We start from the raw sequence: 53,813 nt of genomic DNA on the forward strand, positions 1-53,813 counted from the left end.
GTGGTCCACCGCATCGGCCAGGGCGGTGAGGGGCGGGCCCACTTGCGCCAGCAGGCGCTGCCCGCCCTCGGTGAGCGTGAGGCTGCGCGTGCTGCGCTGGAACAGCCGCACGCCCAGGCTGGCCTCCAGCCGCGCCACGTTTTTGCTCACGGCGGCCGGCGTCAGGCCCATGAGCCGCGCGGCGGCCGAAAAGCTGCCCGACTGGGCGGACTGCACAAACGATTCGAGGTGGCTAAGGGGCTGCATGGGCGGTATTTTCAACCAAGGGTTGAAAGATATACAGCCCATTCATGGCTACCGGAGCATGAGTGTTTTTCTGACACTGCAGGTCTTCGCGGTTCGCTGGCGAACCATTTTTTGCATGCACCTCGTTGGAGAAACAACACCATGTCTTCTGTGTCTGAAACATCCCCGGTCTCTGCTCCTACATCCTCGGGTCGCCCACTGGCGGGCAAGGTCGCGTTCGTCACCGGCGGCGCGCGCGGCATTGGCGCGGCCATCGTACGGCGCCTGGCGCGCGACGGCGCGGCCGTGGCCTTCACCTACAGCAGCTCCGCAGCACCTGCCGAGACGCTGGTGGCGGACATTGCGGCGAGCGGCGGCAAGGCCCTGGCCCTGCAGGCCGACAGCGCCGATGCCGTCGCCCTCACCCAGGCGGTGGACCGCGCCGCGCGCGAGCTGGGCCGCCTGGACATCCTCGTCAACAACGCGGGCGTCGCCATCGCGGGTGAGCTCAGCAGCTTTGCGCTGGCCGACTTTGACCACACGCTCAACGTCAACGTGCGCGCCGTGTTCGTGGCCACCCAGGCCGCCGTGCGCCACATGGGCCAGGGCGGCGCCTATGGCCGGGTCATCACCATTGGCAGCACCAACTCCGACCGCGTGCCATGGGCCGGATTCAGCGTGTACGGCATGAGCAAGGCCGCCATCGTGGGCCTGACCAAGGGCCTGGCCCGCGACCTGGGCCCGCGTGGCATCACGGTGAACAACGTGCAGCCCGGCCCGGTCAACACCGACATGAACCCGGCCGACGGCCCCATGGCGGGCGACATGCACGGCCTGATGGCCCTGAACCGCCACGCCCACCCCGACGAGATCGCGGGCATGGTGGCTTATCTGGCGGGGCCGGAGTCGGGCATGGTGACGGGGGCGAGCTTGCTGATCGACGGCGGGTTTGCGGCCTGAACGGTCAACACGGCACTCACTGCGTGGACTTTCGCGCGCGGGGCTTTTTCTGTACTGCAGGGCCGTGGGTCGCCAGCTCTTTGGGCGTGAGCAGGTAGGCGGGGTTGTTGGCCACCATCTCCACCGCCAGGTCGATGAAGGCCCGCACGCGCGCAGGCAGCGCCGTGCGGCTGCCGTAGTACACGTAGAGCGCCAGGTGCTGCGCCACATGCTGGGGCAGCAGCGGCACCAGCTGGCCGCTGCGCACCAGCGGCGCGGCCGTGGGGCCCACCAGCTGGCCCACCGCGTGGCCGCCCAGCACCGCACGGGCCTCCACCTCGATGTCGTTGGTGCAGAACGTGGGGTGGATGGTGCGCGCCACGATGTCGTCGCCCACCTGGAATTCCCAGGGCATGGGTTTGCCGGTGGATGCGTGGCGAAATCCGCTGCAGCGGTGCTGCGCCAGGTCGTCGATGCTGGCCGGCGCCCCGTGGCGCGCGATGTACGAAGGCGCTGCGCACACGATGAGCTGCAGCGTGAGCAGCCGCCGCGCCACCACGCCGCCCTCGGGTGGGTAGCCCGAGCGGAAGCCCACATCCACGCGGTCTTCCACCCAGTTGCCGATGCGGTCGTCCAGCTGCACATCGGGCTCCACCAGCGGGTGGCGGCGGCAGAACTCGTCGAGCACCGGCCAGATCACCTCCAGCAGGATGGAGCGCGGCGCCACGATGCGCAGCGGCCCTGCCATTGCCTCACGCCCGCGCCGCGCGCCCTGCACCGCGTGCTGCAGCGTGGCCAGGCCCGGCTGTGCCGAGGCCAGGAACTGGCGCCCTTCTTCGGTCAGGCTCAGGCTGCGCGTGGTGCGGTGGAACAGCCGCACGCCCAGGTGCGATTCGAGCTGCACCAGCAGCTGGCTGGACGCCTGTGGCGTTATGCCCTGCGCGGCCGCCGCCTGGCGCAGGCTGCCCAGCTCGGCGGCCTTGACGAAGTTGGCGATGGCGCGCAGTTCATTGATGGCCATGGTGGGCAGGCATTGTGCGGGGCGACTGCGTGGTGGATTAGCAAGCCCTGCTTGCGAATGAATCCAGAGATTATGGGCTAGTCGCATGGCAATGGCTTGCCTACAGTCCACCGCCATGGGCACTGCCCATTGCTCAATACCACCTCAAGGACCTGTCATGAATCCCACCACAGCCACCACCACCCGTTCTTCGTACCCCCGCGTCTGGATGATCACCGGCGCCTCGCGTGGCATCGGCGCGCGCATTGCCGAGGCCGCGCTGGCCCAGGGCGATGCCGTGGTCGCCACGTCGCGCGATGCCGCCTCGGTCGAAAAGCGCTTGGGCGCACACGATGCCCTGCTGCCCCTGGCGCTGGACGTGACCGACGAGGCGCAGGCCCGCCATGCCGTGGGCGCGGCGCTTGACCGCTTCGGCTGCATCGACGTGCTGTTCAACAACGCGGGCTATGGCCTGCTGGGCGCGGTCGAAGAAGCTACCGCCGACGAGGTGCTGCGCCTGTACGACACCAACGTGTTCGGCCTGCTGCATGTGACCCGCGCCGTGCTGCCTGCCATGCGCGCGCGCCGCGCAGGGCATGTGATCAACATCTCGTCGCTGGGCGGCGTGCAGTCGGCTGCCGGTTTTGGCCTGTACTGCTCCACCAAGTTCGCGGTCGAGGGCATCACCGAGGCGCTGCATGCCGAGCTGGCGCCGCTGGGCATCCACGCCACGGTGGTGGAGCCCGGGTACTTCCGCACCGAGTTTCTGGACAGCGCCTCGCTGGCCGTATCACCGCGGGTGCTGGAGGACTACGCCGAGAGCGCTGGTGCCGTGCGCGAAGCAGCGCGCCGCATCAACCTGAACCAGCCCGGCGACCCGGTGCGCCTGGCCCAGGCCGTGATGCAGCTGGTAGCCAGCCCCACGCCCCCACTTCGCCTGCCGCTGGGAACCGACACGCTGCAGACCATTGCGGACAAACATGCCTTTGTGGCGAAAGAGACGGCGCAGTGGCGTGCGGTGGCGGCGTCCACGGACTTCCCGGTGCAGGAGGCAGCACTCCAGATGGCGTGAGTTAGCGCTCCTGCTTTGGTAGCTGATAGCGCATAACCATCAGGCGCCAGGGGCTGTTTTGGCTTCAATTTTTAGCCTGGGTGTTGGGTGGCTGCCTATGCTCACACCGGCCGCGCAAACTCCATCACCCAGTTCACCTCCCAGGTCGCGCCGCCGTCGTCCGAAAACGCCTGCTGCCAGCGCGGCGCGCCCGTGTGCATCTGCGACCACTCGAAGCGCACGCGCACCGGGCGGCCTTCGAACAGCTCCTCGCCTTCAAACAGGCCCACGCCACCCTGAAAGCCACCCACCACGGGCGGCAGCAGCAGGCCTGTGGCCGGGTCCAGGCCGCCCGTGAGGTTGTCCAGCCAGTAGATGCTCCAGCGCTGCGTGACGGGGTTGAACACCCGCAGTGCCATGCCCACGTAGCCGGGCTTCCAGGCAAGCGGCGTGAAATTGTCGAAGTTGCCGATGCCACCGGGCAATGGGTGGGCGGTGCCCGTGGCGTCAAACACCTCCCAGTCGTGGCAGCCCGCGAGCCTGCGCACCAGGCGCGTGTTGCGAATGCGCCAGGGGCCCATGAGGAAGTCGAAGTCGCGCGCGGCGCTGGGCGCCACGGTGGGCGACGGGATGGGAATGAGGCGGGCTGGGGTGGACATGGTGGGGCTCCGGGGTGGTTGGTGCGTCAGGGGAGAGGTGTGCGGGTGCGTCACGCATGCAGCGCCGAGCGCGCGGTCGGCTGCAGGCGCAGCACCTCGGGCGCTGCCGCCAGCCAGGGGGCGAGACCGGGCCCCACGTCGCGCGCCCAAGCGCCGCTGTCGGCAAACGACTGCAACGCAGCCTCGTCGCCAAACAGGGCCAGGCCCACCAGCACGGGTTCGCCTTCGCGCACCGGCAGGCGGGCAAAGGTATTGGGGCTGTGCTCGGTGCAGAGCCAGGCGATCTCGCGCGCGCCGCCGCGCTGCAGGGTGGGCGTCATGCGGTGGCGGCAGAAGTCCAGCAATGGTGGTGTGGCGGGTTCCCGCAACGGCAACACGGTGACCTGCAGGACGCCAGCGGTGGCACCCTGCGCGCCGGGCTGCGGCCTTGCATGGTGTGGCAGGGCCGCCGTGGCGCCGGGCCAGGCGGGGCAGAGTAGGTGCACGTTGTCCGAATCGATCATGGTCGCATTGGCGGCGTCGCAGTGTGCCGCCCACACGGGGCCGCCATAGAAGCCCTCCAGCGCGCGGTGGCGCGCCTGCATGTCGGCAAAGCTGCGCAGCCAGACGAACTGGTCGGGCCGGTCCAGGTCGCGGAACTGGCCCAGCACGCGCATGCCGAGCGCCTCCTGGGTTTCCACAAACTCCCGGTCGAACAGGTCGATGAGCACCTCGCGCTGCTGGGGGTGCAAGGTGTACTGGCGCAGTTCAACGATGGCGTTGGGATCGGTGGTGGGCATGGGGGCTCCTGAAATGGTAGGGGGGGCAACAAGGCCAAGACAGGCCTGCAGTGTGCGCACCGATACCTGCCAACCAATGGCAGGTATTTGCGCTATCTTTTGGTGTTCTGTCTTTTTGCACCACCCCTGCCAAAACCCATGCGCGCCAGCCGCTTGTTGTCCCTCCAGATGCTGCTGGAAACGCGCGGCCGCATGAGCGCGCAGGCGCTGGCCGAGGCGCTGGAGGTGTCGGTGCGCACGCTGTACCGCGATGTGGACCAGCTCAGCGCTGCGGGCGTGCCCATCTATGCCGAGCGGGGGCGCCATGGTGGCTTTGCGCTGCTGCCGGGTTGGAAGACCACGCTCACAGGCCTCACGCCGTCGGAGGCGCAGGCCGTGTTCTTGAGTGGCCTGCCCGGCCCTGCGCAGGACCTGGGTCTGGGCGGCGATGTGGCGGGGGCGCGCCTGAAGCTGCTGGCCGCGCTGCCCGCCGCCTGGCGCGACGACGCGCAGCGCGTGAGCGCTCGCCTGCATCTGGACCCGGTGGACTGGTACCGCGAGAGCGACCCCACGCCGCACCTGCCCACCGTGGCGGCCGCCGTGTGGAGCGGCCACCAGATCACCCTGCGCTACGAGGGCTGGGCGCGCACGGCAGAGCGCACCGTGAGCCCGCTGGGCCTGGTGTTGAAAGCGGGAGTGTGGTACCTGGTGGCCTTGCCTATGGGTGCCGATGCGCGCGGGCCGCGCACCTACCGGGTTTCGAACATCCTCGCGGCCACGGCGCTCGACCAACCGGCCAAGCGCCCCGCACGCTTTGACCTGCCCGGCTACTGGGCTGCGTCGATCCGGCGTTTTGAGTCGGGCCTGTACACGGGCGAGGCCACACTGCTGGCCACACCCGAAGGGCTGCGGGGCCTGCGCGCGCTCAGCAGCGCGGTGGCGCGTGCGGTGGCTGCCGCTCCACCGTCGCGCCGCAAGGATGGCCGCACGTCCGTGAAGATCCCCATCGAGTCGGTGGAGCATGCCTGCGGGCAGCTGATGCGACTGTCGCCGCGGGTGGAAGTGTTGCGGCCCCTGGCGTTGCGCCGCGCGCTGGTGGCGCGGGTGCAGGCCACGGCGCGGCTGTATGGGCTGGCGGTCGGATGAGGCACGGGCAATATCTGCTACAAATTAAATAACAGCAAGGGCATTGTTTGTGGGCGCTACCGGCCCATAGGATCATCGAAGCCTGTTCCAAGGCAGTTCTTGAGTGGACCCGGCGTGCGCGGTGCGCTCAAAGCCCCCGTTCCACCATGTCCAGCAACCGCTGGCCCAGCAGGTCCAGCATCTGTTGGGGCGTGCCGCGCAGCGGCCCGTCGATGGCCAGCAGCGCCATGCCATGCACGGTGGACCAGGCCAGGTATTCGGCGCCGGGGCGGCGCCCGGGTGGCAGGGCGCCCGCGGCCACCAGGTCGTCTAGTGCGGCGCTCAGGTGCTGGAAGGGGTTGAGCCCCGTGGCACCGCCCATGGCGGGGTCGGGGGTTTGTTGCACCGTGAAGCGGCCACCGAAGGCGGTGCGAAAGAGCCCCGTCTCGGTGTGCGCAAACCGCAGGTAGCCGGCGCCCACGGCGCGCACCTTGGCGTGGGCCTGCTCGGTGGGCGTGCCGGTGGTGGGCACAAGGGCCAGCTCGGCCTCCATGGACCGCGCGGCGGCGGCCACGGCAGCGGCGCGCACGGCGCCCAGCAGGTCGTCGCGGTTGGCGAAATGGCGGTAGGCCGCATTGGGCGCCACACCCGCGCGGCGTGTGGCCTCGCGCAGCACCACCGCATCCGGCCCGCCCTGGCGCGCCAGTTCGATGCCCGCGTCCAGCAGCGCACGGTGCAGATCCCCGTGGCGGTAGGTGGCGCGTGCGGCGGGTGCGCTGGAGGGCGCAGCTTTGTTGCGGGTGCTTACGGTCATGGATCATTGGGATGTGGACACTGTCCATTATCTTTGTTATTGTTTGTGGACGGTGTTCACAATTGCGCGCCGAAACCCTTCCTGCCCCGTCCATGTTCCCCAGGAGACCCCCATGAAAGTCGAGCCCTACCTGATGTTCGAAGGCCGCTGCGATGAAGCGCTGGAGTTTTACCGCCGCGCCCTGGGCGCCCAAGTCACCATGCTCATGCGCTACAAGGACAACCCCGAGCCCGCCGCTGGCGAGGGCTGCGCCGATGGCAGCGGACCGGGCCCCAAGCCCGAGATGGTCATGCACGCCTCGTTCACCGTGGGCGACACGCAGATCATGGCGTCGGACGGCATGGGCTCGGGCCATGCCAGCTTCCAGGGCATCTCGCTGGCGCTGAGCCCCGCCAATACAGCCGATGCCAAACGCTATTTCGACGCGCTGGCAGATGGTGGCAAGGTGCAGATGCCGCTCACCAAGACCTTTTTCTCGCAGGCGTTTGGCATGGTGGCCGACCGCTTTGGCGTGCCCTGGATGGTGGTGGCCCCTGAATGAGTGCAACCGCCATCACCACCGCCGACTCCCCCACAGGAACCCGCATGCTCGCTCTCTATGGCCACCCTTTTTCGTCCTACACCCAGAAGGTGCTGATCGCACTGTACGAGAACGGGACACCGTTCGAACGGCTCAATCTTGACCCCGCAGAGCCCGTCAGCCATTCGGCCGACTGGTTGCGCCACTGGCCGCTGGCGAAGTTTCCGGTGCTGGTGGACGGTGACCACACGGTGGTGGAAAGCAGCATCGTGATCGAGCACCTGCAGCTGGCGCACCCGGGGCCTGTGCCGCTGATTCCCGCCGACTCCCGGGCGGCACTGGACGTGCGCTTCATGGACCGCTTCTTTGACCTGCACGTGATGGCCCCGGTGCAGCACGCGGTGAATGCCGCGCTGACCGGCAACGCCGAGCGCAAGGCAGAAGGCGTGGCCTGGGCCACCGAGAAGTTGGAGAAAGCCTACGCCTGGCTGGAGGGCATGTGGGCAGGGCGCACCTGGGCGGCGGGCGAGTCGTTCTCGCTGGCCGACTGCGCTGCGGCGCCCTCGCTGTTCTATGCCGACTGGACGCACCCCATCGCAGCCACCTACCCGCAGCTGCGCGCCTACCGCGCCCGGTTGCTCGCACGCCCCTCGTTTGCACGCGCGGTGGAAGGTGGTCGCCCCTACCGCCACTACTTTCCGCTCGGAGCACCCGACCGCGACTGAGCGCGCGCCCACCACATCACCAGGAGACCCCCATGATGAACCCCGAACCCCACGCCATGCACCGCTGGCTGCAGCAGCTGCTGGGCGACTGGACCTGCGAGTCGCTGGCCGACATGGGCCCGGGCGAACCCCCCGCGCACAGCCGGGGCACCGAGCACGTGCGCGCACTGGGCGGCCTGTGGGTGCTGTGCGAAGGGGCGGGCTCCATGCCCGGCGGGGGTGGCGAGGCCCGCATGCTGATGACGCTGGGCTACGACCCGGACCAGCAGGCGTTTGTCGGCACCTGGGTGGGCTCGATGATGACGCATATGTGGGTGTACCGTGGCACGCTGGATGCCGACCAGAAGGTGCTGACGCTGGAGACCGAAGGCCCCAGCTTCAAGGCCGACGGCGCCACCATGCGCTACCGGGACGTGATCACCGTCGTCAGCGCCAATGAGCGCACGCTCACCTCGTTCGGCCAGCAGCCGGACGGCAGCTGGAAGCAGTTCATGCAAGCCAAGTACACGAGAACCTCCTGAACCACTGCGCGGCTTCCCCCTGAAGGGCGACGCAACCGGAGGGTCAGCCAAGCCAGATCCACAGCCGCACTGGTATTGCACCCCGCTAGTCCTCAGTCGCCAGCGCAACGCGCATGACACACTGCGCTGCCAATCTCTCTTGATTTCCACCGTCCCATGACCCTCCGCATCGAAGGCCGCGCACGCTGGCCCGCACTCATCCTGCTGTGCCTGGGCGAGCTGATGATCGTGCTCGACACCACCATCGTGAACGTTGCGCTACCCAGCATCAAGGCCGACCTGGGCTTCACCGAAACCTCGCTGGTATGGGTGATCAACGCCTACATGCTCACCTTTGGCGGCTGCCTGCTGCTGGGCGGACGTCTGGGCGACCTGTATGGGCACCGGCGGCTGTTTCTGGCGGGCATCACGCTGTTCACCATCGCATCGCTGGCCTGCGGGCTGGCGAATACGCAGGGGCTGCTGGTGGCGGCACGTGCGGTGCAGGGCGTGGGCGGCGCCGTGGTGTCGGCTGTGGCACTGTCGCTCATCATGAATCTGTTCACCGAGCCGGGCGAGCGTGCGCGGGCCATGGGCGTCTACGGTTTTGTGTGCGCCGGTGGCGGCAGCGTTGGCGTGCTGCTGGGCGGGGTGCTCACCAGCGCGTTGAGCTGGCACTGGATCTTTCTGGTCAACATCCCCGTGGGTGTGGCCATCTACCTGGCCTGCCTGGCGCTGCTGCCGGGCGGCAAGGGGCAGGCCCACGGGCAGCGGTTGGACGTGGCGGGCGCCGTCACCATCACCGCGTCGCTGATGCTGGCGGTGTACGCCATCGTCAACGGCAACGCGGCGGGCTGGACCTCGTTGCAGTCGCTGGGGCTGCTGGGGGCTGCGGCGGCGCTGCTGGCAGCCTTTTTGTTCATCGAGTCGCATGTGGCCGCGCCGCTGGTGCCCCTGCCGCTGCTGCGGTTGCGCAACCTGGCCATCTCCAACGTGGTGGGCGTGCTGTGGGCGGCGTCGATGTTTGCGTGGTTCTTCCTGTCGGCGCTGTACATGCAGCTGGTGCTGGGCTATGACGCGATGCAGGTGGGTCTGGCGTTTTTGCCGTCCAACCTCATCATGGCGGGCTGCTCGCTGGGGCTGTCGGCCTGGGTGGTGATGCGTTTTGGCATTTGCCGCACGCTGGGCTGGGGGCTGCTGCTGGCGGCGGTGGGCCTGGCCCTGTTTGCACTGGCACCCACCGAGGGGCGGTTTGTCATCCACGTGCTGCCCGGCATGCTGCTGCTGGGCGTGGGCGCTGGCATTGCGCTCAACCCGCTGCTGCTGGCCGCCATGGGCGATGTGAAGCCCGAAGACTCGGGGTTGGCCTCGGGGGTGGTGAACACCGCGTTCATGATGGGCGGTGCGTTGGGGCTCGCCATCCTGGCCAGCCTCGCCGATGCCCGCACCGACCAACTGCGCCAGGCCGGGGCCAGTGTGCAGCAGGCGCTCAATGCGGGCTACCAACTGGCGTTCTGGGTGTCGGCGCTGTGTGCGCTGGTGGCGGCTGGGCTGGGCGGCTTCGTGTTGCGTCCGGCATCGCCGCCCTCAGCCGCTGCGCCTTCCCATCCGGGTGCCGTGTGAGGAGGTAGTTTGCTATCTAGTTGATAGCTGCTCAGGCAGGTTGCGCTGGCGCATGCGGCTGATTTGACTTGAAATGGTGGCGCAAGCTGTGTGCGCACACTGTGCGGCACTGTCCTGTATGCCGCACCGCACTGTTCCACCCAGCGCACTTCTGAAAGCGGCCGCTGGCCTTATCTTTGGCAGGCGTGCTGCCCGATAGCCGGTGGCGCAAACCCAAGGAGTCCTTGATGTCGTCCTCCCCCACCGTGTCTTCGTCTGCCGCCAGCCTGCCCGTCGTGCAGGCCCAGGCGCTGGGTCCGCTGTGGCCCACGATGGACCCGTTCTTGTTCTGCGCCCACCATGACGACGCCTACCCCGCAGGCAATGGCGCGTTTGCGCCCGCCGTGTCGCTGGAGGGCCGCCAGATCGGCAGCGACTTCAGCCGCAAGGACGGTTGGAGCATGTACCACGGCGACACGGTGCCTGGCTTTCCGGGCCATCCGCACCGGGGCTTTGAAACCGTGACCCTGGTGCGCAAGGGCCTCATCGACCATTCCGACTCACTGGGCGCCGCCGCGCGTTTTGGCGGGGGCGATGTGCAGTGGGTCACGGCGGGCAAGGGCATCGTGCATTCGGAGATGTTCCCGCTGCTCAACGCCACCGAGCCCAACCCGCTGGAGCTGTTCCAGATCTGGCTGAACCTGCCCGCGAAGAACAAGATGGTGGAGCCGCACTTCACCATGCTGTGGAACGAGCGCATTCCGCGCCTGGTCCACCACGACGACGCAGGTCGCGCCACCACGGTGACGGTGGTGGCGGGCGCTCTGCCCGGCGCGCCCGCGCCGCTGGCGCCGCCACCCGAGTCCTGGGCTTCGCAGCCCGAGGGCGATGTGGCCATCTGGACGCTGCGCATGGAGCCCGGTGCGCAGTGGACGCTGCCCGCTGCGCGCGGCCAGGGCACGCGCCGCATGCTGTACTTCTTTGTGGGCGACAGCCTGCGCGTGGGACCGCAGGACGTGGGCCAGCACGCTGCGCTGGAGCTGGTGGCCGGCCAGGACTGGCTGCTGACCAACACCGGCGCCACGCCGCTGGAATGCCTGCTGCTGCAAGGCCAGCCCATCGCCGAGCCCGTGGCGCAGTACGGCCCGTTTGTGATGAACACACAGGCCGAGATCATGCAGGCCATGAACGACTACCGCCGTACCCAGTTCGGCGGCTGGCCCTGGCCCGACCAGGACCCGGTGCACGGCAACGAAGCGCGGCGTTTTGCGCGCTATCCGGGCCAGACGGAGGAAGAGCGCCCGGCCGAGGCCCTGCCGGGCGCATAGGGTTGTTCACCAGGCCCTGCCAAGCTTCCACGAGGCCCTGCGGCAGCCGTCCGGCGCCTCGTGGACAATCCGGGGTTTCGTTCTGACCCGCGCGGCGGCTGGTGGCATACCCCTGCCAGCCCCGCGCCGATTCTTCACCGCCTGAAAGCGCAAGCACCACCATGGCCACCACCATCACCAAAGACTCCGCCGTCACCATCACCTACAAGGTCACCACCCCCCAGGGCAAGCCGCTGGATGCGGGGCACCTGTCGTACCTGCACGGTGGCTACGAAAACATCTTCCCCAAGGTCGAGGCCGCACTCGATGGCCAGGCCGTAGGCTTCAGCACCACGCTGCAGCTGGCGGTGGAAGACGCCTTTGGCGCGCGCGATGAAAGCCTGGTGCGCACCATCCCCAAAAGCGAGTTCCCGCCCGGCGTGAAGGTCGGCGGCCAGCTGCAAGGCGTGGGCAACGACGGCCAGCCCGCCGTGTTCAACGTGGTCAAGATCAAGGGCCCCGAAGTGCACCTGGACGGCAACCACCCGCTGGCAGGCCAGGCGTTGACCTTCAGCTGCAAGGTCACTGAAGTGCGCGCCGCCAGCCCTGAAGAAATTGCGCACCGCCATGTGCACGGTGCGCATGGCCATCACCATTGATGGTTGCTCGCCAGCGTGGGGCTGGTGACACCCTCAGACCTTGGCGAACCAGCCATCTGCGCCGGCGTCCGGTAGCGGATACCCAGGCACAAAAAAGCCCGCATTGCGGGCTTTTTTTTGTTCGGTGAAGCGTCGTGAATTACTTGGCCGCTTCAGGCTTGGCAGCGTCGGCTTTTTTCTCTGCCGTTGCCTTGGTCCTCTTGGCCTTCGCCTTCTTCTCTGCCTTCTTTTCTGCAGGGGCAGATGCGGTGGCGGTCGGCGTTACTGCGGGCTTGGCTTCGGCTTTGGTCGCTGGTGTGGCGGGCGTGGCCGGAGTCGCTGGGGTGGCAGGCATGGCCGATGTGGCAGGGGTCGCAGGCGCCGCGGCCTTCGCGGGGGTTGCTGGCGTTGCGGGGGCCGCAGCGGCTTGGGCAAACGATGCGGTCACAAAGAAACCGGCGAGCAGGGCAGCGAGGAGCTTGTTCATGAGAAATCCTTTCAGATCGGATGACCGCCCGACACAGCGTCGGACTTAGCTATGCAACGGCGCTCGGAGGCGTTGCGATGACAGGTTACGAAGTCATTGGCAACAAGGCGTTACCGCGCCCCAGACCGCGCCCGTTCAGCACTTGCTCCTTGGTCAAGCGCTCGCGTGCCCATTCCACAAAGGCGCGCACTTTCGCCGGGGCCCGCCGGCCTGCGGGGTACACGATGTGCACGGGCACGGGGGGCAGTTCGTGGTCGGCCAGCACGATGCGCAAGCGCCCTGCGCGCAGGCCGGCTGCGGCCTGGTAGGCAAGGCAGCGGGTCAGGCCGATGCCTGCCTCTGCGGCGGCAATGTCCACCTCGTTGCTGTTGCTGATCCAGGTGAACTGCGGCTGGCCGGTGGCGCCATCGCGAAACTTCCAGGGCGCTGGCGTGCGTGCGTCAAACGCGAAGCCGATGGCCCGGTGGTTGATCAGGTCGGCCGGGTGGCGCGGCCTGCCATGTTGCGCCAGATAGGCGGGAGACGCCACCACCAGGCGGCGCAGCGCGCCCACCTGCACTGCAGTGAGGCCCGAGTCGGGCAGGGGCGCGATGCGGATGGCCACGTCCATGCCTTCATCGAGCAAATGCACCAGCCGGTTGACGAACAGCGTGCGCACCTGCACGCGCGGCTGGACCTGCAAAAAGCCCTGCACGATGGGCGCCACATGCTGGATGCCGAACATTTGCGGGGCGGTGACGGACAGCAGGCCCTGGGCCTCGGCCTGTGCACCGCTGGCGGCCTGCTCGGCCTCGTGCAGGTCGTTCAGGAGGGGGCGGCAGTCTTGCAAGAAGCGCTCGCCCGCCTCGGTCAGCCGCACCATGCGCGTGCTGCGCTGGAACAGCAGCACACCCAGCCGCGCCTCCAGCGCCGCGATGGCGCGCGTGACAGCCGTGGCGGAGCAGCCCAGCCGCCGGCCCGCCACGGCAAAGCCGCCAGCGTCCGCCACAGCCACAAAACAGCGCAGGGTATCGAGATAGTCCATGCAACCAATTATTGCGGATGCCGCAATTATGAAAAGCAGTGATTGGTTATTCACATCGTAGCTTGCAATAGATATCGTCGAGCCATCTTTTCACTCACCCACCGACGAGGCTTCACCATGTTCCCTACCACCCCGCTCCAGCTGTACCGCATGCCCATCTCGGGCCATTGCCATCGCGTGGAGCTGATGCTGTCCCTGCTCGACTTGCCCTATGAACTGATTGACGTGAATCTGCTGCGCGGCGAACACCAGCGCGCGGAGTTTCTGGCACTCAACCCGCTGGGCCAGGTGCCCGTGCTGGTGGACGCGGGCCAAGTGCTGAGCGACAGCAATGGCATCCTGGTGTATCTGGTGCAGCGCTACGCCCCCGGCAGTGCCTGGCTGCCACAAGACGCCGTGGGGCAGGCGCAGCTGCAGCGCTGGTTCAGCCTGGCGGCGGGCTTTCTGGCGCCGGGCATTGGGGGGCCGCGCTTTGCGACGTTGACGGGCCGTGCCGTGAACGAGGTGGCGCAGGCCACCGGCAAGCGCCTGCTCGCCTTCATGGAGGACGAACTGCAGGGGCGGGCCTGGTTGCTCGGGGGCTCAGCGCCCAGCCTGGCCGATGTGGCCATGGTCAGCTACACCTCGCAGGCGCACTTGGCGGGGTTGCCGCTGGATACCTACCCGCGCATTGCGGCCTGGGTGGCGCGCATGCAGGCGTTGCCGGGCTACCCGGTGCTGGCCGACCAGCTGCCCGCGGCCGAGCAGGTGGCGGCATGACAACCGCCGAGATCGCTGCATCGGTTGCGGTGCCGGCGCCGCCCGAGGCATTCCACCCTGGCGAGCAGGCCCTGCAGGCGCGCGTGGGTGTGCGTGAGCGCATGGCGGCCGTGGGTGCCATGGTGCTGCGCGACCACATGCCCGACCAGCACCGCGAGCTGTTTGAAAAGCTGCCCACCTTGCTCCTGGGGGCGCTGGATGACCAAGGCCAGCCGTGGGCCACCATGCTTGCCGGCCCGCCCGGTATTGTGCACACCCCCGATGCGCTGCGCATGCAGATCGCCACCGCGCCGGATTCCAAGGACCCCGTGCTTGCACACCTGGCGCCTGGCGCGGCCGTGGGCGTGCTGGGGCTGGAGCCGCACACCCGGCGACGCAACCGCATGAACGGGCGGGTGACGGCGTTTGGCGACGACGGCCTGGGCGTGCAGGTGGTGCAGAGCTTTGGCAACTGCCCCAAATACATCCAGGCCCGCGAGCCCGGCCTGCGCGCGGCGCTGGTTGCCCCGGGCCCGGTGCAGTGGCTGGGCGCCGAGCTGGACGACGCAGCCATCGCGCGTGTGCAGCGTGCCGACACCCTGTTCATTGCCAGTGCCTCGGCGCCGCGCCCTGGCGCCGGGCACAGCGAAGGTGTGGACGTGTCGCACCGGGGCGGCGAGCCGGGCTTTGTGCAGGTGGCGCGCACGGAGGCTGGCGTGGTGCTGAGCCTGCCGGACTACCCGGGCAACCAGTTCTTCAACACCCTGGGCAACCTCGCCCTGCACCCGCTGGCAGGCTTGCTGGTGGTGGACTATGAAGAGGGCGGCTTGCTGCACATTGCAGCGCAGGCCGAGGTGCTGTGGGACCGCGCAGCGCGTGCTGCTTGGCCGGGCGCGCAGCGCGTGTTGCGCCTCACGGTGCTGCGCGCCCTGTGGCGGCCGCAGGTGCTGCCGTGGCGCTGGACACCGGCGGTGTCGGCCCCTCAGTTCCGGGTGATGCGCGAGGCGGCGCTGGGATGAAGGGCGTCCCTGCGGCCGACTGCGAACGCGGCGTTGGTGGCGCAATGCGCCTGCGCGGCACGGTGGCCTCGGCCTCCACCATCTTTGCGCTGCGCTCGTGCGCGGTCTGCGTCAGCCCGGTGATGAGCGCGGCCTCGGGCAGGTTGTGCCAGTAGCGCGTGGGCATCTCCTTTTTCATCATGGTGAGCTTGAGCCGCGCGGGGTTGAAGATGTGGCGGTAGTAGGTGAGCCACAGCGCCTCGCCCGCATCGGGCGGCGGGGCATCGCTGCGCTGTGCGCCGGGGCCGGTGTGCAGCTGCTGCCCGTCCCAGCGCACGCTGGCGTCGGGCGTGAGGATGGCCCAGCGCATTTGCGTGAAGCGGCGGATGAAGAAGCCCGCGTTGGCCACGGTGATGTAGTGGTCGGGCTCGAACCAGGCCATGTACAGGGTCTGGCCATCGGGTTCCACCACGGGCCGGAAGCGAACAAAGGCGTGCATCTTGTGGATGCCCCGCCGCACGCTGCGGACCATGTGGTGGGCCAACATGCGGTCGGCGTCCAGCGGGTCGTGCCGCGCGCTGTCGGCTTCATTGCCGCCCTGCGCCATGCGCCACAGCAGGCGGTACATCAGCGAGAAGCGGCCCGGTTCGCGGTGCAGGATGAGCTGCTCGCACAGGTGCACAAAGTCGGGCGGTACGCGCAGCGGCGGCGCATCGGGGGCTGGGCTGGGCCAGGTGTCGCTGGCTGCAGGCTCGGGCGCGAACAGGTCTTCAGCGGCATCCGCCTGGCAGCGCCAGTCCACAGTCTGCGGAGGCACGTTGGCTTGCACCAGGGCGCGTGCCGCTTGGCGAAAACCGGGCCAGTCGGTGGCGTGGTCCAGCGTGATGGTGTGGCGCTGCATCCGTGCCGTTCCAGCTCAGAACAGGCTGCGCTGCACCGGCGGCGGCGTCAACTGCGCGGCGAGGTCAGCGGGGTCCAGCGCACGGCCGGGGCGGTAGTCGGCCGCCTCCACAAAGGGCAGCACTTTCCTGAGCGGCACATGCAGCCGCGCCAGGTCCGCATGCCGCAGGCAGCGCACGCGGCGCGCGGCCAGCAGGCGGTCCACCGTCTGCACACCAAACCCGGGCACGCGCAGCAGCAGTTCGCGCGGCGCGGTGTTGAGGTTGACCGGAAAACGCTCGCGGTGCGCCAGGGCCCAGGCCAGCTTGGGGTCCATGTCCAGCGCCAGCATGCCCTGCTGAGATGTCGGCACGATCTCGTCGTGGGTGAAGCCATAAAAGCGCATCAGCCAGTCGGCCTGGTACAGCCGGTGCTCGCGCACCGTGGGTGGCGCGGCCAGCGGCAGGGCGTGGGCGGCGTCGGGGATGGGGCTGAAGGCTGAGTAGTACACGCGCCGCAGCTGGTGCGCGCCATACAGCCGCGCGCTGGTGGCGAGAATGATGCGGTCGCTGGTGGCATCGGCTCCCACGATCATCTGCGTGCTTTGCCCGCCTGGCGCGAAGTGCGGAACGCTGGCGCGGCGTGTGGTGCGCGACTGCGGCATGGACACGATGGGCTGTGCAGCCTGCTCCTTGCGCGCGGCGCGGGATTCGCCAATGTGCACCGCCATGCGGGCCATGGACCGGTCGATGGCGGCGCTGTTTTTCTCAGGGGCCAGCGCCTTCAGGCCTTCGGCCGTGGGCAGCTCGATGTTGATGGAGAGGCGGTCGGCATAGCGGCCGGCGCGTTCCATCAGCTCGGGCGACGCGTCGGGAATGGTTTTCAAGTGGATGTAGCCGCGAAAGTCGTGCTCTTCGCGCAGCACGCGGGCCACCTCCACCACCTGCTCCATGGTGTAGTCGGGGCTCTGGATGATGCCGCTGGACAGGAACAGCCCCTCGATGCAATTGCGGCGGTAAAAGTCGAGCGTGAGCTGCACCACCTCATCGACCGTGAAGCGCGCCCGGGGCACGTTGCTGGTCACCCGGTTCACGCAGTACAGGCAGTCGTACTGGCAGAAGTTGGTGAGCAGAATCTTGAGTAGCGAGATGCACCGCCCATCCGGCGCGTAGCTGTGGCAGATGCCCATGCCTTCGGTGGAGCCCATGCCGCGCCCGCCCACCGAGTTGCGCGGCGCAGCGCCGCTCGATGCACACGAGGCGTCGTACTTGGCGGCGTCGGCCAGGATGGCGAGTTTGGACTGTAAATTCACTGGATGAATTTACAGTATTTTGTTTGTCTGACGCCAGCCTGGGGTCAAACGATAGCGGCAATATGCTCCTAATTTAATAGCTGCAAGCGCATGAAAATTATGCGCTTGCAGCCAAAATCACCTGAAAATTGCTGGATTACACCGTTTCGAGGGCCATCACCGCCGTGGCCGTGTTCGAAATGGGGATGTGATAGTTGCTGTGCACCCGCCGCACCCCCGCGCTGGCGGTGGACAGCGCCCCGCGCATGGCCAGCCACATCAGCAGTTCCACGCCCTGGGTGCCGGTCTTTTCCACCAGCTCGTGCACGCTGAACTGCGTGGCCCACTCGGGGTTGGTGGTCAGGCTTTCGATGAACTGCAGGTCAAACGCCTTGTTGATGAAGCCCGCGCGCTCGCCATCGAGCTGGTGGCTGAGGCCGCCCGAGGCAATCACCGCCACCTTCTTGGTGCTGTCCCAGCTCTGGATCGCCTGGCCCACGGCCTTGCCCAGCGCATAGCAGCGCTTGGCCGAGGGCAGCGGGAACTGCACGGTGTTGATGCACACCGGCACCACCGTCACGGGGCAATCGCCCTCGGGCCAGAAGAGCTTGAGCGGCAGGGTGCAGGCGTGGTCCACCAGCATCTCCTGGCAGGTGGTCACGTCAAACTCTTGCTCGATGAGCGTGTTGATGAGGTGCCACGACAGGTCCACCTCGCCCCGGAAGGGCGGCAACGTGGGGATGCCCCAGCCTTCGTCGGCGTTGTTGTACTGCGCCGCTGCGCCCACGGCAAAGGTGGGCATCTTGTCGAGAAAGAAGTTCAGGCCGTGGTCGTTGTAGAACATCACCACTACGTCGGGCTGCTTCTCGCCCAGCCACTGGCGGATGGGGGGAAAGCCGTCGAAGAAGGGCTTCCAGTAGGGCTCGTTCTGCAGGCCCTTGTGGATCGCGTTGCCAATGGCCGGGATGTGCGAGGTGCCGAGGCCGCCGATGAGTTGTGCCATTTCGTTTTCCTGATGAAGGTTGTTGTGGCGTGTGTTGTTCAGGCGGCGCCGGGCCGCCCCAAGCCGCCTGAGGCCCCCCTGGGGGGCAGCGAACCACACGCAGTGGGGAGCGTGGGGGCTCAGTCTTTTCCTGCGGCCACGAGCATGGCCTTGAATTCGTCTTTGGTCATGCCCGTCTGCTGCGCGCCGATGTCCTGCATGTCCAGCTTGAAGATGCCCGCGAACTTGGCCAGGTAGTAGGCGTTGCCGCCTGCGGCAATCAGCTGCAGCACGTTCTTGGCGCGGATGGCGGCGACCTGCTCCTCGTTCAGGCCGTATTGCTTCATGTACGCCTCTTCGTCGGCCACAAAGGCCTTGCGGTTGGCCTCGTTGTTGAACGAGAAGCACATCTTGTTCAGCGCATAGCCCTTGCGGGCCTGGTCGCCATCGAACGGCGTGGTGCCGGGGATTGGGGGGTTGCGGGAAGGCATGGAAGTCTCCGGGGCTTGATGTAAGTCAGCCCGCAGTGTCGCGACGGCATTGCCAAAGATGAAGGGGCCCAAGATCATCGAATGCATGAGCAAATTCGATGGATCACAGCTGGACGGGCACCTGCTGAAGCTGCTGCTGGCGGTGCTGGAGACGGGCAGCATCACGGCGGCGGCCGAACGCCTGGGCGTCACCCAGTCGGCGGTGAGCCATTTGCTCGACAAGCTGCGCGCCATCACCGGTGACCCGCTGTTTGTGAAGCGCGGGCGAGGGATTGTGCCCACTGCCCGCGCCGAGGCATTGGCCCAGCCTGCGCGCGACATGCTGCACCAGATGCAGCTCTTTGCCCAAGGGGCCGCGTTTGACCCGCTGCATTGGCAGACCGAGCTGACCATTGCGGCCAACGACTTTCAGCGCGATCTGCTGCTGCCCGCACTGGCGGCGCGCCTGCGCAGCGCGGCACCGGGCGTCACGCTGCGCATCGTGCCCAGCGGTGCCCCCAGTGCCGAGCTGCTGCGCTCCGACGCGTGCCAGCTGGTCATCAGCCCCCGTCCGCCGGAGGGCACCGACATCGTGCAAAAGCGCTTGTTGGAGGATCAGTACCGCGTGTTCTACGACCCCGCCGTGCGCAGCGCTCCGCTGTCAGAGGCCGAGTACCTGGCCGCGGACCATGCCACCGTGGCCTACGAGGCGCGCCGGGGGCTGGAGCTGGACCAACTGCTGGAGGCACGTGGCGTGCGCCGTCGCATGGTGGTGCGTGTGCCGGGTTTTGCGGCCCTGCCCGCGTTTGTGCGGGGGACTGCGCTGCTCACCACCGCGCCATCGCTGATGGGGTGCACCGCCTTGGCGGCGCTGGCGCATGTGCCGGTGCCAGTGGCTTGCCCCAGCCTGCCCATGTACCTGATCTGGCATGTGCGCTACCAGCAGGACGCGGCGCACCGCTGGTTGCGGGCACAACTGCAAGACGTGCTGGCGGCGGTATAGCCTGCGGGCACCGGCGCACCTGCGTCTGCGTCAGTTGCGCTCCCGTGACAGTGCTTGCCGTAGCCGCCGCGCGGCCCGCTCCCGCAGCGAGGGCGCGGGGCGCGCTGCAGGTCGCGGGTGGGCCTTGGCTTGTTCGCAAGCCGCCAGAAAGTCATTCAGGATGGCCGTGTCGTCCAGCGTGTCCGAGCCCTGCTTGTGGAACTCCGGGTGCCATTGCGTGGCGGCGATGTAGCCGCGCCCTGGCGCGGGCTTCAGGCGAATCGCCTCGGGCACGCCATCGGGTTCGCTCAGGGCCTCGACCACGAACTCCGGCGCCACCCGCTTGATGCCCTGGTGGTGGATGCTGTTGACCCGGGCGCGTGGCATGTTGGGGTACAGCTTGGCCAGGTGAGAGTCCGGCAGGATCTGGATGTCGTGGAAGTGCTGGTCGTAGGTGGTGGCGTTGCGGTGCTGCTGCGCGCCAGGGTGCTGGGTCTCGATGTCCTGGTACAGCGCGCCGCCAAAGGCCACGTTGATGAGCTGCAGGCCCCGGCACACGCCAAAGATGGGCTTGCCCACCTGGGCAAAGGCTTTGACCACAGCCAGGTCGTACAGGTCGCGCACACGGTCGCCCACCCACTCCTCGCGCAAGGGCTCCTCGCCATAGTTGCCCGGCCACACGTCGGCGCCGCCGTGCATCACGATGCCGTCCAGCCATTCGGCGTAGTGGTCCAGCGTCACGTCGCCACGCGCGGTCTCGCCTGTGGGGCACGGCACCATTACCACCATGGCACCGGCCGACATCAGCCAGTGCGCGATGGACTGCTCGACATATTGCAGCGTCTTGCCCGTGAACAGGGGGCGTGCAGGGTCGGCGTGTTGAAAGCAGGCGGACAGGCCAATCTTGAGGCGGGGGGCAGCAGGCATGGGGGAAAGCTCCGGGCAGCGCTTGTGCGCGTGATTGCTGCAGTTGTAGCACTGCGCCCCCTGTGGCGTCTGTAGGAAAGGGCCGTGCGGAGCCGCGCGTCGCCTCTATGGGTTGGCGGGGTGCGTAAAGCGTCACAACCTGCAACGAAATGTGGCTTTCTTCATGAAATGTGTCCGCATCGCGCTGGGGTGACGGCGGATTTTGTGAGGGTGCTGGCCATAATTTCGGCTCACCCGGTGCCAGGGAGGGGCGCCGGGTGGCGCGATGCACGCCTTCCCCGAAAGCAGAAAAAATGCCCCATCCAACATTCCGTTTGTCCGCCTTGGCCGCGCTGGTGGCCGCGACAGCCGCCGCCTGCCCGCTGGTGGCCCAGGCCACCGTGCCCGCTGGTGCCGCGGCCGAGATCATCAGTTTGCAAGGTACCGGTGACCAGCGTGCGGCCTCCGCAGCCGACTGGGGGCCTGCCAAGCTGGCCCAGGCCCTGGCCCAGGGCGACTTTGTGCGCACGCGGCAGGCCGCCAAGATGGCGCTGCTGTTTGCAGACGACACCCAGCTGCGCCTGCACCAGAACACGGTGCTGCAGGTCAAGGGCGTGGCCACTCCGGCGCAGCCGGTGACCACCTTGCTGCTCAATGCCGGCCGTGCGTGGACGCAGACCAAACGCGCCGACGGCAGCCGCCTGAACCTGGAGACACCGGCCGCGACCGCAGCGATCCGTGGCACCGATTGGGACATCAGTGTGGAGGACGACGGCCGCACGCTGATCACCGTGCTCTCGGGCACGGTGGAGTTTTCCAACGCGCAGGGTTCGGTGTCCGTGGGTGCCAACGAAGCGGCGTTGGCCGAAGTGGGCAAGGCCCCGGTCAAGCTGGTGCTGAGCCAGCCGCGCGACCGCATCCAGTGGGTCAACGCGTTGCGGGCCGACCCGGTGCCCCACCTGTCGGCCGAGGCCGTGCCTGCAGCACTGGTGCCCGTGCGCGATGCCCTGGCGGCGCGCGACCTCGCCGCGGCACGTGCGGCGCTGGCGCAGGCGCGCACCACGGCCGCACCCGCATGGGTGGATGTGTTCGATGCCGCCGTGGCCCTGCAGGTGGGCGACCTGCCGGCCGCGCGCGGATTGCTGGCACGGCAGGTGGCTGCCGCCAACGCCGCGCCGCTGCCCGCGTGGCTCATGCAGTCCGACGTGCAGCTCATGGAGGGCGAAGGGGCCGCAGCAGCCGATACGCTGCGCGCGGCTCTCCAGCGCTGGCCCGCCCACCCGTCGCTGGTGGCGCAACTGGCACGGGTGCAGATATTGAGTGACCGTGTGGACGAAGCGGCTGCCACCCTGGCCCCCGCGCAAGGCACGGCCCACGCAGACCTGGCGCTGGTCCGCGCCGAGCTGGCCCGGCGCCGGGGCGATGCGCCCGGCACGCTGGCGGCCTATGCCGAGGCCCAGACGCTCGCACCGGGCGATGCACGCGCCTGGCAAGGCCTGGGCAGCGCACACGCCGAGCGCGAAGACCCGCGCCCCGCCCGCGAAAACCTGCGGCGCGCGCTGCAGCTGTCACCCCAGTCGCCCGGCGCCTGGGGCGAGCTGGGCACGCTGGAGACCTTTGTGAACCAATTCACCGAGGCGGGCCAGGCGTTTGCCACCGCGCTGGGCGACAACCCGGCGGACTACGTTGCGCTCACCGGCCAGGGCTTGCTGCACCTCAAGCAAGGGCAGCCGGATGCCGCACTGGATGCGTTCTTGCGGGCGGGCGTGATGGAGCCCCGCTATGCCCGCGCCAAGACCTGGACCGCCGTGGCGTACTACCAGCTGGGCCGCCACCAGGACGCGCTGACCACCTTGCAGCAGGCCACCGTGCTCGACGACAAGGACCCGGTGCCCTACATGCTGCTGGCGCAGATCCACACCGATCTGTTCCAGCCCGGCGAAGCGGTGGAGGCCGCGCGCGCTGCCGTGGCGCGCATGCCGTATCTCAAGTCGCTCAACCAGGTGGCCAACGACCAGAAGGGCAGTGCCAACCTGGGCGCATCGCTGGCGTTTTTTGGCATGGAAGACTGGGCGCTGGAGATGGCGCAGCAAAGTTTTTATCCCTACTGGGGCGGCAGCCACCTGTTCATGGCGGATCGTTATGCGGGCGAGTTCAACAAGAACTCGGCGCTGTTCCAGGGCTTTCTGACCGACCCCATGGCGTTTGGGGGCAGCCAGCGTTTTTCGCCGCTGCTGCAGCAGCCCGGGAGCCACGGATCGGTGGGCGTGACACTGGACCGCGAGTTCTACAGCATGCGTGCGCCAGCGGTCACCCTCAATGGCCTGGACAACAGCCATATACCGGTGTCGTGGTTCTTCAAGGCGCAGACGGCGGATGTGAGCGCCTATCCGTTCGATCTGCAGGTCAACCGTCTTCCCGCCATGCGTGCCGGCGAGGGCGACCTGCGGGCCCACGCCATCACCGCGGGGGTCGGCATGCAGCCCACCGAGCGCATCAACCTGTTTGCCTATGCCAACCAGTTCAGCATGCGCCTGCGCGGCCAAAACGCGCAAGAGACGGCCCTGGACGACACCGTCACCCAGGGCGCCTTGGGCATGGCCTACCGGTGGGGGCCGACCGAGCAGACCTGGATCAAGCTGGGCCGCAGCGTGGACAACCTGCAATTGCTGCGCTACCCCACGGCCTACATCGAGCCGCCGTTCCTCACGGTCATGGGCGTGAGCAGTGCCCCGCGCAAGGACTTCAGCGACATCCAGCTGCGCCACACCGTGGACACGAGCCCCGGCAGCCGCTGGAGCGTGACGCTGGAGCATGTGCGCGAGCGCCAGAACAACCTGCTGGCGGGCGAGGCCGCCGTGGTGGCAGACATTCCAGGTTTGGGCCTGTACCGCGACTACCTCGTCTTGGCGGGCTACAACCGCATTGACCGCCGCTACACCGGCCTCACCCTGGCCACCACGCAGCGTCTGGACCCAGCGTTGACCTTGGACGCCGCGCTGGGGTTGCAACAAATCCGCCACCGCGTGGACGGCCTCACGCAGAGCTATCTGGTGGGACTGGATGCTCTGAGCGAAGACCAGGCCCGCCGCGCGGACACCGAGCGCGTGGTCACGCCGCGCCTGGGTGCGGTGTGGCAGCCTGCGGCGGGCACCACGCTGCGCGTGGCGTACCAGGACTGGCTTCGGCCTCTGAGCGTCTCCACCCTCGCCAGCGTGGAGACCGCAGGCATTCCCGTCGAAGACCGGCTGGTCGAAGCCGGTGGCCGCCACAAACGCACGGTGGCGCAGCTGGGCATGGAGGTGGGCGCCAACACCTTCGTGGGCCTGCGCGCCGACCATCTGCGGGTGAACAACCCCGGCACCGTGGGCGTGGATTTGCGCACCCCCAGCCTGCCGTTCCTCGAAGAGATGCGCAACGCGCAACTGGTCAACCTGTCCACCAGCGATCTGCTCGAAGACACGCCAAGCTTTGAGCGTGGCACGCTGCAGACCCTGGGCGGCACGGTCAACCATATGTTCAGCCGCCGCTGGTCGGGCTACGCCAAGTACCTGTACCAGCACAGTGAAAGCCGCACGATCGATGGCGGTGCCGAGGTGGTGGGGCGCATTCCCTACATTCCGCGCCACACTGTCGCGCTGGGCGCCACCTGGGCCAGCGCGCAGCGGCTGTACCTGAGCGCGCGTGCGGTGTACCGCTCGGAGCGGTTTGAGGACAAGGAGAACCTCACGCGCCGCGCGCCGGGCTGGGGGGTGGACCTGATGGGCTTCTGGGAAACGCAGGACAAGCGCTGGGTGGTGGGGGTTGCGGCATTGAACCTGTGGGCGCCCAAGTCCGACCGGCAAAAAGCCCGCTATGTCCTTGATGCGCGCTACCGCTTCTGATCGGGCAGCAATGCCGCAGGCCCGGCAGCGCCAGCGGTGGCTCTCGCTGGCGGCGGGCGTGCTGGTACTGCTGCTGGTGGGGGTCGCCACGCTCAGCCGCACCTGGCACGTGCTGGAATTCAAGACCTTTGACGTGATGACGGCGCTGGCGGCCCCCCACCGCACGACCGCGCCGGCGGTGGTTCTCGCGATCGACGAGCCCACGTTTCAGGAGCTGCAGCAGACCTGGCCGTTTCCGCGCAGCGTGCATGCGGCGCTGCTGGAGCGGCTGCGCGCCGACGGCGCCCTGGCCGTGGGGCTGGACATTGTTTTTGCCGACCCCACCACTGAGGCCGAGGACGCCGCACTGGACCGCGCCATTGCCCAGGCGGTGCAAGGCTTGCCGGTGGTGCTGGCCTCCACCCGCGAAAAGATCGACAGCGCCAATGCCGCGCTGTGGATGGACATTCAGCCGCTGCAGCGGCTTCTGGATGCGGGCGCCGATGCGGGCGATGCCGGGGTGGAGCCGGACGACGACTTTGTGGTGCGCCGCGCCCCCGCCGCGCGCGAGGGCTTTGCACTGCGGCTGGCCCAGCGTGCGGCCGAGGCCCGTGGCCAGGCGCCCGCACTGCACCACTTCGACTGGATCGGCTACCGGGGGCCGCGCGGCACGTTTGACACGCGCTCGTACTACCAGGCGCTGGAGCCGGGGCTGCTGCCTTCGGGGTTCTTCAAGGGCAAGATCGTGCTGGTGGGGCGCTCGGCGCGCACCGCCACCGAGCTGTCGCACTCGCAGGCCGACCTGTTCAACTCGCCGTTTGGCACATCAGGTGGTGAGCGGCTGTTTCCTGGGGTAGAGCTGCAGGCCACGCTGCTCGACAACTACCTCACCGGCGGCGGGCTGCGCAGCGTGTCAGACGCGTGGACCCTGGCCATCACCGTGTTGCTTCTGCCGGTGCTGCTGTGGGCCAGCCGACGCCTGCACCCGGCGGGCGCGGCGGCGCTGACGGCTGCGCTGGTGGTGGCCATGGGCGCCGCGTCGTGGGTGCTGTTTGCCGGCCTGCGCCTGTGGTGGCCGCCGTTGCTGCCAGCGGTGGCGGCGGTTGCCATTTATGGAGCGGCCGCGCTGGTGGGCTATGCCGTGGTGCGCCAGCGCGCGCGCCAGACGCGGGCGATGTTTGCGCAGTACGTGCCACCCGCGGTGGTCTCGCGCCTCATTGCGCAGCCCGAGCTGATGCGCCTGGGCGGCGAGGCGCGCGAGGTCACGCTCATGTTCACCGACCTGGCCAACTTCACCACACTGTCCGAGCAGCTGAGCGCCGAGCAGACGGTGGAGGTGCTCACCGGCTACTTCAACGCCATGACACCCATCGTGCACGCCACGGGTGGTACGGTTGACAAGTTCATCGGCGACGCAGTGATGGCCTTCTGGGGTGCGCCGCTGGACGACCCGCAGCATGCCGAACACGCGGTGACTGCCGCCATCGCCATGCAGCAGGCCATGCAGGCGCTGGTGGCCGACCTGCGTGCGCGGGGCCTGCCACCCATCCACATGCGAATCGGGCTGCACACGGGGCGCGTGGTGGTGGGCAATGTGGGTTCGGACCAGCGCTTTTCGTACACGGCGATTGGCGATGCAGTGAACCTGGCGGCACGGCTGGAGGGCGCCAACAAGGCGTTTGGCACCGGCATCCTGCTGTCGGCTTCCACCGCAGCGCAGCTGCCGCCCACGGTGACGTTGCGTGCGCTGGACGATGTGATCGTCAAAGGCAAGACCGAGCCCGTGCGCGTGTTCACGCCCTGCGACGACGCCATGGTGCGCGAGGCCAGCAGCGCAGCGCTGGCCGCCTTCCATGCGCGCGACTGGACCGGCGCCGAGGCGCAATTGGCACGGGTGCTGGAGCGGCTGCCCGGCGACCCTGCCGCCACTCGTCTGCGGGAGCGCGTGGCCGAGGCGCGTGCGCTGCCCACCGAGGCCCCCTGGCAACCCGCCGTGGCGCTGGACAAGCTGTAAACATCCTTTGACATGTGTTTACCGGGGATATGGATGCCGGTGCCATGATGGGGACTTCGCAACTTCATCAGGAAGGACCCTCCCCATGCAAGTACAAGTCAACACCGATGAGCACATCCACGGCGGCGATTCCCTGGCGCGCTGGATCACGGACGAGTGCAAGAGCCGGCTGTCGCGCTTTCAGGACCATGTGACACGGCTGGAGGTGTTTCTGACCGACCTGGATGCCGGCAAGTCGGGTGCCAATGACAAGCGCTGCCGCATCGAGGCACGCGTCACCGGCCGCCAGCCTGTGACCGTGACCGATGACGCCGACAAGATGGCCAATGCCTTCATCGGCGCGGCCGACAAACTGGCCCGCGCCCTCGACACCGACCTGGGCCGCGTGAAGGACCGCAATGGCCGCGAGACCATTCGCGCAGCGGCTGCGGAACAGGAATAGTCAGATTATTCAAGCCGAATTGGCTTCAAGCGCATGATTCATATGCGCTGGTGGCTATCAATTCAGGAGCAAATGAAAAAGGCGCTGCAGCCCAAAGCCTGCAGCGCCTTTTTGCTGAACTGGGGCTGTTGGCGCCTACAGATCCAGCACCAGCAACTTGCTGCGCGCGCGCGAGCAGCACGGCATGAACTGCTCGTTGGCCGCCTTTTCCTCATCGGTCAGGTACATGTCGCGGTGATCCACCTCGCCTTCCAGCACGCGCGTGAGGCAGGTGCCACACACGCCTTGTTCGCACGAGGTCAGGATGTCGATGCCTTCCTTGCGCAGCGCTTCCACCACCGACACATCGGGCGCAATGGGGTAGACCTTGCCCGTGCTGGCAATGCGCACCTCAAAGCCCTGGTCGCCCGAGGTGTCCTGCGCCGGGGCGCCAAAGTATTCCAGGTGGATATGGTCCTGCGCCCAGCCCAGGGCCTTGGCAGTGGTCACCACATGATCGATGAAGCCTGCCGGGCCACACACATACAGCCGCTTGTCGGGGCTGGGGGCTGCCAGCACGCCGGCGGTGTCCAGCTTCTGCTCGGGGGCGCCTGCATCGAAGTGAAAGTGGGCGTGCGGCGCAATGGCCGATGCGGCAATTTCGGCGGCAAACGCCGTGCGTTCGGCAGAGCGGGTGCAGTAGTGCAGCGCAAAGTCGGCACCGGTGCGCGCCAGCCGGTCGGCCATGCACAGCAGGGGCGTCACGCCAATGCCGCCTGCCAGCAGGAGCGTGCGTTGTGCAGGGTGCAGCGCAAAGTGGTTGCGTGGCGTGCTGATGGTGATCACATCGCCCTCGTGCACGCTGTCGTGCATGGCGACGGAGCCGCCGCGCGAGGCCGGGTCGCGCAACACGGCGATGCGGTAGCGGTGCGACTCGTGCGAGGCGTTGCACAGCGAGTATTGGCGCACCAAGCCGCCCGGCAGGTGCACATCGATGTGCGAGCCCGCGCTGAACGGAGGCAGCGCCGCGCCGTCCAGCCGCGCCAGCTCATAGCTGGCGATGCCTTCGGCTTCGGCCTGCTTCTTGACGACGCGGACCTGCAGGGTCTCCTGCGCGGTCATGCGGCCACCGCCTGGGCAGCGGCCGGTGCACGCTCGGCGGCCAGCAAGCGGTCCAGAATCTTGCGGGACTGCACGCCGCCCGCATCGATGTTGAGCATGAGCAGCTTGCGGTCAGGGTAGCGCAGCAGGTTCTCCTGCTGCAGTTCCAGCATCTGCTGGTCTTCGGCAAAGATCTTGCCCTGGCCGTCGCGGATCTGGGTGGTGAGCGACGGGTCCTGCGGTTTGAAGTTGCGCGCCATGCCCCAGAAGTAGTGGATCGACGTTTCGGTCTCGGGCGTGATGAAGTCCACCACGATGCTCGACGCCTTCTTGTCGGCCGGTGCGTTGTAGCCGCCGTGGCCAGCCAGCGCCACGCCCACCTCGATCAGCACATGGCTGGGGGGCGTGAAGTGGCAGATCTGCCAGCGGTCCACCAGCTGGTCGTCGGGCAGGCCGTTCATGCGCAGCGCCATCTTCCAGAACGGGGGGGCCTCGATGCCTTCCATGAAGCGGCTGGTGATCACCTCGTCGCCCTCCACGCGGGTCTTGCAGGGCACTTCGTCGATTTCCTTCTGGCCGATGCTGGTGGAGTGCACATAGGTCTCATGCGTCAGGTCCATCAGGTTGTCGATCATCAGGCGGTAGTCGCAGGCAATGTGGTACAGCCCGCCGCCATAGGCCCATTCGGGGTTGTTGGCCCAGGGCAGGTGGTGGATGGTGGCGGGGTCGGCCTTGTCGGCGTCGCCGGGCCACACCCAGATGAAGCCGTAGCGCTCCACCACCGGAAAGCTGCGCGCCTTGGGGAACCCTTGGACGCGCTGACCGGGCATGGACACCGACTTGCCCGTGCATTCCACCCGCAGGCCGTGGTAGCCGCATTGCAGATGGCCTTCGCACACCGTGCCCAGCGACAGCGGTGCGCCCCGGTGGGGGCAGAAGTCGTCCAGCGCGGCGACCTGATCGGGCGCGGGACGGTAGAACACGATCTTCTCGCCGCAGATGGTGCGGCCCAGAGGCTTGTCCGCGATCTCGTCGGGCGTGCAGGCTACGTACCAGGCGTTCTTGGGATACATGGTTGTCTCTCTCCGTGGGTGGAAGGTGTTGTCGCAGTCTTGGTATACAGCCCGGGTGCGGATCGCGGCTGGAGTAGCGCAATTGTGCGGAAAAGGTGATTTTCTGTATACATAAGAAAGCCGTAAAACAGCTATCTCAGTTCTTTATATCTCGTAAGCTGTTGTTTTGTAATGGTGCTAAACGAGAGTGGGTGGAAGTTGTCCTGATTTCTGTATACATTCTGGTGGCTGAATTCCCTCCCATCAACCGCCATGAACCTGTCCGACTCCCTGACCATCGCTCCACCGGCCGAGGCTGCCGAGGCGGGTGCCTCGCAGGCCGTCAAGGCACAACTGCGCCTGCGCGAGATGATCCTGGCGGGCGAGTTGCCCGGCGGTGCCCGCATCGCCGAGCTGACGCTCGTCGAGAAGCTGGGCGTATCGCGCACGCCCATCCGCGCCGCGCTGATGCGGCTGGAGCAGGAGGGCCTGCTGCACCGGCTGCCCGGTGGCGGCTACGCCGTGCGCACGTTCTCTGAAACCGATGTGGCCGATGCCATTGAGCTGCGCGGGACCATGGAGGGCTTGGCCGCGCGCCTGGCGGCCGAGCGGGGCGTGGCCCCCGCGCTGCTGGCCGAGGCCCATGCGTGCCTGGACGCCATCGACGCCACGCTGGCCCCCTCCACGCTGGATGACGAGGGTTTCTCGCGCTATGTGGAGCTGAATGCGCGGTTCCACCTGCTGCTCAGTCGCATGGTGGGCAGCGACGTGGTGGCGCGCGAGCTGGACCGCGTCAAGGGCCTGCCGTTTGCGTCGCCCTCGGCGTTTGTGGTGGTGCAGACGCATTCGGCCCAGGCGCGCGACATGCTGGTGGTGGCGCAGGACCAGCACCGCCAGGCGCTGGACGCCATCGAGCGGCGCGAAGGCGCGCGGGCCGAGGCCATCCTGCGCGAGCACTCGCGCATCACCCGGCGCAACCTGCTGGCGGCGGTGCAGGCGTCGCAGGTGCAGGGCTTGCCCGGTGTACAGCTGATCCGCGAGCGGGCATAACGGCCGGTGCAAGCGTCCAGAGTGTCTTGAGTTATTGCATTTGGTAATACCTGAATGCTCGAATTTGCGCTTGTGAAATAACCCAGCCCACGCCAAACTCCCGCCAGCATTTTCTGTATACAACGACTTTCCACAGGAGACAACGATGCAAAAACGCCACCTTCTTCGTGCCTCGGCCGCTGCCGCCATTGCGCTCTCCACCGGTCTGGCCGTGCTGCCCGCCGTGGCGCAGGACAACGTGTTCAAGATCGGCCTGATCCTGCCCATGACCGGCCAGCAAGCCACCACCGGCCGCCAGATCGAAGCCGCGGCGCGCCTGTACATGGCCCAGAACGGCGACACCGTGGCCGGCAAGAAGGTGCAGCTCATCATCAAGGACGACACCAGCCTGCCCGACGTGACCCGTCGCCTCGCCCAGGAGCTGGTCGTCAACGAAAAGGTCAACGTGCTGGCTGGCATGGGCATCACGCCCTCGGCCATGGCCACCGCCCCGCTGGCCACGCAGTCCAAGACACCCCTGGTGGTGATGGCCGCCGCCACCTCCAGCATCACCGAGGCATCGCCCTACGTGGTGCGCACCAGCTTCACGCTGCCGCAGGTGTCGGTGGCCCTGGCCGACTGGGCACCCAAGAACGGCATCAAAAAGGTGGTCACGCTGGTGAGCGACTACGGCCCCGGCATCGATGCCGAAAAGTTCTTCAACCAGCGCCTCACTTTCAACGGCGGCCAGGTGACCGAAGCCCTGCGCGTGCCGCTGCGCAACCCCGACTTCGCCCCCTTCCTGCAGAAGGTGCGTGACGCCAAGCCGGATGCGCTGTTCGTCTTTGTGCCTTCGGGCGCAGGTGCTGCGGTGATGAAGCAGTTCCTGGAGCGCGGCATGGACAAGGCCGGCATCAAGCTCATCGGCACCGGCGACGTGACGGATGACGATCAACTGAACGACATGGGCGACGGCGCGCTGGGCGTGGTCACCTCGCACCACTACTCGGCCGCGCACCCCTCGCCCATGAACAAGAAGTTTGTGGAAGCCTTCGAGAAGGCCAACAAGGGCCTGCGCCCCAACTTCATGGCCGTGGGTGGCTATGACGGCATGCGGGTGATTTACGAAGCGCTCAAGACCACCAAGGGTGCCGGCGGCGGTGACGCCCTGCTGGCCGCCATGAAGGGCCAGATCTTCGAGAGCCCACGTGGCAAGGTGTTCATCGACGCGCAGACCCGCGACATCGTGCAGGACGTCTACCTGCGCAAGGTGGAGCGCGTGAACGGCCAGCTGTACAACGTGGAATTTGACGTGATCAAGGACGTCAAGGATCCCGGCAAAACTAAATAAGCCCCCCTGAGCCGCTGCGCGGCTTCCCCCGGAGGGGGACGCCGCCAGCGCGGCGGGGCGGCCCTTGCGCGGCGGCCGCTGGTCTGGGCCGTGCCAGTATTTGCGGGCAGGCTCCCTCTCGATCCGTTCGGGCTGAGCCTGTCGAAACCGGGGGCCGCAGGTTGAACTTCCGGCTTTGGTGATTCGTCGCACTTCCACAGCTCTGAGCAGGGTGGTGCACTTTTGTCTTCAATGAAGTGATTTCATGCTGACCATTCTTTTCGACGGCGTTGCCTACGGCATGCTGCTGTTCATCCTGGCAGTGGGCTTGGCCGTGACCATGGGGCTGATGAACTTCATCAACCTGGCGCACGGGGCCTTCGCCATGGCGGGGGGCTACATCACGGTGCTGCTCATGCAGCGGCTGGATGTGCCCTTCCTTGTCTGTCTGCCCATCGCCTTTGTCGGCACGGCCCTGCTCGGCGGTGTGCTGGAGCGCACGCTGTACCGCCCGCTGTACCACAAGGCCCACCTGGACCAGGTGTTGTTCTCCATCGGTCTGGTGTTCATGGCCGTGGCCAGCGTGGACTACTTTGTGGGCTCCACGCAGCAGATCATGCAGCTGCCCGAATGGCTCAAGGGCCGCACCGAGATCGGCGGCGGCGCACTCACCCTGGGCATGGGCCACTACCGCCTGTTCATCATCGCGGTGTGTGCGGCGCTCACCGTGGGCCTGCAATATGTGCTCACCAAAACCCGCTTCGGCAGCCGCCTGCGCGCCAGCGTGGACGACCAGCGCGTGGCTGCGGGCATGGGCATCAACGTGAACATCGTGTTCCTGTCCACCTTCGCTTTTGGCTCGGGCCTGGCAGGCCTGGGCGGTGCGCTGGGCGCGGAAGTGCTGGGGCTCGATCCGAGCTTTCCGCTCAAGTTCATGATCTACTTTTTGATCGTGGTGGCCGTGGGCGGCACCTCGTCCATCACCGGCCCGCTGCTGGCCGCATTGTTGCTCGGCATTGCCGACGTGGCTGGCAAGTACTACATCCCCAAGCTGGGCGCCTTCATTGTGTACAGCCTCATGATCCTGATCCTCATCTGGCGCCCGCAGGGCCTCTTTGTGCGCAAGGGGGGCAAGTGATGGCGAACCCGCAAAACACCCTGCTGCAGGCCCGGCGCTTTCGCTGGTGGGAGCCCGTGCTGTGGCTGCTGGCCTTTGCCGCGCCGCTGGCATTGCCCAGCCATGCGCTCATCATCAACGAGATCGCCATCGTCGCGCTGTTCGCCATTTCGCTGGACCTCATCCTGGGCTACACCGGCATCGTGTCGCTGGGCCATGCGGCCTTCTTCGGCCTGGGCGGCTACGCGGCCGCGCTGTTTGCCAAGCATGTGATGCCCGACCCGCTGGTGGGCCTGGCCGTGGGCATTGGTGCCGCAACCGTGCTGGGCGCGGTGGCGTCGCTCACCATCATGCGCGGCACCGACCTCACGCGCCTCATGGTCACGCTCGGCGTAGGCCTGGTGATGCTGGAGCTGGCCAACAAGCTCGACTGGCTGACCGGCGGCGCTGACGGCCTGCAGGGCGTGATGATGGGCCCCGTGCTCGGCAAGTTCGAATTTGACCTGTATGGCCGCACGGCCGCTTGGTATTCGCTCACCGTGCTGCTGGTGTTCTTCTTGCTCGCCCGCCGCATCGTGCAGTCGCCCTTTGGCGCTACGCTCAAGGCCATCCGTGACAACCGGCTGCGCGCCATGGCCATCGGCATCCCGGTGACGGCCAAGCTGGCGCAGGTGTACACGTTGGCCGCTGCGCTGGCCGGGGCTGCAGGCGCGCTGCTCACGCAGACCACGGGTTTTGCATCGCTCGATTTGTTCGAGTTCCACCGCTCGGCCGACGTGATGTTGATCCTGGTGATCGGCGGCGTGGGCTGGCTGTATGGCGGCATCCTGGGCGCCATCGGCTTCAAGCTGCTGCAGGACGTGATCTCGTCCATCACACCGCAGTACTGGACCTTCTGGGTCGGCCTGTTCCTGGTGGTACTGGTGCTGGTAGGGCGCGACCGCCTGTTCCGCCCCTGGACCTGGTTTGGCGCGGGCCGCAAGGCCGGGGCTGCCTCCAACACGGGAGGCCACTGACATGAACAACACCACCTCCAACACCGTGCTATCGGCGCAGGGCCTGGTCAAACGTTTTGGCGGCATCACGGCCACCAACAATGTCACGCTGAACCTGCAAAAGGGCGCACGCCATGCGCTCATCGGCCCCAACGGCGCAGGCAAGACCACGCTGATCAATCTGCTGACCGGCGTGCTGGAGCCCACCGAAGGCTCCATCACGCTCGAAGGCCAGGACATCACGCGCCTGGCGCCGCACCAGCGCGTGCAGCGCGGCATGGTGCGCACCTTCCAGATCAACCAGCTGTTCGACACGCTCACGCCGCTCGAAACCTTGGCGCTCACCGTTTCGCAGCACCAGGGCTTGGGCGGCAAGTGGTGGCAGCCGCTGGGCGCGCGCAAAGCGGTCAATGAGCGCTGCGAACAACTGCTGGAGCAGTTCCACCTCACGTCCGTGATGGCCGAGGAAACGCGCGTGCTGGCCTACGGCAAACGCCGCTTGCTGGAGATTGCGATTGCGCTGGCCTGCGAGCCGCGCGTGTTGCTGCTCGACGAACCCGTGGCCGGTGTGCCCGCCGGCGAGCGCGAAGAACTGCTGCAGACAGTAGCGGCCCTGCCCGCCGATGTCTCGGTGTTGTTGATCGAACACGATATGGACCTGGTTTTCAGCTTTGCCAACCGCATGACGGTGCTGGTCAACGGCACCGTGCTCACCGAGGGCGACCCCGACACCATTGCCAACGACCCGCAGGTGAAGGCCGTGTATCTGGGCCATGGGGAGGACGCCCATGTCTAAGACCGAGCTGCTGCGCATTGAAGGCCTGAGCGCAGGCTACGGCGAAGCCGTGGTGCTGCAAGGTATTTCGCTGGCCCTGCCCGAAGGCGACACGCTGGCCCTGCTGGGCCGCAACGGCACGGGCAAGACCACGCTCATCAACACGCTGGCCGGCGCCACGCGCCAGCACGCGGGCACGGTGAGCCTGGGCGGCGTGGCCCTGCACAAGCTGCCGCCGCATGAGCGCGCAGCCGCCGGCATCGGCTGGGTGCCGCAAGAGCGCAATATCTTCAAGTCGCTCACGGTGCACGAGAACCTCACGGCCGTGGCGCGTCCGGGCCGCAAAGGCTCCACCGCGCGGCCGTGGACGCCCGAGCGTGTGTACGAAATGTTCCCGCGCCTGGCCGAGCGCAAAACCAACCTGGGTACGCAGCTCTCCGGCGGCGAGCAGCAGATGCTGGCCGTGGGCCGCGCGCTGGTGCTCAACCCGCGCCTGCTGCTGCTCGACGAACCGCTCGAAGGCCTGGCACCCATCATCGTGGAAGAGCTGCTGCGCGCCATCCGCCGCATCACGCGCGAAGAGGGCCTGTCGGCCATCATCGTGGAGCAGCATCCGCAGGCCATCCTGGCCATCTCCGATCACGCCGCCGTGCTGGACCGGGGCACCGTGGTGCACACCGGCAGCGCGGCCGAGCTGAGCGCGCAACCCGAGCTGCTGGACCGCCTGCTGGGCGTGGCACGGTAGCGCGCACCATGGGCAGCGCTGTGCATCGCAGAACCCTCCTGGCATGGCTGGCAGCGTCGTTCGGCGGTGCGGCCAGCGCGCAGGCCGCTTTTCCCTCACGCCCGCTGCGCATCGTCGTGCCCAATGCGGCGGGCGGCGCGGCCGACATCACGGCGCGCACGGTGGGACAGAAGATCGCGGGCCCGTTGGGGCAAAGCGTGGTCATTGAAAACAAGCCCAGCGCGGGCGGTGTGGTGGCGGGCGAGCAGGTGGCCCGCGCCGAGCCCGACGGCCACACGCTGCTGCTGGTGAGCAGTGGCACGGCGGTGAGTGCGGCACTGTTCCAGTCGCTGCCGTTCGACACGCTCAAGGACTTTGCGCCCGTCTCCCTGCTGGCCACGTTCGACCTGGCCGTGGTGGTCAAGGAAGGCGGGCGTTTTGCCACCCTGGCCGACCTGCTGGCCTACGGCCGCGCGCACCCCGGCAAGCTCAACATCGGCACGCCGCAGATCGGCACCACGCAGAACCTGGCGGCCGAACTCTTCAAGGTGACGGCGGGCATCGACGCGCAGGTAGTGCCCTTCAACGGCACGCCGCCGGTCATCACCGCGCTGCGGGGTGGAGAGATCGACGTGATGATCGACATCCTGGGTGGCCTCATGCCGCAGATTGGCGCCAAGGCCCTGCGGCCGCTGGCCGTGATGGGCGCGCAGCGGGCGCCGCAGCTGCCCGATGTGCCCACGGCGCGCGAGAGCGGCGGCCCACTCGTGGGCTTCAACGTCACGTCGTGGAACGGCCTGGCCGTGCCCGCCAAGACGCCCCAGGCGGTGGTGGAGCGCCTCTCGCGCGAGGTGCAGGCCGCGCTGGCCCAGCCCGACGTCAAAAAGCGCCTGCTTGAGCTGAATCTGCATGCCCAGGGCAGCACCCCCGCGCAGCTGGGTGAGCACCTGGCCGCAGATGTGCGCCGCTGGAGCGACGTGATCGCCAAGGCCAAAATCGCGCGCCAGTGAGCGCTGCCGCTGCGGATCGCTGGCGGTGGTGAAAGGCGGAAAGGAACATCGAATGAACATCACACACATCGGCCTCGTGGGCTACGGCGAGGTGGGCAAGATCTTCAGTGCGGGCTTGCGCGTGCAGCCCGGCGTGGCCTCCGTCGCTGCGTGGGACCTGAAGCTGGCCGACCCCGCGCACCGCGACGCCTTGCAGAAGCACGCCGCGCAGGCGGGTGTGGTGGCCGTGGATGGGATTCAGGCACTGTGCGCGCGTTGTGACTGCATCATCTCGGCCGTCACCGCATCGAACACGCTGGCCGTGGCGCAGGAGGCCGCGCAGCACATCCGCCCCGGCACCGTGTTCCTGGACCTCAACTCGGCATCGCCCGGCACCAAGCAGCAGGCCGCTGCGCTCATTGAGGCGCGGGGTGCGCACTATGTCGAGGCGGGTATGATGACCTCGGTGCCCCCCTACGGCATCCGCGTGCCCATGTTGCTGGGCGGTGCCCAGGCCGCCGCACTGGCCGCTGTGTTGACCGGCTGGGGCATGGATGCCCAACCCGTGAGCGAGCAATTGGGCGTTGCCAGCGCCATCAAGATGTGCCGCAGCATCATGATCAAGGGCCTCGAAGCCCTGGTGATTGAGAGCTACGCCACCGCCCGCCACTACGGCGTGGAAGACCATGTACTGCCCACGCTGGCCGAGACCTTCCCGTCCCTCGACTGGCACGAGCAGGGCCGCTACTTCTTCAGCCGCGTGGTGCAACACGGCCAGCGCCGCGCCGAGGAAATGCGCGAGTCCGCCCACACAGTGCGCGAGGCCGGCATGGAACCCCTGATGGCCTCCGCCATCGCCGCCAAGCAGCAATGGGTGGCCGAGCTGGCCCGCGAAGGCGTGTTTCAGGGCCTGCCCAAGGACGCACGCTGGCAGGACTATGCGGACCGGTTGTTGGAAAGCTTGCCATCCCCAGCTGCTGGGGACTGACGCCTCAGCCCCTTTGATTCGTCTCTGCTCCATGCAACTGGCGCGGCCGAATACCAGGGACGCCGAGCAAGGGCCGCCCCGCAGCGATGGCGTCGTCCCCCTGGGGGGAAGGCGCGCAGCGCCTCAGGGGGGAGACCTGTACAACGCCTGCAGCGTCGTCCGAATCAGCTCCGCCATGGCCTGCTGCGTCAGCGTGGCCGGGCGTTGCGAGCTGACGGCCATGAACAGCTTGCTGCGCAGGCGCGTGTTGCCGCTGGCTTCCGCATCCTCTCCATCGCTGCCTGCGCCGTGGATGGGCCGGGTGCTGAACACCTCCGATTTGCCCGACGTGGTGACTGCATTCATGGGCAGCACCGCGCAGCCCGCGCCATCGGCCACCAGGTCCAGGATGGCGGCTACGCCGTCGATCTCCAGGCTGATCTGCGGGCGCTTGCCACGCGCGGCCAGTTCGGACTCCACCAGCATGCGGATGGAGTTGGGGCGCGTGGGAATCACCAGCGGAAAACGCGGCAGCTCGTCCAGCGGCAGGGGCGTGCGGGCCAGGGCATCAGCCTCTGCCTCGCTCTGGCCGGGGGCGCGGCGCTGCACCAGAAACAGGTCTTCCTCCAGCAGCGCCGTGGTCTCGATGCCCGGCGCGGGCGTGGTGTTGTAGAGCAGCGCAATGTCGAGCAGCCCCGTGGTCAGCGATTCGCGCATGGCCACCGACAGGCCTTCGCTGATGGCCAACGCCGCGTCCGGCATCTTCACCCGGAAGGCGCGCGTCAGCGGCACCGTCAGCACCTTGGCAATGCTGGGCGGCAGGCCAATCGCCACGCGCCCGGCCAGCGCACCGCGCACGCGGCCCAGCTCTTCCCGCGCGCGCTCCACCTGGTGCAGGATGCCGCGGCCGTGCTCCAGCAGCAGCTTGCCCGCCTCGGTGGGCGTGGCGCCCCGGCCGTTGCGCACCAGCAGGTTCTGGCGCAGCTCCACTTCCAGCAGGCGCACCTGGCGGCTCAGGGCGGGCTGGGCAATGTCCAGCACCACCGAGGCGCGGGTAAAACTGCCCAGTTCGGCCACCCGCACAAAGTATTCGATCTGCTTGAGGTCCATGGGCAAGGTTCTCTGTTAGGGCCTGTTCACACTATTTTTGCCAGTGCGAAGGCAGCCCCAGCCACGCCAATATAGGCGCGTGACGACGCCAAGGCCGGGGCCTTGGCTAGGAACGCAACGACGAGTGGCGTGGCTGGGGTTGCCTTCCCTTCGGGTTGCGATGCAAACGGGCCATCCGCTGTGTTGCCAATCCTCGCTGGGGCCGCACCCCAGCTTCGTTTGGCGCCTAGCGCCTGGCCCGTTTGCTTCGCAACGCATCTGGCAAAAATAGTGTGAACAGGCCCAAATTGCAATAGCTGTGGGTCAACGATCACGGAATGATATATCTGGTAGTGCCGGTGCCGCCTTCATGTTTGGGCCGCCGCTGCCCACAATCGGCGGCATGTATACAACTGCACGCACCGCCTGGGCCACCCGCAGCCCGGCAGGAGACAACGCATGACGCAGACCGTGATCCGAGGCATTTCTTCCATGGCCACGCGCCAGGTGCTGGCCGATCTGGTGGCCGGTTTTGCGCAGCAGTCGGGCACGCAGGCCGCGATCGAATCGGTGGGCGGTGTGGACGCCGCCAAGCGCGTGGCGGCCGGTGAGGCATTCGACGTGGTGATCCTCGCGTCCGACGCCATCGACAAGCTTTTGGCCACAGGCCACCTGGTGCCCGGCAGCAAGGTGGACTGGGTGCACTCCGGCGTGGCCGTGGCTGTGCCTGCGGGCGCGCCGCTGCCCGACCTGTCGAGCGAAGACGTCGTGCGCGCTGCCGTGCTGGCCGCGCCCAGCATCAGCCTGTCCACCGGCCCCAGCGGAGTGGCGCTGAGCAAACTGTTTGAGCGCTGGGGCATTGCCGAGCAGATCGCCCCGCGCATGGTGCAGGCGCCTCCCGGCGTGCCCGTGGGCTCGCTGGTGGCCAAGGGCGAAGTGGCGCTGGGCTTTCAGCAACTGAGCGAGCTGCTGCATGTACAGGGCATCCAGATCGTGGGCCCGCTGCCACCGGCCATCCAGATCACCACCACGTTTTCCGCAGGCGTTGGCGTGCATTCGCAGCAGGCGGATGCCGCGCGTTCGCTGCTGGCCTACCTGGCCTCGCCCGCTGCCGCAGACGCCAAACGCAAGCAGGGCATGGAGCCCGCCTGAAGCGATATGAACAACCCCCTGAGTCGCTTCGCGCCTTCCCCCTTCTCTCGCATTGCGGCGCAATGCGGGAAGGTGGACACCGCCAGTGCCTGGCAAGCGAAGCGCCGCTTAACGGCTTGGCGGCCCTTGCGCGGCGGTCCTGGCTTGTGCCGTGCTTGAGCATGGTCCACGCTCAGTAGTCAGCCCACGAACACAACCAACGAACGATCCAAGGAGCAACCCACTATGAGCCTCATCATCGACTGTCACGGCCACTACACCACGGCCCCCAAGGCGCTGGAGAACTGGCGCAATGCGCAGATCGCCGGCATCAAAGACCCGGCGGCTAGCCCCAAGGTGGCTGACCTGCAGATCGCCGACGACGAGCTGCGCGAGTCCATCGAGACCAACCAGCTGCGCCTGATGAAGGAGCGCGGCAGCGACATCACGCTGTTCAGCCCCCGCGCCAGCTTCATGGCCCACCACATTGGCGACTTCAATGTGTCCAGCACCTGGGCGGCCATCTGCAACGAGCTGTGCTACCGCGTCTCCACGCTGTTCCCCGACCATTTCGTGCCCGTGGCCATGCTGCCGCAGTCGCCCGGTGTCGATCCCGCCACCTGCATCCCCGAGCTGGAAAAGTGCGTGAAGGAATACGGCGCGGTGGGCATCAACCTGAACCCTGATCCCTCGGGCGGTCACTGGACCAGCCCGCCGCTGACCGACAAGCACTGGTACCCCATCTACGAAAAGATGGTGGAGTACGACCTGCCCGCCATGATCCACGTGAGCACCAGCTGCAACGCGTGCTTCCACACCACCGGTGCGCACTACCTGAATGCCGACACCACGGCCTTCATGCAGCTCATCCAGGGCGATCTGTTCAAGGACTTCCCCACGCTCAAGTTCCTGATCCCGCATGGCGGCGGCGCGGTGCCTTACCACTGGGGCCGCTTCCGGGGCCTGGCGCAGGAGATGAAGAAGCCCCTGCTGCAAGAGCACCTGCTGAACAACGTGTTCTTTGACACCTGCGTGTACCACCAGCCCGGTATCGACCTGCTCAACACCGTGATCCCGGTGAAGAACGTGCTGTTCGCCAGCGAAATGATCGGCGCGGTGCGGGGCATTGACCCCACCACCGGCAACTACTACGACGATACCAAGCGCTACATCGAGGCCTCCACCATCCTGAGTGCCGACGACAAGCACCAGATCTACGAAGCCAACACGCGCCGCGTGTTCTCCCGACTCGATTCACGCCTGAAGGCAAAGGGGCTCTGACATGTTTGAACTTGGCGTTGTCTACCGCAACATCACCCGCGCTGATCGCGCAGCGGCCGACGGCCTGGCCGCCCTCGGCTCGGCCACCGTGCACGAGGCCATGGGCCGCGTGGGCCTGCTCAAGCCCTACATGCGCCCCATCTACAGTGGCCAGCAGGTCAGCGGCACGGCCGTCACCGTGCTGCTGCAGCCCGGCGACAACTGGATGATGCATGTGGCGGCCGAGCAGATCCAGCCCGGCGACATCGTGGTGGCGGCCGTCACCTCGGAATGCACCGACGGCTACTTTGGCGACCTGCTGGCCACCAGCTTCCAGGCTCGTGGCGCGCGCGCCCTCATCATCGACGCCGGTGTGCGCGACGTGAAGACGCTGCAGGAGATGAACTTCCCCGTGTGGAGCAAGGCCATCAGCAGCAAGGGCACCATCAAGGCCACGTTGGGCTCGGTCAACATCCCCGTGGTGTGCGCAGGTGCGTTAGTCACGCCGGGTGACGTGATCGTGGCCGACGACGACGGCGTGGTGTGTGTGCCCGCCGCCCGTGCAGCCGAGACGCTGGCCGCCGCACAGAAGCGCGAGAGCTTTGAAGGCGAGAAGCGCGCCAAGCTCGCCAGCGGCGTGCTTGGCCTCGACATGTACAACATGCGCCCTGGTCTGGAGAAGGCGGGCCTCAAGTACATCGACTGAGCGGTTTTTCAGCCTTTTGGGTTGCAAGCGCTAGTGAATCATGCGCTTGCAGCTATGCAATTTATAGCAAACAGTTTCTTCAGAAGATTCTTCTTTCCATGCGTTGTTCCGTGCCTCCCGTTTCCCTTTCCCGCCGTGCAGGCCTGGCCCTGGGCCTGGCGGCTGCGCTGGGCTGTGTGCCCCAGCTCGCCTCGGCGCAGGCGTTTCCGTCCAAGCCCGTGCGCATCATCACGCCCTTCCCGGTAGGCGGTGGGCCGGACGGCGTGGCCCGCCTGGTGGCTGAAAAACTGGGTCGCGCCTGGGGCCAGCCCGTGGTGGTCGAGAACCGCCCCGGTGGCAATGGCTTCATCGCCATCGACGCGTTCAAGCGCGGCGCCAAGGACGGGCATGACCTGATCGTGCTCGACAACGTGCACCTGGCGGCCTACCCCAGCCTGTTCAAGAAGCTGCCCTACGACACGGCCAAGGACTTCGACACACTGCTGCCGCTGTTCAAGACCTACTTCTTCTTCACCGTGGCCGCCAACAGCAGATACAAGGCCGTGAGCGACATCGTGGCCGACGCCAAGGCCAACCCTGGCAAGCTCAACTACGGCTCCTGGTCCATCGGCAACCCGGTGCACCTGGGCTCCGAGCTGTTTGAAAGCGCCACCGGTACGCAGATGGAGCACGTGCTCTACAAAGAGACCACGCAGCTCTACACCTCGGTCTCCACCGGCGAGCTGTCGTTTGCGCTGGGCAGTGCTGCCACCGCCGGGCCGCTGCAGCGCGCGGGCAAGCTGCGCTTTCTGGCCGTCACTGCGCCGCAGCGCCTGGCCAGCTTTCCGGACGTGCCCACCGTGGGCGAATCGGGTGGCCCCAAGGGCTTTGAGGTGACGGGCTGGAACGCCATTGCCGTGCCGCCCGGCCTGCCCGCTGCCGTGACCGACAAGATCCGCAAGGACATCGAGCAAGCCCTGTCGGGCGCCGATGTGCAGGAGAAGTTCAAGAGCTTTGGCTACGAGCCCTTCCCCACCACCCGCGCGCAGTTCACCCAGTTCGTTAAGGACGAGAGCCAGCGCTTTGGCGAGGTGATCAAGAAGGCCAACGTGTCCCTCGACTGACCCGCCCCCACCCAGCAACCAAGGACCCATGCCCATGAGCGAATTCACCAAGACCCCCGGCTGGCTGGACTGGTACGCCGGCCCCAGCAAACCCCGCTTCCAGGTGCCTGCAGGCGCGGTGGACGCGCACTGCCACGTGTTCGGCCCCGGGGCAGAGTTCCCCTACGCCCCCGAGCGCAAGTACACCCCCTGCGACGCCAGCAAGCACCAGCTGTACGCGCTGCGCGACCACCTGGGCTTTGCACGCAACGTGGTCGTGCAGGCCACCTGCCACGGTGCGGACAACCGCGCCATGGTGGATGCGCTGGTGCACTCCGGTGGCAAGGCGCGTGGCGTGGCCACCGTCAAGCGCTCGGTCACCGACCAGGAACTGCAGGCCATGCACGACGCCGGCGTGCGCGGCGTGCGCTTCAACTTCGTCAAGCGCCTGGTGGACTTCACGCCCAAGGACGAGCTGATGGAGATTGCCGCGCGCATCGCCAAGCTCGGCTGGCACGTGGTGATCTACTTCGAGGCGGTGGACCTGCCCGAGCTGTGGGACTTCTTCACCGCACTGCCCACCACCGTGGTGGTGGACCACATGGGACGCCCCGATGTGAGCAAGCCGGTGGACGGACCGGAGTTTGAGTTGTTCCTGAAGTTCATGCGCCAGCACCCCAATGTGTGGAGCAAGGTAAGCTGCCCTGAGCGCCTCAGCGTCACCGGACCCAAGGCGCTGAATGGTGAGCAGAACGCGTACCAGGACGTGGTGCCCTTTGCCCGCAAGGTGGTCGCAGAGTTCCCAGACCGCGTGCTGTGGGGCACCGACTGGCCGCACCCCAACCTCAAGGACCACATGCCCGACGACGGCCTGCTGGTCGATTTCATACCGCACATTGCACCCACGGCCGAGCTGCAACGCAAGCTGCTGGTGGGCAACCCGATGCGGCTGTATTGGCCCGAAGAAGTGGAGGTGAAGTAGCCATGGCGCTGGACAAACCCTATTTGGACGTGCCCGGCACGACCATCTTCGACGCGGAGCAAAGCCGCAAGGGCTACTGGCTCAACCAGTTCTGCATGAGCCTGATGAAGGCCGAGAACCGCGAGCGCTTCAAGGCCGACGAGCGCGCCTATCTGGACCAGTGGGCGATGACCGAGGAGCAGAAGCAGGCCGTGCTCGCACGCGACCTGAACCGCTGCATTGCGCTGGGCGGCAACATCTACTTTCTGGCCAAGATCGGCGCCACGGACGGCAAGAGCTTCCAGCAGATGGCGGGCAGCATGACCGGCATGACCGAAGAGGAATACCGCAACATGATGATCAACGGCGGCCGCAGCGCCGAGGGCAACCGCTTTGTGGGTGAAGACGGCGACGCGCAGGCGCACCGCCAGCCCCAAGGCAAGGCCCACCCCCTGCAACAGCCCCCCGAGGCAAAGAAGGCGAGCTGAGACCGACACCATGGCCAAAATCACCGCATCCGTTTTCACATCGCACGTGCCCGCCATTGGCGCCGCACTGGACCTGGGCAAGACGCAGGAAGACTACTGGAAGCCGCTGTTCGCGGGCTACGACTTCTCCAAGCAGTGGATGAAGGACAACAAGCCCGACGTGATCTTCCTGGTCTACAACGACCACGCCACCGCGTTCAGCCTGGACCTGATACCCACCTTCGCCATCGGCACGGCGGACAAGTACATGCCCGCCGACGAAGGCTGGGGCCCGCGCCCCGTGCCGCCGGTCATCGGCCACCCGGCGCTGGCGGCGCACATCGCGCAGTCCGTGATCCAGCAGGACTTTGACCTCACCATCGTCAACAAGATGGATGTCGACCACGGCCTCACCGTGCCGCTGTCGCTGATGTGCGGCCAGCAAGACCCGAAGACGGGCGCCTGGCCCTGCCCGGTGATTCCTTTTGCCGTCAACGTCGTGCAGTACCCCGTGCCCAGCGGCCGTCGCTGCTACAACCTGGGCCAGGCCATCCGCAAGGCGGTGGAGAGCTACGACGAAGACCTGAACGTGCACATCTGGGGCACGGGCGGCATGAGCCACCAGCTGCAGGGCCCGCGCGCGGGGCTCATCAACAAGGAGTTCGACAACGCCTTCCTCGACAAGCTCATCAGCGATCCCGAGGCCGCCGCCAGCATCCCGCACATCGACTACGTGCGCGAGGCGGGCAGCGAAGGCATCGAGCTGGTGATGTGGCTCATCGCGCGCGGCGCCATGGCCGATGTGGCCGGTGGCAAGCCGCCGAAGGTGGCGCACCGCTTCTACCATGTGCCCGCGTCCAACACCGCCGTGGGCCACCTGATTCTTGAGAACACGTAAAAAACCCGCCAAAGGACACACACCATGACCATCAAAGTCGCACTCGCAGGCGCTGGCGCCTTCGGCATCAAGCACCTGGACGGCATCAAGAACATCGACGGCGTCGAAGTCGTTTCCCTCATCAGCCGCGACCTGGCCAAGACCCAGGAAGTGGCCGACAAGTACGGCATCAAGCACGTCACCACCGACCTGGCCGACAGCCTGGCCATCAAGGAAGTGGACGCCGTGATCCTGTGCACGCCCACGCAGATGCACGCCAGCCAGACCCTCGCCTGCCTGGAAGCGGGCAAGCACGTGCAGGTCGAGATCCCGCTGTGCGATGTGCTGGCCGATGGCGAGAAGGTTGTCGCCCTGCAAAAGCAGACCGGTCTGGTGGCCATGTGCGGCCACACCCGCCGCTTCAACCCCAGCCACCAGTACGTGCACAAGAAAATCACGGCCGGCGAGTTCAACATCCAGCAGATGGATGTGCAAACCTACTTCTTCCGCCGCACCAACATGAACGCGCTGGGCCAGCCCCGCAGCTGGACGGATCACCTGCTGTGGCACCACGCTGCCCACACGGTGGACCTGTTCGCCTACCAGGCGGGCAGCCCCATCGTCAAAGCCAACGCCATTCAGGGCCCCATCCACAAGGACCTGGGCATTGCCATGGACATGAGCATCCAGCTGCAGGCGGCCAACGGCGCCATCTGCACACTGTCGCTGAGCTTCAACAACGACGGCCCGCTGGGCACCTTCTTCCGCTACATCGGCGACACCGCCACCTACATCGCCCGCTACGACGATCTGGTGAACGGCAAGGAAGAAAAGATCGACGTGAGCAAGGGCTATGTGTCGATGAACGGCATCGAGCTGCAGGACCGGGAGTTCTTCGCCGCGATCAAGGAAGGCCGTGAGCCCAACGCCAGCGTGGCCCAGGTGTTGCCGTGCTACCAGGTGCTGCACAACCTGGAGCAGCAGCTCAACGCAGGCTGATTGCAAGCAAAAATGGCTGCTGGCGCTTATCCATCAAGCGCTAGCAGCTATTCATTTGATAGTTATTGGGGTGTGCGACCTCACCCCTTCAATGCCGTCTTGTGCTCGATGACGCGCGAGACCAGGCCGTAGTCCACCGCCTCCTCGGCCGACATCCAGCGGTCCCGCTCGATGTCTTCCAGCACCACCTCCAGTGGCTTGCCTGTCTGGCGGGCAATGGTGCCCGCAATCCGCTCACGCGCTTTCACCATCTCGCGCGCCTGGATGGCGATGTCGCTGGCCGGGCCACCCGCGCCGCCGCTGGGCTGGTGGATCAGAAATCGCGTGTTGGGCAGGCAGAACCGCCGCTCGCGCGGCGCCGCCAGGTACAGGTGCGTGGCCGCGCTGCCCACCCAGCCAGTGCCGATCATGTTCACCGGTGCAGAAATGAAGCGCACCAGGTCGTGGATCGTGTCGCCCGACTCCAGGTGCCCACCGGGCGAGCTCACCAGCATGTCGATGGGCTCGGCGCTGTCAGCGTCCAGCGCAATCAGCCGCCGTGCCACATCGGCGGCCAGCGTGTCGGTGATGGTGCCAAAGACCAGCAGGGTGCGGGCCTTGAACGCTTTTTCTTCCAGGTAAGACGTGCGCGGCTCGGCGTCTTGGGTGGGGGTTGGGGTGTTGGTGTCTGGCGTGTCCATAGGGCCAAGTCCTTGAAAAGAGTGACAGGACTGCCATGACGAACGAGACACGCCGGGCGTGACATTTTTCTGCGCTGAAATGTTCAGGCCAGCGCTGCAACGCGGACCCACTGGCCCGCACTGCGCCCCTTGGACTGTTCAGCCTGCGGCCACGCGCTGCCCCGGCGCAATGGTGGGCGGCGCCGCATTCAGCGTCTCGATCGCAAAACCCGCCGCCGCCTTGTAGCGGGCCATGAAGCCCTCGCGCTCCTCGCGTGGCAGCACGTCGTCGATGTGGTCGAACACCCCACCGCAGCGCTCGTCCACCAGCCCCAGCAGGCCAAAGGGGCCAGAGCCCCGGTTGCGCAGCACCAGCGCAGAGATATCCTTGCACAGCTTGTCGTCGTAGGCGCGCAGCGCCTGCGGGCCCACGCCATGCGCAATGAGCTGCGCGCCCAGCACGCGCGCATCCACGATGGCCTGACTGGCCCCGTTGGAGCCCACGGGGTACATCACATGCGCCGCATCGCCCAGCAGCGCCACGCGGCCGTCTACCCAGGTGGGCACGGGGTCGCGGTCGATCATGGGGTATTCAAAAATGTCCTTGGCCCCGCGCAGCATGGCGGGTACGTCCAGCCAGCTGTAGTTCCAGCCGTCAAAGTGGTGAGCGAACTCCTCCAGCGCCACACGCCGGTTCCAGTCGCCCTGCTGCCAGCCGCCCTGGTTGTCCACCGTGATCTCGGCAATCCAGTTGATGGTGGCCAGGCCCGTGGCCGGGTCGGGCGGCGTGATGGGGTAGAACACCACCCGGTGCTGCAGCGAGCCCACGCCCACAAACGACGCGCCTGTGCGCACCGGCACCCCCGGCGTGGTGCCGCGCCACATGATGGCTCCGCCCCACTGGATGGGCGGCTGCGTGGGGTGCATTTGCGCCCGCACGGCCGAGTGCAGGCCGTCGGCCGCAATCAGCAGCGAGCCCGCTACTTCGCGTTGCGTGCCGTCGCGTGTTTCGACGATGGCGGTGACGCCATTCGCATCCTGCCGGTAGCCCACCACACGTTGCCCCAGCTGCACGGCGTTGTCGCCCAGGCGGGCTTTGACAGCGTGGTACAGCATCATCTGCAGCTGCCCCCGGTGCACCGAATACTGCGGCCAGTGGTAGCCCGCCTCCAGGCCGCGCGGCTCGGCATACACCTCGTTCCCGTTGCGGCCCACCAGCGCCCATTCGCGTGCCTGCAGGCCAATGGTGTCCAGCACGTCGTTGCCAAACCCCAGGTCGTGCAGTTCGCGCACGGCGTTGGGCTGCAGGTTGATGCCCACGCCCAGCGGCTGCAGTTCCGGCACCGTTTCAAAGACGATGCAGGGCACGCCGATCTGGTGCAGGGTCAGGGCAGTGGCCATGCCACCTATGCCACCCCCGGCGATCAGCACGGGGCGGGCGGAAGAAGGGTGTGAAGTAGTAGGTGCGCCAGACATGCCGAGATTGTCCATGCAATGGCGGGTGGAGCTTGTCGCGGACGCCGCAGTCCCATGCGGCGCCGGGCGCATGCCGGGGGCGGTGTGCTGCAGGTTGGCAGCCTTCTCCCCAAGCCCTACTGCTCAGGCGTAGGTATCGACGTTGTTGCCCAGCCCAGCAGATGGAGTCTTTGCCGCCTGGGTCTTCTTTTGCTGCGCGGCATTGGCCGCCGCCTCTTCGGCCTTCGCCACCTGGGACAGTTGTTGCTCTTGCTGTTGCGCGCGCTGTATCGCCGTAATCTGGGCTTGCACCATCTGGATCTGCGCCTGCAGCAGCTTGGCCTTCTCTTGTTTGGCCTTGGCGTCCATGTCGGAACTGACCACGCCCTTGAGTTCCTCCGTCAGTTCACGCAGCTGCTTTTGCAGCTTGGCGATGTCGCTGCTGCCGCTGGAGGAAGAAGGTTTGACGGGGGATGAGGTGGTGCTGGCAACTTGCATCCCTGGTTATCGGCAAGGCGCAGGGAAAGTTGACGGGACCGCTCGCAAAGGGGGCGATTGAACTGAATGCCGCCTACCCATCCGAGCCATGGTCTACCGATGTGCGGCTTGCCGCAGCCTGTGGCACCATGCTCCGATGCAGAACGATGAACACCTGATGGCGCTGGTGAACGCCAACCGCAGTACCCTGCTGCGCGCCGCTACGCGCCTGCTGGGTTCTGCCGAGGCCGAGGACGCCGTGCAGGACGCCTACGTGCGTGCGCTGGAGGCCCAGGCCCCGGCGCTCAATGCGGCCCAGGCGTGGCTGTTGACGGTGGTGCGCAACCTAGCCATCGACCGCCTGCGGCGGCGCCAGTGGATGGCCCAATGGCTGACCGAAGCCACGCAGACTGCGCATGGCGCTGTTGCCGGTTCGGTCGCGCCCTCGGCAGAGGCCGATGCCGCGCTGGCGCAGCAAGCCACGCTCGCATTGCGGCGGCTGGCGGCGTGCGTCACGCCCATGGAGGGCGCCGCAGTGCTGCTGCATGCGGTGTTCGATGCCAGCCATGCCGAGCTGGCACAGGCCACCGGCCGGACGGAAGCGGCCAGCCGCCAGCAATTGCGCCGCGCATTGCAGCGCCTGCGGCAAGCCGAAGCGCAGGCCCGCCACTGTGATGAACGCGGTGAACCCAGTGACGGCGACCCGGCGGTGCTGCGCCTTTATCTGCAGTCTTTGCAACTACGGGACCCGCAGGCCCTGTGGGCCCTGCTGCGCCAGCCGCCCGTGAGTGCGATGGCGACGCAGCGCTCCGTGCAATCCGTACCACCGCGTGCCTCGCGCGCACCGGCCACGGTGGGTGGGGTGGTTCAGGTGGGCGGGCAACTGGGGTTGGTGCTCACGCTCGACGGCGTGACACTGTGCGTGTTGCCCCTGGGGCCCTGCGCCGAGCTGGCCCAAGACATCGTGGTGGCCTAGCCGACCCACCGGCACAGCAGCAAGAGCCCGCCCGGCAGCACTCAGGAAGGACGTTCGCAACACCATGGCCTCCCATACCACCCCTACCTTCTTCGCCACCCCCCAGGCATTCCGCCAGTGGCTGGAGCGCCATGCGGCCAGCGCGCCGGAGTTGCTGGTGGGTTTTCACAAGGTGGGCTCGGGCCGCCCCAGCATGGGCTGGTCGGAGTCGGTGGACGAAGCCCTGTGCTTTGGCTGGATCGATGGCATCCGGCGGCGCATTGACGAGCACACTTATTCGATTCGCTTCACGCCGCGCAAGCCGTCGTCGATCTGGAGTGCGGTCAACATCGCCAAGGTGGAGCAGTTGCAGGCGGCAGGCCGCATGACGCCTGCGGGGCTGGCCGCTTTCGCGCACCGCAAGGCCGACAAGTCGGCCATCTACTCGCACGAGCAGGCGGGGGTGGCCGAGCTGCCGGTGGCGCTGCAGCGTGCATTCCAGCGCAACAAAGCCGCGTGGCGGTACTTTCAGGAATCCACACCTCCCAGCTACCGCAAGGTGATGCTGCACTGGGTCACATCCGCCAAACGCGATGCGACCCGGGAGGCCCGGTTTGCGCAGCTGGTGGCCGCCTGCGCAGCGGGTGAGCGCATTGAGTTGTGGGCGAAGCGGCCGTCCAGTACCAAGGCTTAGTCCGGCCCCAAGCCCGAGCCACCCGGTAGGTTGCCGCGCTTGCCGTAAGCTCGCGGAATGCAACAAAGAAACCTTGGACCTTTCTCCGTCTCGGCCATCGGCCTTGGCTGCATGAACCTCTCGCACGCCTATGGCGCGCCGGTGTCTGCCGAGCAGGGCGAGCGCGTGCTGCTGGCCGCGCTGGATGCGGGCGTGACGTTGTTCGACACCGCCACGCTCTATGGCTTTGGCGCCAACGAAACCTTGGTGGGCCGTGTGCTGAAGCAGCACCGCAGCCGTTTCACCCTGGCCAGCAAATGCGGCATGCAGGGCGTCGATGTGAACGGCGACGGCAAGCGGGTGCGCGTGATCGATGGCCGGCCCGCCACGCTGCGCCAGACCTGCGAAGACAGCCTGCGCCGCCTGCAGACCGATGTGATCGACCTGTACTACCTGCACCGCTGGGACAAGAAGGTGCCCATTGAAGACAGCGTGGGCGCACTGGCCGACCTGGTGCGCGCGGGCAAGATCCGCAGCATTGGCCTGTCGGAGGTGTCGGCCGCCACCCTGCGCAAGGCCCACGCGGTGCACCCGATTGCGGCAGTGCAGACCGAGTATTCGCTGTGGACGCGCAACCCCGAGATCGCCGTGCTGGACGCCTGCCGCGAACTGGGCGCCGCCTTTGTGGCGTTCAGCCCCGTGGCGCGGGGCTTTCTCTGTGGCGAGCTGCGCGATGTGAGCACGCTCGACGCCAAGGACATCCGCCGCGCCATGCCCCGTTTTGCGCCCGACGCCTATGCGGCCAACCTGGCGCTGCTCGACGACTACCAGGCCATTGCGCGCGATGTGGGCTGCACGCCCGCCCAGCTGGCGCTGGCATGGCTGCTGCACAAGGCCGAGCACATCATCCCCATCCCAGGCACCACCAGCGTGGCGCATTTGCAGGACGACTTGGGCGCCGTTGATGTGCGACTGGATGCCGCCACCCTGGAGCGACTGGACGCGCTGATCAACGAGCGCACGGTGGTGGGCAGCCGCTACAACGCGCAGAGCGCGAGTGAAGTCGATACCGAGACGTTTGAAGACCGCGCAGCGTGAGCAGCGCGGTCTTTGTTGCGTTTATTGATATAGGCCGCAGAAACCGGCGTGGCTCAATCCAGCGGCCGCCGCGCAAGGGCCGCCAAGCCGCACGGGCGGCGCTTCGCTAGCGTGCGATGGCGGCGTCCCCCTGCCCGCAACGCGCAGCGGCGCGAGAGCGGGGGGAAGGCGCGCAGCGCCTCAGGGGGGTGTGCTTTATCTCCCGCGCAGGTTCCCCTTGTCATCTGCAATCACGATCTCCACGCGGCGGTTCATGGCGCGGCCTTCGGGTGATGCGTTGTCGGCCACCGGGTGGGCCTTGCCATAGCCGCGTGCGGTGATGCGGCTGGTGTCCACCCCGCGCTGCACCAGCGCATCGCGCACGGCCTGCGCGCGGCGGTCTGACAGGTCCTGGTTGTAGCTGTCGCTACCCACGCTGTCGGTGTAGCCCTCGATCAGCAGCTTGCGGTCCGGGAACTGCTTGAGGAAGTTGGCCAGCTTGTCCAGACGCGGTGCCGCCTGGGCCGACAGCTCGGCCTTGTTGAAGGCAAACAGCACATCGCCCAAGGTCACCAGCAGACCGCGCTCGGTTTGCTGGGCTTCCATGTCGCGCAGCTGGGCTTCGAGTGCGCGCACACGGTCTTGCGCGGCGTTGGCCTGGGCCATGGCGGCGGTGGCTTGTGCCTGCTGTTGTGCGGCGCGCTGCTCGGCGCTCATCGCCTGCTGCTGTGCCTGTTGTGCGCGCAGGCGGGCGGCGTCGGCCTCCTGGGTGCGGGCTTGCAGGCGGATGCGATCCGCTTCGCTGCCGGCCTGCTTGATGTTGGCATCGAGCTGGCGTGCGCGGGCCGTGTTGGTGGCGATCTCGGCACGCTGGCGGGCGATGTACGCCAGGTGGTTGGTCTCGGATGTGTCCTTGTCATCGGCCCACACGTGGTCGGCCTGGGCCAGGGCATCGGTGGCCTGCTTGAGTTCGAGTTGGGCGTACTGGTTGACGGCGGGGTCGCCTGCCGCAGTGCTCACGGCAGTGCGGGCCTCTTCGAGGGCGGGCGACGGGGTGGTACTGGCGCAGGCGGCCAGCAGGCCCACAGCAATCAGGCTGGTGCACAGGGCGGTGGTGCGGTGAAAAAAGCGTGGCATGGTCGGGTGTTCCTTGGGTGTTGGAGTGAATTCAATCGCGGTGCCATCGGGGGCCTTGGCGCCGGTGGGCGAGAGGCGCAGCCGCCAGGCGAGGCGCACTCGGCACAGCGCAGGGCGCTGGACTAGCGGGGCGATCGGCGGTTGATTTCTTCCTGCAGTGCGCGGATGCTGTCCTGCACCTGGGCCAGGGTGGCGGCATTGCCCACAGCGTCGGCGCGGGTCTCGGCCACGCGGGCATCCACCTCGGCCTCTGCGGCGAGGCGGCGCGCGGCCACATAGTCCTTTTCTGCCATGGCCTTCTCGGCCTGGATGAGCTTCTCGCGGGCCTGCTGCAGCTGCACGGGAGCGCTGGTGGCCACTGCCGGTGCCGCCGCCACGCGGTTGACGGTGGTGCGGGTGACCGCCATCTGTTCGGTGGGGGCTGGGGTGGACGAACAGGCGGCCAGTGCGCCCAGTGCGAGTGCCGCTGTGGCAGTGCGGATCAGTGCAGTTGATTGCATGGTGTATGGGACTCCTCTGGAGGTTGTTGGAGACGCCGCACCCGTGTGTGGGGTAGGCAACCAGGGGGTTCTGGTGTTGATGCATTGTTGGGGCCCGCTCGGCGAGCGGGCGTAGGTCCTGCCTCTGTATCGCTGTCGGGCATGTCTTACGAACATTTGCACGCCGGGTGCTGACACTGCTTGGTGCTGAGGATCTGGAGGCCCGTTGGGGAACTCTCGCTTTGCAGGGGTCTCGATCAAGGGCAATACGCGTGCGCACCGCGTTGTCCCCAGGCTGCGCCGTCTGCTGCTGATGCCTTTGCGCGGGCTGTGCGCGCACGCCGTACGCCCGCCTTCCACCCATCCCCATTGCACAACGAAGAGGAGAGTTACTGCATGCCGCCATCCACGTTTTTCACCTGGGTCCAGGAGACCACTTTTGCGGGTGTGCCGCTATGGAGCCTGTGTGTGGCCCTGGCAGCGGCGGTCGCTACCTATGCCGCCATCCTTGTGGTGTTGCACCTGCTGACCCGCCGCGCCAAGGTGTGGGCCACGCAGTCACACAGCGGCATGGCACTGACCCTGGTGGATGTGCTGGAAGGCACGAGCCGCACGCTGGTGCTGGTGGTGGCGCTGCTGGTGGGCGCAAGTCTGCTGGATCTTCCAGGCCGCTGGGAGAGCCGTCTGAGCCAGCTGTGGTTTGTGGCCGTGGCGCTGCAGATGGGGCTGTGGGGCATGCGCGCGATCGGTATCGGCGTGCGCCGCTATGTGGAGCGGCACTCGTCCAGCGGCATGACGCAGGTCAGCGCCTCGGCCACGCTCATGTCGTGGGGGCTGCGCACGCTGCTGTGGAGTGTGGTGCTGCTGGCCATCTTGTCGAATGTGGGCGTGAACATCACGGCCTTCATCGCCAGCCTGGGGGTGGGCGGTATTGCCGTGGCGCTGGCGGTGCAGAACATCCTGGGCGACTTGTTTGCCTCGCTGGCGATTGCGGTGGACAAGCCTTTTGAGGTGGGCGACTTCATCGTGGTGGGTAACGTGTCGGGCACGGTGCAGGTGATCGGTCTCAAGACCACGCGCATCCGCAGCTTGCAGGGCGAGCAGATCGTGATGTCCAACACCGACCTGCTCAAGCAGACCATCAGCAACTTCCGCATGCTGGAGCGGCGGCGCATCGTGTTCACCTTTGGCGTGGCCTATGACACCACCCCCGAGCAGGCGGAGGCGATTCCAGGCGTGGTGCGCAAGCTCATCGAGTCGCACCCGGAGCTGCGCTTTGACCGTGCGCATTTCAAGGCGCTGGGCACCAACTCGCTGGACTACGAGGTAGTC

Annotated in this window: 55 protein-coding genes (2 of these 55 running past the window's edge); 35 read left to right on the top strand and 20 right to left on the bottom strand. The window is 67.2% G+C overall.

The window, feature by feature from the left end; all coding sequences use genetic code 11:
* On the bottom strand, window positions 1-246 hold the start of the coding sequence (locus tag ACODSM_RS02065) for a LysR family transcriptional regulator (protein ID WP_422848068.1). 681 nt of this gene lie to the left of the window's left edge; the window shows 246 of its 927 coding nt (coding positions 1-246); it begins with the start codon at window positions 244-246; its stop codon lies off the left edge, out of view.
* 141 nt (window positions 247-387) lie between these two features.
* On the opposite strand from ACODSM_RS02065, the gene ACODSM_RS02070 reads away from it, so the two are divergent.
* Window positions 388-1,185 (top strand): SDR family oxidoreductase, encoded by a 798-nt coding sequence (locus tag ACODSM_RS02070; protein WP_488804170.1) that lies wholly within the window; start codon window positions 388-390, stop codon window positions 1,183-1,185.
* 16 nt (window positions 1,186-1,201) lie between these two features.
* Here the strand turns inward: ACODSM_RS02070 and ACODSM_RS02075 are convergent, their stop codons facing one another.
* Window positions 1,202-2,185, bottom strand: coding sequence for a LysR family transcriptional regulator (locus ACODSM_RS02075; RefSeq protein WP_488804171.1), 984 nt, complete (start codon window positions 2,183-2,185; stop codon window positions 1,202-1,204).
* A gap of 157 nt (window positions 2,186-2,342) precedes the next feature.
* On the opposite strand from ACODSM_RS02075, the gene ACODSM_RS02080 reads away from it, so the two are divergent.
* On the top strand, window positions 2,343-3,236 hold the full coding sequence (locus ACODSM_RS02080; protein WP_488804172.1) for an oxidoreductase: 894 nt from the start codon (window positions 2,343-2,345) through the stop codon (window positions 3,234-3,236).
* A gap of 101 nt (window positions 3,237-3,337) precedes the next feature.
* Here ACODSM_RS02080 and ACODSM_RS02085 read toward each other — a convergent pair whose 3' ends face one another.
* Both ACODSM_RS02085 and ACODSM_RS02090 read right to left on the bottom strand, forming a co-directional pair.
* Window positions 3,338-3,874, bottom strand: coding sequence for a hypothetical protein (locus tag ACODSM_RS02085; protein ID WP_488804173.1), 537 nt, complete (start codon window positions 3,872-3,874; stop codon window positions 3,338-3,340).
* A gap of 50 nt (window positions 3,875-3,924) precedes the next feature.
* Entirely contained in the window at window positions 3,925-4,653 is a 729-nt protein-coding gene (locus ACODSM_RS02090; protein ID WP_488804174.1) for an NIPSNAP family protein, read from the bottom strand.
* A 138-nt stretch (window positions 4,654-4,791) separates the two neighbouring features.
* On the opposite strand from ACODSM_RS02090, the gene ACODSM_RS02095 reads away from it, so the two are divergent.
* Window positions 4,792-5,778, top strand: a complete 987-nt coding sequence (locus ACODSM_RS02095) for a helix-turn-helix transcriptional regulator (protein ID WP_488804175.1) — start codon at window positions 4,792-4,794, stop codon at window positions 5,776-5,778.
* Between the two features lie 127 nt (window positions 5,779-5,905).
* Here ACODSM_RS02095 and ACODSM_RS02100 read toward each other — a convergent pair whose 3' ends face one another.
* Entirely contained in the window at window positions 5,906-6,571 is a 666-nt protein-coding gene (locus ACODSM_RS02100) for a TetR/AcrR family transcriptional regulator (RefSeq protein WP_056742934.1), read from the bottom strand.
* A gap of 112 nt (window positions 6,572-6,683) precedes the next feature.
* On the opposite strand from ACODSM_RS02100, the gene ACODSM_RS02105 reads away from it, so the two are divergent.
* The 6 genes from ACODSM_RS02105 to ACODSM_RS02130 all read left to right on the top strand — a co-directional run bounded on the left by ACODSM_RS02105 (window position 6,684) and on the right by ACODSM_RS02130 (window position 11,884).
* Entirely contained in the window at window positions 6,684-7,112 is a 429-nt protein-coding gene (locus ACODSM_RS02105; RefSeq protein ID WP_488804176.1) for a VOC family protein, read from the top strand.
* Window positions 7,113-7,156: 44 nt separating this feature from the next.
* Complete coding sequence (locus tag ACODSM_RS02110) at window positions 7,157-7,816, top strand: glutathione S-transferase family protein (RefSeq protein WP_488804177.1); 660 nt, start codon at window positions 7,157-7,159, stop codon at window positions 7,814-7,816.
* Window positions 7,817-7,848: 32 nt separating this feature from the next.
* Window positions 7,849-8,337, top strand: coding sequence for a DUF1579 domain-containing protein (locus ACODSM_RS02115; protein ID WP_488804178.1), 489 nt, complete (start codon window positions 7,849-7,851; stop codon window positions 8,335-8,337).
* A gap of 156 nt (window positions 8,338-8,493) precedes the next feature.
* Window positions 8,494-9,939, top strand: coding sequence for an MFS transporter (locus tag ACODSM_RS02120; protein ID WP_488804179.1), 1,446 nt, complete (start codon window positions 8,494-8,496; stop codon window positions 9,937-9,939).
* A 227-nt stretch (window positions 9,940-10,166) separates the two neighbouring features.
* Window positions 10,167-11,246 carry a pirin family protein gene (locus ACODSM_RS02125; protein WP_488804180.1) on the top strand — a complete coding sequence of 360 codons (1,080 nt, stop codon included), beginning with the start codon at window positions 10,167-10,169 and terminating at the stop codon, window positions 11,244-11,246.
* 161 nt (window positions 11,247-11,407) lie between these two features.
* On the top strand, window positions 11,408-11,884 hold the full coding sequence (locus ACODSM_RS02130; protein ID WP_060985498.1) for an FKBP-type peptidyl-prolyl cis-trans isomerase: 477 nt from the start codon (window positions 11,408-11,410) through the stop codon (window positions 11,882-11,884).
* A 139-nt stretch (window positions 11,885-12,023) separates the two neighbouring features.
* On the opposite strand, the gene ACODSM_RS02135 is transcribed toward ACODSM_RS02130, so the two are convergent.
* Window positions 12,024-12,350 (bottom strand): hypothetical protein, encoded by a 327-nt coding sequence (locus tag ACODSM_RS02135; RefSeq protein ID WP_488804181.1) that lies wholly within the window; start codon window positions 12,348-12,350, stop codon window positions 12,024-12,026.
* A gap of 85 nt (window positions 12,351-12,435) precedes the next feature.
* Window positions 12,436-13,374 carry a LysR family transcriptional regulator gene (locus tag ACODSM_RS02140; RefSeq protein ID WP_488804182.1) on the bottom strand — a complete coding sequence of 313 codons (939 nt, stop codon included), beginning with the start codon at window positions 13,372-13,374 and terminating at the stop codon, window positions 12,436-12,438.
* Between the two features lie 117 nt (window positions 13,375-13,491).
* Here ACODSM_RS02140 and ACODSM_RS02145 point away from each other — a divergent pair, with 117 nt between their 5' ends.
* Together ACODSM_RS02145 and ACODSM_RS02150 are read left to right on the top strand one after the other, a co-directional pair.
* Window positions 13,492-14,133, top strand: coding sequence for a glutathione S-transferase family protein (locus ACODSM_RS02145; protein WP_488804183.1), 642 nt, complete (start codon window positions 13,492-13,494; stop codon window positions 14,131-14,133).
* Window positions 14,130-15,131, top strand: coding sequence for a pyridoxamine 5'-phosphate oxidase family protein (locus ACODSM_RS02150; protein WP_488804184.1), 1,002 nt, complete (start codon window positions 14,130-14,132; stop codon window positions 15,129-15,131). Before ACODSM_RS02145 ends, ACODSM_RS02150 begins: the two co-directional genes overlap by 4 nt.
* Here the strand turns inward: ACODSM_RS02150 and ACODSM_RS02155 are convergent.
* From ACODSM_RS02155 to ACODSM_RS02170, 4 genes are all read right to left on the bottom strand, one after another.
* Window positions 15,025-16,011 (bottom strand): TIGR03915 family putative DNA repair protein, encoded by a 987-nt coding sequence (locus ACODSM_RS02155; protein WP_488804185.1) that lies wholly within the window; start codon window positions 16,009-16,011, stop codon window positions 15,025-15,027. The genes ACODSM_RS02150 and ACODSM_RS02155 overlap by 107 nt on opposite strands.
* A gap of 15 nt (window positions 16,012-16,026) precedes the next feature.
* Entirely contained in the window at window positions 16,027-17,301 is a 1,275-nt protein-coding gene (locus tag ACODSM_RS02160) for a putative DNA modification/repair radical SAM protein (protein ID WP_488804186.1), read from the bottom strand.
* A gap of 136 nt (window positions 17,302-17,437) precedes the next feature.
* Complete coding sequence (locus ACODSM_RS02165; protein WP_488804187.1) at window positions 17,438-18,283, bottom strand: class III extradiol dioxygenase family protein; 846 nt, start codon at window positions 18,281-18,283, stop codon at window positions 17,438-17,440.
* Window positions 18,284-18,402: 119 nt separating this feature from the next.
* Window positions 18,403-18,753 (bottom strand): protocatechuate 4,5-dioxygenase subunit alpha, encoded by a 351-nt coding sequence (locus ACODSM_RS02170; protein WP_488804188.1) that lies wholly within the window; start codon window positions 18,751-18,753, stop codon window positions 18,403-18,405.
* Window positions 18,754-18,829: 76 nt separating this feature from the next.
* Between ACODSM_RS02170 and ACODSM_RS02175 the strand changes: the two genes are divergently transcribed.
* The gene (locus tag ACODSM_RS02175) at window positions 18,830-19,735 is read left to right on the top strand and encodes a LysR family transcriptional regulator (protein WP_488804240.1); all 906 of its coding nucleotides are present in this window, start codon (window positions 18,830-18,832) and stop codon (window positions 19,733-19,735) included.
* 30 nt (window positions 19,736-19,765) lie between these two features.
* Here ACODSM_RS02175 and ACODSM_RS02180 read toward each other — a convergent pair whose 3' ends face one another.
* Complete coding sequence (locus ACODSM_RS02180; RefSeq protein ID WP_476018017.1) at window positions 19,766-20,641, bottom strand: gamma-glutamyl-gamma-aminobutyrate hydrolase family protein; 876 nt, start codon at window positions 20,639-20,641, stop codon at window positions 19,766-19,768.
* Between the two features lie 293 nt (window positions 20,642-20,934).
* Here ACODSM_RS02180 and ACODSM_RS02185 point away from each other — a divergent pair, with 293 nt between their 5' ends.
* From ACODSM_RS02185 to ACODSM_RS02195, 3 genes are all read left to right on the top strand, one after another.
* A complete protein-coding gene (locus ACODSM_RS02185; protein ID WP_488804189.1) occupies window positions 20,935-24,504 on the top strand; it encodes a TonB-dependent receptor domain-containing protein in 3,570 nt (1,189 codons plus the stop codon).
* Complete coding sequence (locus ACODSM_RS02190; RefSeq protein ID WP_488804190.1) at window positions 24,476-26,497, top strand: CHASE2 domain-containing protein; 2,022 nt, start codon at window positions 24,476-24,478, stop codon at window positions 26,495-26,497. Before ACODSM_RS02185 ends, ACODSM_RS02190 begins: the two co-directional genes overlap by 29 nt.
* Window positions 26,498-26,582: 85 nt before the next feature.
* Entirely contained in the window at window positions 26,583-26,939 is a 357-nt protein-coding gene (locus tag ACODSM_RS02195) for an HPF/RaiA family ribosome-associated protein (RefSeq protein ID WP_488804191.1), read from the top strand.
* 135 nt (window positions 26,940-27,074) lie between these two features.
* On the opposite strand, the gene ACODSM_RS02200 is transcribed toward ACODSM_RS02195, so the two are convergent.
* Together ACODSM_RS02200 and ACODSM_RS02205 are read right to left on the bottom strand one after the other, a co-directional pair.
* Entirely contained in the window at window positions 27,075-28,040 is a 966-nt protein-coding gene (locus ACODSM_RS02200; RefSeq protein WP_488804192.1) for a PDR/VanB family oxidoreductase, read from the bottom strand.
* A complete protein-coding gene (locus ACODSM_RS02205; RefSeq protein ID WP_015016190.1) occupies window positions 28,037-29,092 on the bottom strand; it encodes an aromatic ring-hydroxylating dioxygenase subunit alpha in 1,056 nt (351 codons plus the stop codon). The genes ACODSM_RS02200 and ACODSM_RS02205 overlap by 4 nt, the downstream gene beginning before the upstream one ends.
* 252 nt (window positions 29,093-29,344) lie before the next feature.
* Here ACODSM_RS02205 and ACODSM_RS02210 point away from each other — a divergent pair, with 252 nt between their 5' ends.
* The 8 genes from ACODSM_RS02210 (at window position 29,345) to ACODSM_RS02245 (ending at window position 37,018) form a co-directional block, all read left to right on the top strand.
* Window positions 29,345-30,121, top strand: a complete 777-nt coding sequence (locus ACODSM_RS02210; protein WP_209816894.1) for a GntR family transcriptional regulator — start codon at window positions 29,345-29,347, stop codon at window positions 30,119-30,121.
* A 145-nt stretch (window positions 30,122-30,266) separates the two neighbouring features.
* On the top strand, window positions 30,267-31,451 hold the full coding sequence (locus ACODSM_RS02215; RefSeq protein ID WP_015016188.1) for an ABC transporter substrate-binding protein: 1,185 nt from the start codon (window positions 30,267-30,269) through the stop codon (window positions 31,449-31,451).
* Window positions 31,452-31,695: 244 nt separating this feature from the next.
* Window positions 31,696-32,568 carry a branched-chain amino acid ABC transporter permease gene (locus ACODSM_RS02220; RefSeq protein WP_488804193.1) on the top strand — a complete coding sequence of 291 codons (873 nt, stop codon included), beginning with the start codon at window positions 31,696-31,698 and terminating at the stop codon, window positions 32,566-32,568.
* Window positions 32,568-33,563, top strand: coding sequence for a branched-chain amino acid ABC transporter permease (locus ACODSM_RS02225; protein WP_488804194.1), 996 nt, complete (start codon window positions 32,568-32,570; stop codon window positions 33,561-33,563). Before ACODSM_RS02220 ends, ACODSM_RS02225 begins: the two co-directional genes overlap by 1 nt.
* Before the next feature lies 1 nt (window position 33,564).
* The gene (locus ACODSM_RS02230) at window positions 33,565-34,338 is read left to right on the top strand and encodes an ABC transporter ATP-binding protein (RefSeq protein WP_015016185.1); all 774 of its coding nucleotides are present in this window, start codon (window positions 33,565-33,567) and stop codon (window positions 34,336-34,338) included.
* Window positions 34,331-35,062, top strand: coding sequence for an ABC transporter ATP-binding protein (locus ACODSM_RS02235; RefSeq protein ID WP_056743247.1), 732 nt, complete (start codon window positions 34,331-34,333; stop codon window positions 35,060-35,062). The genes ACODSM_RS02230 and ACODSM_RS02235 overlap by 8 nt, the downstream gene beginning before the upstream one ends.
* An 8-nt stretch (window positions 35,063-35,070) precedes the next feature.
* Entirely contained in the window at window positions 35,071-36,051 is a 981-nt protein-coding gene (locus ACODSM_RS02240; protein WP_488804195.1) for a tripartite tricarboxylate transporter substrate binding protein, read from the top strand.
* Window positions 36,052-36,103: 52 nt separating this feature from the next.
* Window positions 36,104-37,018, top strand: coding sequence for an NAD(P)-dependent oxidoreductase (locus ACODSM_RS02245; RefSeq protein WP_291441892.1), 915 nt, complete (start codon window positions 36,104-36,106; stop codon window positions 37,016-37,018).
* 123 nt (window positions 37,019-37,141) lie between these two features.
* On the opposite strand, the gene ACODSM_RS02250 is transcribed toward ACODSM_RS02245, so the two are convergent.
* Window positions 37,142-38,107, bottom strand: coding sequence for a LysR substrate-binding domain-containing protein (locus ACODSM_RS02250; protein WP_295936996.1), 966 nt, complete (start codon window positions 38,105-38,107; stop codon window positions 37,142-37,144).
* 438 nt (window positions 38,108-38,545) lie between these two features.
* On the opposite strand from ACODSM_RS02250, the gene ACODSM_RS02255 reads away from it, so the two are divergent.
* The 8 genes from ACODSM_RS02255 to ACODSM_RS02290 all read left to right on the top strand — a co-directional run bounded on the left by ACODSM_RS02255 (window position 38,546) and on the right by ACODSM_RS02290 (window position 45,569).
* Entirely contained in the window at window positions 38,546-39,238 is a 693-nt protein-coding gene (locus tag ACODSM_RS02255; RefSeq protein WP_291441893.1) for a substrate-binding domain-containing protein, read from the top strand.
* Between the two features lie 225 nt (window positions 39,239-39,463).
* Entirely contained in the window at window positions 39,464-40,498 is a 1,035-nt protein-coding gene (locus ACODSM_RS02260) for an amidohydrolase family protein (protein WP_488804196.1), read from the top strand.
* A 1-nt stretch (window position 40,499) separates the two neighbouring features.
* The gene (ligK, locus tag ACODSM_RS02265) at window positions 40,500-41,183 is read left to right on the top strand and encodes a 4-carboxy-4-hydroxy-2-oxoadipate aldolase/oxaloacetate decarboxylase (RefSeq protein ID WP_015016178.1); all 684 of its coding nucleotides are present in this window, start codon (window positions 40,500-40,502) and stop codon (window positions 41,181-41,183) included.
* 98 nt (window positions 41,184-41,281) lie between these two features.
* Window positions 41,282-42,286, top strand: a complete 1,005-nt coding sequence (locus tag ACODSM_RS02270) for a Bug family tripartite tricarboxylate transporter substrate binding protein (RefSeq protein ID WP_103738939.1) — start codon at window positions 41,282-41,284, stop codon at window positions 42,284-42,286.
* A gap of 34 nt (window positions 42,287-42,320) precedes the next feature.
* Complete coding sequence (locus tag ACODSM_RS02275) at window positions 42,321-43,247, top strand: amidohydrolase family protein (protein ID WP_103738945.1); 927 nt, start codon at window positions 42,321-42,323, stop codon at window positions 43,245-43,247.
* 2 nt (window positions 43,248-43,249) lie between these two features.
* Window positions 43,250-43,714, top strand: a complete 465-nt coding sequence (gene ligA / locus ACODSM_RS02280) for a protocatechuate 4,5-dioxygenase subunit alpha (RefSeq protein WP_103738940.1) — start codon at window positions 43,250-43,252, stop codon at window positions 43,712-43,714.
* A 10-nt stretch (window positions 43,715-43,724) separates the two neighbouring features.
* The gene (locus ACODSM_RS02285) at window positions 43,725-44,591 is read left to right on the top strand and encodes a class III extradiol dioxygenase subunit beta (RefSeq protein ID WP_103738941.1); all 867 of its coding nucleotides are present in this window, start codon (window positions 43,725-43,727) and stop codon (window positions 44,589-44,591) included.
* A gap of 24 nt (window positions 44,592-44,615) precedes the next feature.
* Window positions 44,616-45,569 (top strand): Gfo/Idh/MocA family oxidoreductase, encoded by a 954-nt coding sequence (locus ACODSM_RS02290; protein ID WP_488804197.1) that lies wholly within the window; start codon window positions 44,616-44,618, stop codon window positions 45,567-45,569.
* A gap of 80 nt (window positions 45,570-45,649) precedes the next feature.
* On the opposite strand, the gene ACODSM_RS02295 is transcribed toward ACODSM_RS02290, so the two are convergent.
* The 3 genes from ACODSM_RS02295 to ACODSM_RS02305 all read right to left on the bottom strand — a co-directional run bounded on the left by ACODSM_RS02295 (window position 45,650) and on the right by ACODSM_RS02305 (window position 48,181).
* Entirely contained in the window at window positions 45,650-46,249 is a 600-nt protein-coding gene (locus ACODSM_RS02295; RefSeq protein ID WP_488804198.1) for an ATP-dependent Clp protease proteolytic subunit, read from the bottom strand.
* Between the two features lie 138 nt (window positions 46,250-46,387).
* On the bottom strand, window positions 46,388-47,704 hold the full coding sequence (locus ACODSM_RS02300; RefSeq protein WP_488804199.1) for a flavin-dependent oxidoreductase: 1,317 nt from the start codon (window positions 47,702-47,704) through the stop codon (window positions 46,388-46,390).
* Window positions 47,705-47,827: 123 nt separating this feature from the next.
* The gene (locus tag ACODSM_RS02305) at window positions 47,828-48,181 is read right to left on the bottom strand and encodes a FlxA-like family protein (RefSeq protein WP_209816906.1); all 354 of its coding nucleotides are present in this window, start codon (window positions 48,179-48,181) and stop codon (window positions 47,828-47,830) included.
* 136 nt (window positions 48,182-48,317) lie between these two features.
* Here ACODSM_RS02305 and ACODSM_RS02310 point away from each other — a divergent pair, with 136 nt between their 5' ends.
* The 3 genes from ACODSM_RS02310 to ACODSM_RS02320 all read left to right on the top strand — a co-directional run bounded on the left by ACODSM_RS02310 (window position 48,318) and on the right by ACODSM_RS02320 (window position 50,886).
* The gene (locus tag ACODSM_RS02310; protein WP_422848032.1) at window positions 48,318-49,136 is read left to right on the top strand and encodes a sigma-70 family RNA polymerase sigma factor; all 819 of its coding nucleotides are present in this window, start codon (window positions 48,318-48,320) and stop codon (window positions 49,134-49,136) included.
* 64 nt (window positions 49,137-49,200) lie between these two features.
* Complete coding sequence (locus tag ACODSM_RS02315) at window positions 49,201-49,809, top strand: YdeI/OmpD-associated family protein (protein WP_488804200.1); 609 nt, start codon at window positions 49,201-49,203, stop codon at window positions 49,807-49,809.
* 57 nt (window positions 49,810-49,866) lie between these two features.
* Complete coding sequence (locus ACODSM_RS02320; protein ID WP_488804201.1) at window positions 49,867-50,886, top strand: aldo/keto reductase; 1,020 nt, start codon at window positions 49,867-49,869, stop codon at window positions 50,884-50,886.
* Between the two features lie 195 nt (window positions 50,887-51,081).
* Here the strand turns inward: ACODSM_RS02320 and ACODSM_RS02325 are convergent, their stop codons facing one another.
* Window positions 51,082-52,002 (bottom strand): OmpA family protein, encoded by a 921-nt coding sequence (locus tag ACODSM_RS02325; protein WP_476018037.1) that lies wholly within the window; start codon window positions 52,000-52,002, stop codon window positions 51,082-51,084.
* 122 nt (window positions 52,003-52,124) lie between these two features.
* Window positions 52,125-52,502, bottom strand: coding sequence for a DUF4398 domain-containing protein (locus tag ACODSM_RS02330; RefSeq protein ID WP_488804202.1), 378 nt, complete (start codon window positions 52,500-52,502; stop codon window positions 52,125-52,127).
* Between the two features lie 375 nt (window positions 52,503-52,877).
* Here ACODSM_RS02330 and ACODSM_RS02335 point away from each other — a divergent pair, with 375 nt between their 5' ends.
* Window positions 52,878-53,813, top strand: partial view of a mechanosensitive ion channel family protein gene (locus ACODSM_RS02335; protein ID WP_488804203.1) — the 5' portion only. The gene runs 168 nt beyond the window's last position; the window shows 936 of its 1,104 coding nt (coding positions 1-936); the start codon lies at window positions 52,878-52,880; its stop codon lies off the right edge, out of view.

The organism is Acidovorax sp. FG42 (assembly GCF_057809195.1).

What these genes read in the sequence shown, in the direction of transcription:
- ACODSM_RS02145 (WP_488804183.1), top strand. Translation starts at nt 13,492, where the DNA reads ATGTTCCCTACCACCCCGCTCCAGCTGTACCGCATGCCCATCTCGGGC.
- ACODSM_RS02245 (WP_291441892.1), top strand. Translation starts at nt 36,104, where the DNA reads ATGAACATCACACACATCGGCCTCGTGGGCTACGGCGAGGTGGGCAAG.
- ACODSM_RS02320 (WP_488804201.1), top strand. Translation starts at nt 49,867, where the DNA reads ATGCAACAAAGAAACCTTGGACCTTTCTCCGTCTCGGCCATCGGCCTT.
- ACODSM_RS02185 (WP_488804189.1), top strand. Translation starts at nt 20,935, where the DNA reads ATGCCCCATCCAACATTCCGTTTGTCCGCCTTGGCCGCGCTGGTGGCC.
- ligK (WP_015016178.1), top strand. Translation starts at nt 40,500, where the DNA reads ATGTTTGAACTTGGCGTTGTCTACCGCAACATCACCCGCGCTGATCGC.
- ACODSM_RS02190 (WP_488804190.1), top strand. Translation starts at nt 24,476, where the DNA reads ATGTCCTTGATGCGCGCTACCGCTTCTGATCGGGCAGCAATGCCGCAG.
- ACODSM_RS02315 (WP_488804200.1), top strand. Translation starts at nt 49,201, where the DNA reads ATGGCCTCCCATACCACCCCTACCTTCTTCGCCACCCCCCAGGCATTC.
- ACODSM_RS02210 (WP_209816894.1), top strand. Translation starts at nt 29,345, where the DNA reads ATGAACCTGTCCGACTCCCTGACCATCGCTCCACCGGCCGAGGCTGCC.
- ACODSM_RS02260 (WP_488804196.1), top strand. Translation starts at nt 39,464, where the DNA reads ATGAGCCTCATCATCGACTGTCACGGCCACTACACCACGGCCCCCAAG.
- ACODSM_RS02325 (WP_476018037.1), bottom strand. Translation starts at nt 52,002, where the DNA reads ATGCCACGCTTTTTTCACCGCACCACCGCCCTGTGCACCAGCCTGATT.
- ACODSM_RS02180 (WP_476018017.1), bottom strand. Translation starts at nt 20,641, where the DNA reads ATGCCTGCTGCCCCCCGCCTCAAGATTGGCCTGTCCGCCTGCTTTCAA.
- ACODSM_RS02120 (WP_488804179.1), top strand. Translation starts at nt 8,494, where the DNA reads ATGACCCTCCGCATCGAAGGCCGCGCACGCTGGCCCGCACTCATCCTG.
- ACODSM_RS02165 (WP_488804187.1), bottom strand. Translation starts at nt 18,283, where the DNA reads ATGGCACAACTCATCGGCGGCCTCGGCACCTCGCACATCCCGGCCATT.
- ACODSM_RS02125 (WP_488804180.1), top strand. Translation starts at nt 10,167, where the DNA reads ATGTCGTCCTCCCCCACCGTGTCTTCGTCTGCCGCCAGCCTGCCCGTC.
- ACODSM_RS02240 (WP_488804195.1), top strand. Translation starts at nt 35,071, where the DNA reads ATGGGCAGCGCTGTGCATCGCAGAACCCTCCTGGCATGGCTGGCAGCG.
- ACODSM_RS02330 (WP_488804202.1), bottom strand. Translation starts at nt 52,502, where the DNA reads ATGCAATCAACTGCACTGATCCGCACTGCCACAGCGGCACTCGCACTG.
- ACODSM_RS02130 (WP_060985498.1), top strand. Translation starts at nt 11,408, where the DNA reads ATGGCCACCACCATCACCAAAGACTCCGCCGTCACCATCACCTACAAG.
- ACODSM_RS02225 (WP_488804194.1), top strand. Translation starts at nt 32,568, where the DNA reads ATGGCGAACCCGCAAAACACCCTGCTGCAGGCCCGGCGCTTTCGCTGG.
- ACODSM_RS02095 (WP_488804175.1), top strand. Translation starts at nt 4,792, where the DNA reads ATGCGCGCCAGCCGCTTGTTGTCCCTCCAGATGCTGCTGGAAACGCGC.
- ACODSM_RS02290 (WP_488804197.1), top strand. Translation starts at nt 44,616, where the DNA reads ATGACCATCAAAGTCGCACTCGCAGGCGCTGGCGCCTTCGGCATCAAG.
- ligA (WP_103738940.1), top strand. Translation starts at nt 43,250, where the DNA reads ATGGCGCTGGACAAACCCTATTTGGACGTGCCCGGCACGACCATCTTC.
- ACODSM_RS02140 (WP_488804182.1), bottom strand. Translation starts at nt 13,374, where the DNA reads ATGGACTATCTCGATACCCTGCGCTGTTTTGTGGCTGTGGCGGACGCT.
- ACODSM_RS02115 (WP_488804178.1), top strand. Translation starts at nt 7,849, where the DNA reads ATGATGAACCCCGAACCCCACGCCATGCACCGCTGGCTGCAGCAGCTG.
- ACODSM_RS02255 (WP_291441893.1), top strand. Translation starts at nt 38,546, where the DNA reads ATGACGCAGACCGTGATCCGAGGCATTTCTTCCATGGCCACGCGCCAG.
- ACODSM_RS02100 (WP_056742934.1), bottom strand. Translation starts at nt 6,571, where the DNA reads ATGACCGTAAGCACCCGCAACAAAGCTGCGCCCTCCAGCGCACCCGCC.
- ACODSM_RS02215 (WP_015016188.1), top strand. Translation starts at nt 30,267, where the DNA reads ATGCAAAAACGCCACCTTCTTCGTGCCTCGGCCGCTGCCGCCATTGCG.
- ACODSM_RS02170 (WP_488804188.1), bottom strand. Translation starts at nt 18,753, where the DNA reads ATGCCTTCCCGCAACCCCCCAATCCCCGGCACCACGCCGTTCGATGGC.
- ACODSM_RS02310 (WP_422848032.1), top strand. Translation starts at nt 48,318, where the DNA reads ATGCAGAACGATGAACACCTGATGGCGCTGGTGAACGCCAACCGCAGT.
- ACODSM_RS02275 (WP_103738945.1), top strand. Translation starts at nt 42,321, where the DNA reads ATGAGCGAATTCACCAAGACCCCCGGCTGGCTGGACTGGTACGCCGGC.
- ACODSM_RS02090 (WP_488804174.1), bottom strand. Translation starts at nt 4,653, where the DNA reads ATGCCCACCACCGATCCCAACGCCATCGTTGAACTGCGCCAGTACACC.
- ACODSM_RS02135 (WP_488804181.1), bottom strand. Translation starts at nt 12,350, where the DNA reads ATGAACAAGCTCCTCGCTGCCCTGCTCGCCGGTTTCTTTGTGACCGCA.
- ACODSM_RS02300 (WP_488804199.1), bottom strand. Translation starts at nt 47,704, where the DNA reads ATGTCTGGCGCACCTACTACTTCACACCCTTCTTCCGCCCGCCCCGTG.
- ACODSM_RS02080 (WP_488804172.1), top strand. Translation starts at nt 2,343, where the DNA reads ATGAATCCCACCACAGCCACCACCACCCGTTCTTCGTACCCCCGCGTC.
- ACODSM_RS02230 (WP_015016185.1), top strand. Translation starts at nt 33,565, where the DNA reads ATGAACAACACCACCTCCAACACCGTGCTATCGGCGCAGGGCCTGGTC.
- ACODSM_RS02220 (WP_488804193.1), top strand. Translation starts at nt 31,696, where the DNA reads ATGCTGACCATTCTTTTCGACGGCGTTGCCTACGGCATGCTGCTGTTC.
- ACODSM_RS02250 (WP_295936996.1), bottom strand. Translation starts at nt 38,107, where the DNA reads ATGGACCTCAAGCAGATCGAATACTTTGTGCGGGTGGCCGAACTGGGC.
- ACODSM_RS02200 (WP_488804192.1), bottom strand. Translation starts at nt 28,040, where the DNA reads ATGACCGCGCAGGAGACCCTGCAGGTCCGCGTCGTCAAGAAGCAGGCC.
- ACODSM_RS02285 (WP_103738941.1), top strand. Translation starts at nt 43,725, where the DNA reads ATGGCCAAAATCACCGCATCCGTTTTCACATCGCACGTGCCCGCCATT.
- ACODSM_RS02205 (WP_015016190.1), bottom strand. Translation starts at nt 29,092, where the DNA reads ATGTATCCCAAGAACGCCTGGTACGTAGCCTGCACGCCCGACGAGATC.
- ACODSM_RS02235 (WP_056743247.1), top strand. Translation starts at nt 34,331, where the DNA reads ATGTCTAAGACCGAGCTGCTGCGCATTGAAGGCCTGAGCGCAGGCTAC.
- ACODSM_RS02075 (WP_488804171.1), bottom strand. Translation starts at nt 2,185, where the DNA reads ATGGCCATCAATGAACTGCGCGCCATCGCCAACTTCGTCAAGGCCGCC.
- ACODSM_RS02150 (WP_488804184.1), top strand. Translation starts at nt 14,130, where the DNA reads ATGACAACCGCCGAGATCGCTGCATCGGTTGCGGTGCCGGCGCCGCCC.
- ACODSM_RS02110 (WP_488804177.1), top strand. Translation starts at nt 7,157, where the DNA reads ATGCTCGCTCTCTATGGCCACCCTTTTTCGTCCTACACCCAGAAGGTG.
- ACODSM_RS02305 (WP_209816906.1), bottom strand. Translation starts at nt 48,181, where the DNA reads ATGCAAGTTGCCAGCACCACCTCATCCCCCGTCAAACCTTCTTCCTCC.
- ACODSM_RS02085 (WP_488804173.1), bottom strand. Translation starts at nt 3,874, where the DNA reads ATGTCCACCCCAGCCCGCCTCATTCCCATCCCGTCGCCCACCGTGGCG.
- ACODSM_RS02155 (WP_488804185.1), bottom strand. Translation starts at nt 16,011, where the DNA reads ATGCAGCGCCACACCATCACGCTGGACCACGCCACCGACTGGCCCGGT.
- ACODSM_RS02195 (WP_488804191.1), top strand. Translation starts at nt 26,583, where the DNA reads ATGCAAGTACAAGTCAACACCGATGAGCACATCCACGGCGGCGATTCC.
- ACODSM_RS02295 (WP_488804198.1), bottom strand. Translation starts at nt 46,249, where the DNA reads ATGGACACGCCAGACACCAACACCCCAACCCCCACCCAAGACGCCGAG.
- ACODSM_RS02105 (WP_488804176.1), top strand. Translation starts at nt 6,684, where the DNA reads ATGAAAGTCGAGCCCTACCTGATGTTCGAAGGCCGCTGCGATGAAGCG.
- ACODSM_RS02270 (WP_103738939.1), top strand. Translation starts at nt 41,282, where the DNA reads ATGCGTTGTTCCGTGCCTCCCGTTTCCCTTTCCCGCCGTGCAGGCCTG.
- ACODSM_RS02070 (WP_488804170.1), top strand. Translation starts at nt 388, where the DNA reads ATGTCTTCTGTGTCTGAAACATCCCCGGTCTCTGCTCCTACATCCTCG.